Annotated in this window: 50 protein-coding genes and 2 pseudogenes (2 of these 52 only partly in view); 4 read left to right on the top strand and 48 right to left on the bottom strand. The window is 35.9% G+C overall.

Annotated features, from left to right (window positions below):
- Positions 1–2,461, bottom strand: partial view of an ATP-dependent chaperone ClpB gene (clpB, locus tag AB6B24_RS08225; RefSeq protein WP_311803184.1) — the 5' portion only. The gene continues 143 nt to the left of window position 1, outside the view; 2,461 of the gene's 2,604 nt are visible here — the first part of the coding sequence; it begins with the start codon at positions 2,459–2,461; its stop codon lies off the left edge, out of view.
- 232 nt (positions 2,462–2,693) lie between these two features.
- Between clpB and AB6B24_RS08220 the strand changes: the two genes are divergently transcribed.
- A complete protein-coding gene (locus AB6B24_RS08220; protein WP_311803183.1) occupies positions 2,694–4,034 on the top strand; it encodes a hypothetical protein in 1,341 nt (446 codons plus the stop codon).
- Positions 4,035–4,066: 32 nt separating this feature from the next.
- On the opposite strand, the gene AB6B24_RS08215 is transcribed toward AB6B24_RS08220, so the two are convergent.
- The 35 genes and pseudogenes from AB6B24_RS08215 to mnmA form a co-directional block, all read right to left on the bottom strand.
- Positions 4,067–4,690 (bottom strand): NAD-dependent epimerase/dehydratase family protein, encoded by a 624-nt coding sequence (locus AB6B24_RS08215; RefSeq protein ID WP_311803181.1) that lies wholly within the window; start codon positions 4,688–4,690, stop codon positions 4,067–4,069.
- A gap of 109 nt (positions 4,691–4,799) precedes the next feature.
- A complete protein-coding gene (gene purF / locus AB6B24_RS08210) occupies positions 4,800–6,299 on the bottom strand; it encodes an amidophosphoribosyltransferase (protein WP_311803179.1) in 1,500 nt (499 codons plus the stop codon).
- Between the two features lie 114 nt (positions 6,300–6,413).
- Positions 6,414–7,259 (bottom strand): oxidoreductase, encoded by an 846-nt coding sequence (locus AB6B24_RS08205; RefSeq protein WP_311803178.1) that lies wholly within the window; start codon positions 7,257–7,259, stop codon positions 6,414–6,416.
- Positions 7,260–7,370: 111 nt separating this feature from the next.
- Entirely contained in the window at positions 7,371–9,590 is a 2,220-nt protein-coding gene (gene purL / locus AB6B24_RS08200) for a phosphoribosylformylglycinamidine synthase subunit PurL (RefSeq protein ID WP_311803176.1), read from the bottom strand.
- 219 nt (positions 9,591–9,809) lie between these two features.
- On the bottom strand, positions 9,810–10,481 hold the full coding sequence (purQ, locus tag AB6B24_RS08195) for a phosphoribosylformylglycinamidine synthase subunit PurQ (protein WP_311803174.1): 672 nt from the start codon (positions 10,479–10,481) through the stop codon (positions 9,810–9,812).
- Positions 10,481–10,744 (bottom strand): phosphoribosylformylglycinamidine synthase subunit PurS, encoded by a 264-nt coding sequence (purS, locus tag AB6B24_RS08190; RefSeq protein ID WP_010906021.1) that lies wholly within the window; start codon positions 10,742–10,744, stop codon positions 10,481–10,483. Before purS ends, purQ begins: the two co-directional genes overlap by 1 nt.
- A 55-nt stretch (positions 10,745–10,799) precedes the next feature.
- Positions 10,800–11,510 (bottom strand): phosphoribosylaminoimidazolesuccinocarboxamide synthase, encoded by a 711-nt coding sequence (gene purC / locus AB6B24_RS08185; RefSeq protein ID WP_047206522.1) that lies wholly within the window; start codon positions 11,508–11,510, stop codon positions 10,800–10,802.
- 137 nt (positions 11,511–11,647) lie between these two features.
- The gene (locus AB6B24_RS08180) at positions 11,648–11,944 is read right to left on the bottom strand and encodes a hypothetical protein (protein WP_047206523.1); all 297 of its coding nucleotides are present in this window, start codon (positions 11,942–11,944) and stop codon (positions 11,648–11,650) included.
- Between the two features lie 11 nt (positions 11,945–11,955).
- The gene (locus tag AB6B24_RS08175; protein ID WP_047206524.1) at positions 11,956–12,357 is read right to left on the bottom strand and encodes a cupin domain-containing protein; all 402 of its coding nucleotides are present in this window, start codon (positions 12,355–12,357) and stop codon (positions 11,956–11,958) included.
- 15 nt (positions 12,358–12,372) lie between these two features.
- Entirely contained in the window at positions 12,373–12,666 is a 294-nt protein-coding gene (locus tag AB6B24_RS08170; RefSeq protein WP_311803173.1) for a putative quinol monooxygenase, read from the bottom strand.
- A 12-nt stretch (positions 12,667–12,678) separates the two neighbouring features.
- Positions 12,679–12,993: a carboxymuconolactone decarboxylase family protein gene (locus tag AB6B24_RS08165; RefSeq protein ID WP_260311080.1), complete on the bottom strand. Its 315-nt coding sequence runs from the start codon at positions 12,991–12,993 to the stop codon at positions 12,679–12,681.
- A 35-nt stretch (positions 12,994–13,028) separates the two neighbouring features.
- A complete protein-coding gene (locus tag AB6B24_RS08160; RefSeq protein WP_311804348.1) occupies positions 13,029–13,397 on the bottom strand; it encodes a DUF2255 family protein in 369 nt (122 codons plus the stop codon).
- 13 nt (positions 13,398–13,410) lie between these two features.
- Positions 13,411–14,163 carry an SDR family oxidoreductase gene (locus tag AB6B24_RS08155; protein ID WP_311803172.1) on the bottom strand — a complete coding sequence of 251 codons (753 nt, stop codon included), beginning with the start codon at positions 14,161–14,163 and terminating at the stop codon, positions 13,411–13,413.
- 222 nt (positions 14,164–14,385) lie between these two features.
- Positions 14,386–15,759, bottom strand: coding sequence for an MFS transporter (locus tag AB6B24_RS08150; protein WP_369164460.1), 1,374 nt, complete (start codon positions 15,757–15,759; stop codon positions 14,386–14,388).
- On the bottom strand, positions 15,756–16,202 hold the full coding sequence (locus tag AB6B24_RS08145; RefSeq protein WP_311803169.1) for a MarR family transcriptional regulator: 447 nt from the start codon (positions 16,200–16,202) through the stop codon (positions 15,756–15,758). The genes AB6B24_RS08150 and AB6B24_RS08145 overlap by 4 nt, the downstream gene beginning before the upstream one ends.
- A 106-nt stretch (positions 16,203–16,308) precedes the next feature.
- Positions 16,309–17,148: a thymidylate synthase gene (locus AB6B24_RS08140; RefSeq protein WP_153241273.1), complete on the bottom strand. Its 840-nt coding sequence runs from the start codon at positions 17,146–17,148 to the stop codon at positions 16,309–16,311.
- Positions 17,149–17,243: 95 nt separating this feature from the next.
- Complete coding sequence (locus tag AB6B24_RS08135; protein WP_021469838.1) at positions 17,244–17,696, bottom strand: hypothetical protein; 453 nt, start codon at positions 17,694–17,696, stop codon at positions 17,244–17,246.
- Entirely contained in the window at positions 17,680–18,306 is a 627-nt protein-coding gene (locus AB6B24_RS08130; RefSeq protein WP_017864740.1) for a hypothetical protein, read from the bottom strand. Before AB6B24_RS08130 ends, AB6B24_RS08135 begins: the two co-directional genes overlap by 17 nt.
- A gap of 1 nt (position 18,307) precedes the next feature.
- Positions 18,308–20,728 (bottom strand): cell wall anchor protein, encoded by a 2,421-nt coding sequence (locus AB6B24_RS08125; RefSeq protein WP_369164457.1) that lies wholly within the window; start codon positions 20,726–20,728, stop codon positions 18,308–18,310.
- Positions 20,729–20,989: 261 nt separating this feature from the next.
- Positions 20,990–22,492 (bottom strand): ABC transporter permease/substrate-binding protein, encoded by a 1,503-nt coding sequence (locus tag AB6B24_RS08120; RefSeq protein WP_015426150.1) that lies wholly within the window; start codon positions 22,490–22,492, stop codon positions 20,990–20,992.
- Positions 22,489–23,406: an ABC transporter ATP-binding protein gene (locus AB6B24_RS08115; RefSeq protein ID WP_010905586.1), complete on the bottom strand. Its 918-nt coding sequence runs from the start codon at positions 23,404–23,406 to the stop codon at positions 22,489–22,491. Before AB6B24_RS08115 ends, AB6B24_RS08120 begins: the two co-directional genes overlap by 4 nt.
- A 125-nt stretch (positions 23,407–23,531) precedes the next feature.
- The gene (locus AB6B24_RS08110; protein ID WP_311802423.1) at positions 23,532–24,839 is read right to left on the bottom strand and encodes an NAD(P)/FAD-dependent oxidoreductase; all 1,308 of its coding nucleotides are present in this window, start codon (positions 24,837–24,839) and stop codon (positions 23,532–23,534) included.
- 137 nt (positions 24,840–24,976) lie between these two features.
- Positions 24,977–25,405, bottom strand: a complete 429-nt coding sequence (locus tag AB6B24_RS08105; RefSeq protein WP_195935707.1) for a Spx/MgsR family RNA polymerase-binding regulatory protein — start codon at positions 25,403–25,405, stop codon at positions 24,977–24,979.
- A gap of 160 nt (positions 25,406–25,565) precedes the next feature.
- Positions 25,566–26,669, bottom strand: coding sequence for an alanine racemase (gene alr, locus AB6B24_RS08100; RefSeq protein ID WP_163646541.1), 1,104 nt, complete (start codon positions 26,667–26,669; stop codon positions 25,566–25,568).
- Between the two features lie 44 nt (positions 26,670–26,713).
- Positions 26,714–27,073: a holo-ACP synthase gene (gene acpS / locus AB6B24_RS08095; protein ID WP_021468491.1), complete on the bottom strand. Its 360-nt coding sequence runs from the start codon at positions 27,071–27,073 to the stop codon at positions 26,714–26,716.
- A gap of 102 nt (positions 27,074–27,175) precedes the next feature.
- Positions 27,176–28,594, bottom strand: a complete 1,419-nt coding sequence (gene pepV / locus AB6B24_RS08090; RefSeq protein ID WP_015426145.1) for a dipeptidase PepV — start codon at positions 28,592–28,594, stop codon at positions 27,176–27,178.
- A gap of 65 nt (positions 28,595–28,659) precedes the next feature.
- A complete protein-coding gene (gene mutY, locus AB6B24_RS08085; protein WP_311802422.1) occupies positions 28,660–29,823 on the bottom strand; it encodes an A/G-specific adenine glycosylase in 1,164 nt (387 codons plus the stop codon).
- A gap of 247 nt (positions 29,824–30,070) precedes the next feature.
- Positions 30,071–31,993: pseudogene (gene uvrC / locus AB6B24_RS08080) on the bottom strand (excinuclease ABC subunit UvrC); the annotation flags it as partial.
- Between the two features lie 93 nt (positions 31,994–32,086).
- Positions 32,087–32,800, bottom strand: coding sequence for a nicotinamide riboside transporter PnuC (gene pnuC, locus AB6B24_RS08075; RefSeq protein WP_012897492.1), 714 nt, complete (start codon positions 32,798–32,800; stop codon positions 32,087–32,089).
- A 128-nt stretch (positions 32,801–32,928) separates the two neighbouring features.
- Positions 32,929–33,645 (bottom strand): nucleoside phosphorylase, encoded by a 717-nt coding sequence (locus AB6B24_RS08070; protein WP_103054628.1) that lies wholly within the window; start codon positions 33,643–33,645, stop codon positions 32,929–32,931.
- Between the two features lie 138 nt (positions 33,646–33,783).
- Positions 33,784–34,926, bottom strand: a complete 1,143-nt coding sequence (locus AB6B24_RS08065) for a sensor histidine kinase (protein WP_369164454.1) — start codon at positions 34,924–34,926, stop codon at positions 33,784–33,786.
- 157 nt (positions 34,927–35,083) lie between these two features.
- Positions 35,084–35,743, bottom strand: a complete 660-nt coding sequence (locus AB6B24_RS08060) for a response regulator transcription factor (protein ID WP_139916958.1) — start codon at positions 35,741–35,743, stop codon at positions 35,084–35,086.
- A 127-nt stretch (positions 35,744–35,870) separates the two neighbouring features.
- Positions 35,871–37,322 (bottom strand): fibronectin-binding SSURE repeat-containing protein, encoded by a 1,452-nt coding sequence (locus AB6B24_RS08055; RefSeq protein ID WP_311802419.1) that lies wholly within the window; start codon positions 37,320–37,322, stop codon positions 35,871–35,873.
- Positions 37,323–37,497: 175 nt separating this feature from the next.
- Entirely contained in the window at positions 37,498–38,724 is a 1,227-nt protein-coding gene (gene rpsA, locus AB6B24_RS08050; RefSeq protein ID WP_003132594.1) for a 30S ribosomal protein S1, read from the bottom strand.
- A gap of 210 nt (positions 38,725–38,934) precedes the next feature.
- Positions 38,935–40,065 carry a tRNA 2-thiouridine(34) synthase MnmA gene (gene mnmA / locus AB6B24_RS08045; RefSeq protein ID WP_003132592.1) on the bottom strand — a complete coding sequence of 377 codons (1,131 nt, stop codon included), beginning with the start codon at positions 40,063–40,065 and terminating at the stop codon, positions 38,935–38,937.
- Between the two features lie 274 nt (positions 40,066–40,339).
- On the opposite strand from mnmA, the gene AB6B24_RS08040 reads away from it, so the two are divergent.
- The 3 genes from AB6B24_RS08040 to AB6B24_RS08030 all read left to right on the top strand — a co-directional run bounded on the left by AB6B24_RS08040 (position 40,340) and on the right by AB6B24_RS08030 (position 43,980).
- The gene (locus AB6B24_RS08040; RefSeq protein ID WP_029343656.1) at positions 40,340–41,125 is read left to right on the top strand and encodes a DUF4931 domain-containing protein; all 786 of its coding nucleotides are present in this window, start codon (positions 40,340–40,342) and stop codon (positions 41,123–41,125) included.
- A gap of 70 nt (positions 41,126–41,195) precedes the next feature.
- Positions 41,196–43,847, top strand: a complete 2,652-nt coding sequence (locus AB6B24_RS08035; protein WP_311804175.1) for a YfhO family protein — start codon at positions 41,196–41,198, stop codon at positions 43,845–43,847.
- Positions 43,837–43,980, top strand: a complete 144-nt coding sequence (locus AB6B24_RS08030; RefSeq protein WP_003132587.1) for a hypothetical protein — start codon at positions 43,837–43,839, stop codon at positions 43,978–43,980. The genes AB6B24_RS08035 and AB6B24_RS08030 overlap by 11 nt, the downstream gene beginning before the upstream one ends.
- Before the next feature lie 54 nt (positions 43,981–44,034).
- On the opposite strand, the gene AB6B24_RS08025 is transcribed toward AB6B24_RS08030, so the two are convergent.
- The 12 genes and pseudogenes from AB6B24_RS08025 to AB6B24_RS07970 form a co-directional block, all read right to left on the bottom strand.
- On the bottom strand, positions 44,035–46,197 hold the full coding sequence (locus AB6B24_RS08025) for a heavy metal translocating P-type ATPase (protein ID WP_311802417.1): 2,163 nt from the start codon (positions 46,195–46,197) through the stop codon (positions 44,035–44,037).
- Positions 46,198–46,382: 185 nt separating this feature from the next.
- A complete protein-coding gene (locus AB6B24_RS08020; RefSeq protein WP_021722979.1) occupies positions 46,383–46,583 on the bottom strand; it encodes a heavy-metal-associated domain-containing protein in 201 nt (66 codons plus the stop codon).
- Between the two features lie 15 nt (positions 46,584–46,598).
- Positions 46,599–47,054, bottom strand: coding sequence for a CopY/TcrY family copper transport repressor (locus AB6B24_RS08015; protein ID WP_311802416.1), 456 nt, complete (start codon positions 47,052–47,054; stop codon positions 46,599–46,601).
- Between the two features lie 121 nt (positions 47,055–47,175).
- Entirely contained in the window at positions 47,176–48,039 is an 864-nt protein-coding gene (sdaAA, locus tag AB6B24_RS08010) for an L-serine ammonia-lyase, iron-sulfur-dependent, subunit alpha (RefSeq protein WP_311802414.1), read from the bottom strand.
- Positions 48,040–48,058: 19 nt separating this feature from the next.
- Entirely contained in the window at positions 48,059–48,730 is a 672-nt protein-coding gene (gene sdaAB, locus AB6B24_RS08005) for an L-serine ammonia-lyase, iron-sulfur-dependent subunit beta (RefSeq protein WP_012897487.1), read from the bottom strand.
- Between the two features lie 113 nt (positions 48,731–48,843).
- On the bottom strand, positions 48,844–50,847 hold the full coding sequence (locus AB6B24_RS08000) for an NAD(P)/FAD-dependent oxidoreductase (protein ID WP_047206537.1): 2,004 nt from the start codon (positions 50,845–50,847) through the stop codon (positions 48,844–48,846).
- Positions 50,848–51,008: 161 nt separating this feature from the next.
- Positions 51,009–52,250 (bottom strand): annotated as a pseudogene (locus AB6B24_RS07995) (NAD(P)/FAD-dependent oxidoreductase); the annotation flags it as partial.
- A gap of 130 nt (positions 52,251–52,380) precedes the next feature.
- A complete protein-coding gene (locus tag AB6B24_RS07990) occupies positions 52,381–52,743 on the bottom strand; it encodes a hypothetical protein (protein ID WP_058219754.1) in 363 nt (120 codons plus the stop codon).
- A 159-nt stretch (positions 52,744–52,902) separates the two neighbouring features.
- Positions 52,903–53,706 carry an alpha/beta fold hydrolase gene (locus AB6B24_RS07985; RefSeq protein WP_017864342.1) on the bottom strand — a complete coding sequence of 268 codons (804 nt, stop codon included), beginning with the start codon at positions 53,704–53,706 and terminating at the stop codon, positions 52,903–52,905.
- 251 nt (positions 53,707–53,957) lie between these two features.
- A complete protein-coding gene (locus AB6B24_RS07980) occupies positions 53,958–55,319 on the bottom strand; it encodes a glycoside hydrolase family 1 protein (RefSeq protein WP_311802411.1) in 1,362 nt (453 codons plus the stop codon).
- An 84-nt stretch (positions 55,320–55,403) separates the two neighbouring features.
- The gene (locus AB6B24_RS07975) at positions 55,404–56,822 is read right to left on the bottom strand and encodes a PTS sugar transporter subunit IIC (protein ID WP_010905577.1); all 1,419 of its coding nucleotides are present in this window, start codon (positions 56,820–56,822) and stop codon (positions 55,404–55,406) included.
- A 532-nt stretch (positions 56,823–57,354) separates the two neighbouring features.
- On the bottom strand, positions 57,355–57,671 hold the end of the coding sequence (locus AB6B24_RS07970) for a MurR/RpiR family transcriptional regulator (RefSeq protein WP_003132572.1). The gene runs 439 nt beyond the window's last position; the window shows 317 of its 756 coding nt (coding positions 440–756); its start codon lies off the right edge, out of view; its stop codon occupies positions 57,355–57,357.

Below are 57,671 nucleotides of genomic sequence, written 5' to 3'. Positions count from 1 at the left end.
GCCGTGCACCATAAGCCGGTTCATAAGCATTTTCGGCAATCCAAACTTTTACTTTTTCACTCAACTCAAGTTGAACGTCCATTTCTTCAAGACGATGTGAAAGTTGGCTAGTCATTTTAACGATAATATTCTTGATGTCTTCAAGTACTAATGGTTTGAAAAGAATGGTATCATCAATTCGATTTAGAAATTCTGGTTTGAAATGTGCCCGAAGTTGAGCCATCACGTTTTCAGTTGTTTCTTCCGAAATTTCACCATTTTCTCCAACATTATCCAGCAAATATTGCGAACCGACATTTGAAGTCATAATCAACACTGTGTTCTTAAAGTCAACGAGAACACCTTTAGAGTCAGTTAAACGACCGTCATCCAAAACTTGCAACAAGATATTGAAAACATCTGGATGTGCTTTTTCGATTTCATCAAGCAAGATGATTGTATAAGGATTACGACGAACCGCTTCGGTCAATTGTCCGCCTTCATCGTAGCCGACATATCCTGGAGGGGCTCCGACTAAACGAGAAACTGAGTGTTTTTCCATATATTCACTCATGTCAATCCGAACCATATGTTCTTCTGAATCAAAGAGATTTTCAGCCAAAGCTTTCGCAAGCTCCGTCTTACCTACCCCAGTTGGACCGAGGAAGAGGAATGAGCCAAGTGGACGGTTAGGGTCTTGAATCCCTGCACGTGCACGGATAATGGCATCAGATACGGCTTCAACCGCTTCATCTTGTCCGACGACCCTTTGATGCAGTGTTTCTGGCAAGTGAAGTAATTTTTCACGTTCACCTTCAACCAATTTGGTAATTGGAATACCGGTCATGCGTCCAACCACTTCGGCGATTTGTTCTTCAGTGACTGATTCTTGAACTAAGGATAAATCATCTGATTTTGCTTTTTCTTCAATAGATTTGAGTTCTTTTTCAATTTCAGGAATTTTACCATAACGAAGGGCTGCCGCTTTTTCTAAGTTTCCTTCATTTTGAGCTTCTTCCAATTCGTGGCGAGCATGTTCTAATTCATTTCGTTTTTCAGAAATATTGCCCACTTCTTTTTTCTCAGCTTCCCATTGAGCTTTGAGTTGATTATTTTCTTCTCGAAGTTCAGCAATTTCACCACGTATAATTTCAAGACGTTTCTTAGAAGCATCATCTCGTTCTTTTTTGAGGGCCGCTTCTTCAATTTCTAATTGCATCAAGCGACGATTAGCTTGGTCAAGTTCAGTTGGGAGTGAATTCATTTCTACACGAATTGTTGCACTGGCTTCATCAACCAAGTCAATGGCTTTATCTGGTAAAAATCGGTCAGTAATATAACGATTTGAAAGGGTTGCTGCTGCGACTAAAGCATTATCATGAATGGTCACTCCATGGTGAATTTCAAAACGTTCTTTTAGACCACGCAAGATTGAAATCGTATCTTCAACAGTAGGTTCAGTAACCAATACCTTTTGGAAACGACGTTCAAGTGCTTTATCTGTTTCCATGTATTTACGATATTCATCCAAGGTAGTTGCCCCAATCAAATGGAGTTCACCACGTGCAAGCATTGGTTTTAAAAGGTTCCCAGCGTCCATTGAACCTTCTGTTTTACCTGCACCAACAATCGTATGAAGTTCATCAATAAAGAGGATAATTTGTCCATCTGATTTTTTCACTTCATTAAGGACTGCTTTCAAACGCTCTTCAAATTCACCACGATATTTCGCTCCTGCAATCAGGGCACCCATATCAAGTGAAAAGATTGTTTTATCTTTCAGATTTTCAGGAACGTCTTTTCTGACAATCCTTTGCGCTAATCCTTCGACAATGGCTGTTTTACCAACCCCAGGTTCACCAATAAGAACAGGGTTATTTTTTGTTTTACGAGAAAGTACTCGAATGACATCACGAATTTCTTCATCACGTCCAATGACAGGATCTTGTTTACCTGATTTAACTTGAGCAACGAGATCTACCCCATATTTTTCAAGTGCTTTGTATGTTTCTTCTGCATTTTGACTGGTCACTTTATCACCTCCGCGTAATTTTTCAATCGCAGCTTGCGCTTTTGCTTTTGTTAGTCCATGGCTGACCAAATAACTGATCAATGGATTTTGTTTTAATTCAAAGAGGGCAAGGAGAATAATCTCAGTTGATAGGTATTCATCGCCCATTTTTTGCGCAATTTTGTCTGCTTCAGTAAATACTTGGAACAAATCTGGACTTAGGTTTTGACCATAAGTAATATTTGAACCTTCTACTGAATTAATTTTGTCAATTTCTTTTTCAATTAAATTTGTAAAGTCATCTAGGTCAATCCCTAAATCTTTATAAAAGTTCGCCCCAAAACTATTAGGTTGAACAAAAATTCGCCATAAATGTGGAACTTCAATCACTTGGTGATGACGAACTTGCGCAATTTGTTGCGCTGAACCAAGTGCTTCTTGCATCGTTGTTGTCATTTTTTCGATGTCCATAAAAACACCTCATTTCGATTTCATAGTTAGTAGTGATTATTATCTTTTTCTCACTACATTCTAATTATAATACTTTGGTCAGTAATGGTCAAACTTTTTGATTCGTTATTTATAAAAATTTATTTGCACTTTTTAAATGAATTATTTGCGTACTAATACTAGTGAAGCTGTCTTTTTAATACACTTTGCCTTATAATGGATTTAGATGTCAAAATAAAAAGATAGGAGAAAAATGACTCAACAACTAAATTCTTTGGGAAAGTCTGCCCTCTTAATATTAAGTAATACAATTATTGTCCTTCCATTCATGATTTTTATTCAAATTGCAAAAGGAACCTCGCTTCTTGCCCTCCTTCCTTTTCTGCTCTTTTATACTTTCAGAATGACTGGCGTATTCTTTATAAGGGGAATAAAAACAAGAATCAACAGCTATAGTCTTTTAAAAATTTCATTGTATGCCGGTTTACTTGGTTGCTTGCTTGGATTTATGGGTTCTTTCTACTTTCCTTTCTATACTTTATCCGGAATTCTTTTAGGAGTGAGTGCAGCTTGGTTGCCTATGTCAAACACTTCGGTAAATTATTATCTAAAAAATACTAACCAGCTTATCAAAGGAAAAACCTTAGTTAGCTTACTTTTATTTTTAACCCTTGGCTTTTCTTTTGTCTTATCCCCTTCTCTAAAATATCCCCTGTTCTTTGTCTTCTATGGAATAGTTTATCTTCTCTCCTTCCAATTAGTTGGAAATTTGGACAATTACAAAGTTGATCCAAATGATTTAGAAAAAGCTTCATATAAATATCTTATTTTATTTGCTTTATTTTTTGTTTGCCTCTTTCTATTACGCTCAAGTCGACTACTTGCCAATAGTTTAGAATTTGATTATTTCATTTTCGGATTTTTCTTTTTGGTCACCCTCTATATTGTCGCTAAGAATTTTTTCAAAAATAAAATTCAAAGAAATATCCCTCGTAAATTATCATATTTGACAGCTATTAATGGGGCAGTGGGAAATTATTTATTTCTTTTTTGTTCTTTGTATGTCGCTGGCTTTTATGGTCATCAGCATTTATTTTTACAGTTTTATCTTCCTTATGTTTTAGGAATTGTCTTTGCCTCTAAGGTCAAAAATTTACTTGGAAATAATGTCAAAACCTACTCTTTAATCGGCATTTTTCTAGGTTTACTTTTGATTGTTTTTAGTCCTCTATTTGCTCTAGGTTTATTCCTTACTAGCTTATTCAAAGGAAGTTTAAATTCAAGCTTAACTCAAGACTATGAAAGTACTATTAATATCGTTGAAGATAAACGGATCTGGGTAAAATATACCATTCAAAATATCGGAAGTATTCTTCACCAATTTTTGTTAATGCTTTTAGGTTCACTCATCATCATGAAAAATGGCTTATCTATCAAGACCTTGTTCGTCATTACTTCAACTCCTATACCTACAGCTCGAAGTATTGAACTAATGAAATCATGGAATCTTATTGCTACGTCATTGATTATCTTAATTATCATCGCCTATCTTATTTATCCAAAAATAGTTCCACTTCTTAAAAAATCAAAGTAAATTAGAAAAACTCATGTCTAAACATGAGTTTTTTATTTAATACGAGAGGTCAGTGAACTTTCTTTTCCTTCGATAATTTTATGAATCTCTTTAGCAAATTGACTTCGTTTAATTGGACGATAACTTTTTAAGAAAGAAAAAATTGGAATTTTTATGAGTGGCTCCAATAGGCGTGCTGGAAAATAACTGCTTTTTCGTGAAGCATCATAGACAATTCCTGGAAAAACAGAAACAAATCTTGATTTCAAACGTTTTTTACCATAAGCCTCTACTTCTTTTTTAGCTTTCATATAGTCATTCATGAAAAAGGGACCATCGTTTGCCGAAATAAAAAGACATTGATTTTTTGAGTCAACTATTGTATCAATGATTATTTTTGCTGGTTGAATACTATTTTTTTCATAAGTTGTTCCCTTTGATTTACTTGGAAATAGAATTCCTACCGCATCAATCACCCAATCTGATTTTTGTAAAAGTTCTTGCCAATCACCGGTTTCATTTAGATTAGCGGAATGATAGAGGACTGGCTCAACTAGATTATCTTTAGATTTACCATTTCTTGATAAACTGTGTAATTCATAATCCGCAACTTGAGCAAGTTCTTTGAAAATTCCTTGGCCAACCAGTCCAGTTCCTCCAACTATTGTAATAATCATTTGCTCACCTCACTTGCTTTTATTTCTTATCCTAACATATTAAAAGGAGTAATCTAAAATAATCGCTTTATAATTTAGCTAAAAAAACTAGAGTGAGTCCTCTAGTTTTTCATTTCACGCTATTTTTCGCTAACGATTCCAAATAGTCAGCTTCATAATCATAAAGCGGCGTTGGATATTCGCCATCAAAATATGACAAGCAAAGTTTATCATGACCAATCGCCTCGACAAGTCCTGTCTGGCTGAGATAGGTCAGACTATCCGCTCCGATAGCTTTTCTGATTTCATCAGTCGTGTGTGTAGCTGCGATGAGTTCGTCACGATCTTGAATATCAATGCCATAAAAACATGGATATTTGAGAGCGGGACTGGCGATTGCCACATGAACTTCAGCGGCGCCTGCGTCTTTGAGGAGTTTGACAATGCGACGGCTGGTTGTCCCACGCACAATACTATCATCCACCATAATGACACGTTTGCCTTCTACAACACCTCGAACAGCACTCAATTTCATGCGAACGCCTTGTTCACGAAGTTCTTGAGTCGGCTGAATAAATGTTCTTGCCACATACTGATTTTTAATCAGGCCCATTTCGTAAGGCAAGCCAGATTCTTCAGCATAGCCTGAAGCGGCACTGAGTGATGAATTAGGCACACCGATGACAATATCAGCATCAATTTGGGCTTCTTGGGCTAAAATTTTTCCTGAACGTTTTCTGGCAGTATGCACATTAACTCCAGCAATATTACTGTCAGGACGGGCAAAATAGATGTATTCCATTGAACAAATAGTCATGTTGGTGCTGTCAGTAAATTGGTCCACATGAATGCCGTCGTCATTAATTTCAATGATTTCACCGGGTTGAACATCTTGAATCCAAGTGGCGCCAACGACATCAAAAGCACAAGTTTCTGAGGCCACAACAAGTGCACCGTTGCTCATTTTACCGATTGAGAGTGGTCGAAATCCATTAGGATCAAGGGCTGCGACAATTGAATTTTCAGTCATAATGAGATAGGCAAAGCCACCTTTGACCGTATTGAGCGCTTCTTTGACTCTGCCCATAAATTCTGGATGATGACTACGGCGAATCAAATGCATGAGGATTTCTGTGTCTGAATTACTGGAGAAGATTGCCCCAGATTTTTCAAGTTCACAGCGCAATGATTGGGCGTTGGTTAAATTTCCATTGTGGGCAAGCCCAAGTGCTCCGTCATGAAATTCAAACTGGAAAGGCTGAATATTATTGATATTTGCTGAACCAGCCGTGGCATAACGGACGTGTCCAATGGCTGCTGAGCCTGTCAGCTCTTCCAAATCTTTTTCGTCACGGAAAACTTCTGTGACCAGACCCAGACCACGATGACGATTGAGTTTGCCATTATTATTGACCAAAATCCCTGCACCTTCTTGCCCGCGATGTTGGAGAGCATGAAGTCCAAAATAGGTCAGGCGAGCGGCATCAGGATGCCCCCAAACGCCGAAAAGTCCACATTCTTCATTTAAATGAGATCGTTCGTCATCTGGATGTTGTTGCCACCAACTATTTTCATTGGACGAATTCTTCCCCAGCACTCTTAAATCAAGCGTCTGTTCTTTGCCAAACATAATTTTTTCCCTCTATCGATTCTTTTATTATATTTTAATTCTATCTATATTGTTTGGAAATAAAAAGTCCTAATAGGACTTTTTTAATTTTTTCAAGTTAATTGTTCGGAAAAATCATTTCCAATAATCTTCTTCTCCAAAATCAAGATGCTTGGCATCTTCTTTATATTTTTCAAATTCGGCAAGAGCTTCTTCAAAAACTTGTTTAGAAAGTTGGTAAGCATCTTTGCCCATAAGATAGTGCATTGGTGGATTTTCAAGTTTGGAAACTTTGATAAATGCTTTGGCTGCCGATGCTGGATTCCCTACCTGAGTGCCAGAATATGAATTTAGATGTTCAAGCAGTTTATGCGCCTTTTCATAATCTGAAAACTTATCTGGCGCACTCTCTTTGGAACGCCCTGCCCAATCTGTCCGAAAAGAACCAGGTTCAATATTTGTCACAAAAATCCCTAAAGGTTCAACTTCTTTTCGGAGCGTTTGAAAAAGTCCCTCCATAGCAAATTTTGTAGCATGATAATAAGAAAGGTTTTCAGTTGTTGTCAGTCCACCACGGGATACCGTATTTAGAATACGCCCCGATTTTTGTTTACGCATATAGGGTAGAACCGCTAAGGTCATATCATTCGCTCCCCAGAAGTTTGTGTCCATCATATTACGCACTGCTGATTGATCAGATTCTTCCATGACACCAAAATAGCCAAATCCTGCATTGTTAACCAGAACATCGATTCGTCCAAACTTAGCGATTGTTTCAGCAACAGCTTTTTGAATAGAATCTCCTTTCGTCACATCAAGACTTATTTTTAAAATATTTTCTTTGTCAGGAAGCTCTGACAAAGTTGATAATTGCCGAGCAGTAGCAACTACTTTATAGTCTCGAGCAATTAATTCTTCAACCAAAGCTCTACCAAAACCCGTTGAACTTCCAGTAACAAGCCATACTTCATCTTTTTGCATTTTGAAACCCTCTTTCGATTAAATATAACAAAATTATACTTCTTTGTTTCTTTAGTGTAAAGTAAATGATTTTTATTAATTTTAAGTAAAAAAAGACATCTATATCAACTTTTATTTCATCAGAGCTGGCAACGCATCTTCATAAATGCTGACAGCTTCGTCAGTAGAAATAGAAAGTTCATTCATTTCCAAAATTCCGCTGTCAGTAACTTTTCCGATTACTTCGCCACTGATAGAACTTTCTGTCAGTAATTTTTCAAAAGCAGCTTGATTTTCTGGTGAAATTGAGAGTATAAAGCGACCTTGCGTTTCTGAGAATAATTGGGCATTGGTTAAATCAACTTTCACATCAACGCCTAAGCCATTTGCAAAAGCAGATTCAGCTAGAGCAATCGCCAATCCTCCTTCTGCCAAGTCATGTGCTGAGCTGACCAATCCGTCAGTAATTGCTTTTAAAACAAAATCTTGATTGATTTTTTCAGTTTCTAAATCAAAATCAATTCTGCCAGAAATTTCGCCTGTCAGCATTTTTTGAAGTTCAGAACCTGAAAAATCATCAAAGGTTTGACCAACCAAAACAATCAAATCACCCGCTTTTTTAAATTCTTGAGTCGTAATATTTTTTACATTCTCAATCAAACCAACCATTCCAATCATCGGCGTAGGTAAAATAGCTGAACCGTTTGTTTCATTGTAAAGACTAACATTTCCTGAAATAACCGGTGTATCAAGAGCCAAACAAGAACGTGAAATTCCGTCAGCCGCCGTTGTTAATTCCCAAAATTGTTCTGGTTTTTCCGGATTTCCAAAGTTCAAACAGTCAGTAATCGCAAGCGGTTTTCCACCAGAGGCCACGATATTACGAGCCGCTTCAGCAACTGCGATTGCTCCTCCTTTTTCTGGATCAAGATAGAGGTAGCGAGCGTTACAGTCCGTTGTCATCGCAAGTGCTTTGTTAGTTCCACGCACTCGTAAAACTGCGCTATCTGAGCCTGGTGCAACAACAGTGTTGGTCATCACGCGCGAATCATAAGTTTCATAAATTGATTTCTTGCTAGCAATTGTCGGTTGAGCCAAAAGTTTTTTGAAAATTTCACTGACAGAGCTGTCAGTAATTTCTGGAAGATATTTTTCACTGTCAGTAAATTTTTGAATTCGCTCAGGAACTTTTGCCTCACGGTAATAAGTTGGGGCATCTTCCGCCAATGAATCAACTGGAACATGAGCCACCATTTCCCCTTTATGATAAAGCGTATAAAAGCCATCATCAGTCACTTGCCCAATATTCACAGCATCAAGGTCGTATTTTTTAAATAAATCAATAATTTCTTGTTCATGTCCTTTTTTGACACAAAGCACCATACGCTCTTGTGACTCAGACAACATCATCTCATAAGGAATCATCTCTGTTTCACGCTGAGGCACATTATCTAAGTTAAGACGCAGGCCTGACCCAGCTTTTGAAGCCATTTCTGATGTAGATGAAACCAATCCAGCTGCTCCCATATCTTGAATTCCAACTAAAATATCGCCATGATTTTGGATGACTTCAATACAAGCTTCAAGCAATAATTTTTCCATAAATGGATCACCGACTTGAACCGCTGAACGTTGTGTTTCTGAACCAGAACCAAATTCTTTAGAAGCAAAAGACGCCCCATGAATGCCGTCACGTCCTGTTTTCGCTCCGACATAAAAAATAGAATTCCCCACACCTTTAGCTTGTCCTTTTTGTATGTGTTTATGTTCAATCAAGCCCACACACATGACATTCACCAAAGGATTTCCAGCGTAAGATTCATCAAAGGCTACTTCGCCACCAACCGTCGGAATTCCAATACAGTTTCCATATCCCGCAATCCCAGCTGTCACTTGGTCCACAATATGACGTGTTTTACCATTGTCAATTGGTCCAAAACGCAAACTGTCCAAAATTGCAATTGGACGAGCTCCCATTGAAAAAATATCACGAATAATACCACCAGAACCAGTTGCTGCACCTTCATAAGGTTCAACGTAAGATGGATGATTATGAGATTCAGCCTTGAAAACAACCGCCAAATTATCACCAATATCCACAACCCCAGCCCCTTCACCAGGCCCCATCAAGACTTGTGGCCCAGTCGTCGGAAATTTTTTTAAGACAGGTTTTGAATTTTTGTAGCAGCAATGTTCTGACCACATCACGGCATACATCCCAGTTTCCGTAAAGTTTGGCAAACGGCCATCAAGAATCTCATCCTTGATTTTCAAATATTCTTCATCCGTCAGTCCCCACTCACGGTAAATTTTGCTTTCTTGAATCTGTTCTGGTGACATCTCCAAAGTCATGTTATTCTCCTATAAGATATGAGAAACGCTTGCTTAAAAACGTAGAAAACTACAGCCCAATTTACTGCATTAGTAGTCTAAAGAATATAGGTTCCAATAGAAATGCAACTTGTATATTCTCAACTTTAAAAGCTTTCAGCGCTCTGAATTCAATTATTTCAAATTACAAATTTACTGACAGATTCGTTTTTTAAAATCTAAATTCTGTCAGTAATTTTTTTATTTTCCAACAAAGTTTTTCAAGACAGAAGCAAACAAATGTACTCCATCAGCGCCACCAAGCAGTTCTTCCATGGCCCGCTCAGGGTGAGGCATCATCCCAAGCACATTTCCTTCTTTATTGACAATTCCAGCAATATTTTCAACTGACCCATTAGGATTTTCGTCAGCATAAGTAAAAATAATTTGCCCATTTGCTTTAAGTTCAGCAAGCTGAGCTTCGTCAGCAACATATTGACCCTCACCATGAGCAATTGGTAAATTAATCAAAGCATCCTTGGCATATTCAGTCGTAAAATTACTTTGATTATTTTCAACTTTAAGAGCTTGCCATTTGGAAACAAATTTCAACTCCTCATTGCGAATCAATACACCCGGTAAAAGCCCAGATTCAACCAAAATTTGAAATCCATTGCAAGTGCCAAAAACCGGTTTTCCTTCTTTAGCCAAACGTTTGATTTCCGGCATAATATTGGCAAATGACGCAATCGCACCACAGCGTAAATAATCACCATAAGAAAAGCCCCCTGGAATCAACACTCCGTCAAAACCTGCAAGCGACTTCTCATCATGCCAGACAAATTCTGCCTCAGCTCCCATAACATCACGAATTGCCCAAAGTAAATCAAAATCACAATTTGACCCTGGAAATTGAATGACTGCAAATTTCATTAATTAGCTCCTTCGCTTTGTTCATTCAAAATTTCAACTTTATAAGTTTCCATATTTGGATTTGCCAACAATTCATTGGCAATTTCAATTGCTTTTGCGCGAGCAATCTCAGCTTCTGCATCAAATTCAAAATCGAAAAATTTTCCAACATTTAATTCTGTAACTTCTTGATAACCCATTTTATGAGTTGCCGCTTTAATCGCTTGGGCTTGAGGGTCAAGAATTGAGGCTTTGTAAGCCACGTAAACACGTACTTTAGTCATTTTAAAATTCTTTCTATATAAGATGTGAGGAACTGTCCTAAAAACTAGAACTCATTTATTTCGCATTTTCTAACAAATTCAAAACTTCAGTATAAGTTTCAACTAAATCACCAATATTACGTCTGAAAACATCTTTATCCATATGCTGACCATTCGCATCCCAGAGACGTGAAGTATCAGGTGAAATTTCATCAGCAAGAATAATTCTTCCGTCAGCAAGACGGCCAAATTCAAGTTTGAAATCAACCAAAGTTAAGCCGATTTCAGCCCAGATTTTTTTAAGAATCTCGTTGATTTTACGCGTTTCACTCTTTAAAAATTCAATCTCTGAATAAGTTGCAATGTTCAGGAATCTAACATGTTCATCATTAATAAATGGGTCATCTAAAGCATCATCCTTATAGTAAAACTCAACAATTGGTTCTTGTAAAACAATTCCTTCTTCAAGACCAAATCGTTTGGCAAAAGAACCAGCAACAACATTTCTTAAAACAACTTCTAAAGGAATTATTGAAACTCTTCTATTCAATTGTTCGGTTTTTGATAGCTTTTCTATAAAATGCGTTTCTAAACCTTCAGCATTTAATTTTTCAAAAATTAATGAAGTAATTTGATTATTTAGAGCACCTTTTCCTCTAATCTGTTCTTTACGAGCACCATTTAATGCAGTCGCTTGGTCACAATATTCCACCCAGAGCACCTCTGAATCATCAGTAAAATACAGTTTCTTAGCTTTTCCTTCATAGAGCAACTTTTCTTTTTCCACATTATCCTCCATCCATTTAAGGAATTCTTTATGCTTCTTATTCTATTCTAATGAGCCAAATAAAAAAAGCTCTAGCGGATAAAACTAGAACTTTTTCAATTTATTGTTCGGTTTTTCTGAATGTTCGGAAATAGCACTTATTCCTTTTCTAAATACATGATTTCTTTCCCTTTTGATTCAGCATAAATGATTTCTTTGTATGTAGATTCGCCAATATATCCGTTCTTATTAACTACAAAAATTGCATCAGACAAATCAATTTTTTTAAAATGTGCACTTGAAAAAGCGCTAATTTCAGTAGGCTTGTAATCAATCATCTCTTTCGTTGGATATATTACACTCAGCACACAATTTCCCGTCAGTTCCAAAAGTTCAGCTTGAACTTTCATCTCTTCAATGAATTTTAAACTACCACAAATTGCAATTATTTTCATCTCGTTTCCTCTTAGAGAGTATTATACCACTCATCAGAAACTTCTTCCAACCAAACTGCTTCTCCCGCGGTAATGGCCACATGACTGAACCAGCTATCTTTTGTCGCTCCATGCCAATGTTTAACTCCTGCATGAGTAACAATCGTATCGCCCGCATGTAAAAGTTGGGCCTCCTTACCCTCTTCTTGATACCATCCCTCACCGGCTGTAACCAATAAAACTTGATAACCATCTTTATGAATATGCCAATGATTACGACAGCCCGGCTCAAAAGTCACATTTCCCACACCAAAGGGCAAGTCTTTATCCGCAATCATTCCTTCTAAATAAGATTGGCCAGTAAAATAAGCGCCATAAGGATTTTTTTCACCTTGAGGAAAAATAAGTGCATTCTCTAATTCTTTTTTATTCATTTCGTTCTCTCTTTTCTAATCAATCTGTTGATAACGCGTTATCTTTAGGCGCAGTTGATATTTTTCTCTCAATTCAGCAATTTTTGCCATCATCGGACTTTTATGATGAAGATCAATTGCTTCTTGGTTTTCCCATTCATCAATCAATAGAATTGCTTGTTTATTATCCAAAGGAACAAAATATTCATAACGTAAATTTCCACTTTGTTGACGTATTTTATCGACAAGACCAGAACTGACCATTTCATCAGCAAAGAGGCGGGCATTCTCCCCCTCACCTTGGTACAAAATGTTGACCGTAATTGTCATAGCTTTCCCCTCTTATTCCCAAATTTTTTTTGCAATATTAAAAGCCGACCAAGCCTTTGGCCACCCCACATAAAAGCTCAGATGCGTAATTATTTCTGAAATTTCTTCCTGACTTATTCCATTTTCTTTTCCTTTTGTCATATGAAAATTTAATTGTTCAAAATTTCCACCAGCAATCAAAGCAGTAATCGTAATGACACTACGTTCATGTGCTGAAAGTTCTTTTTCACGACTCCAGACTTCTCCAAAAAGAATATCGTCATTTAATTCAGCAAATTTTGGGGCAAATTCTCCAAGTTGTTCATGCCCTGCGGTTTGTTTTTCCATTTTAACCTCCAATTTTCTTCAATTCTCAAGGTATTCTATCTTGTGCTTTTTCCAAGTTCCTTCAAAAATTTTAGGCGCATCACTGTCGGTCTAAAATTTTTCTCCCAAGCAGGGTCCCAGCTCTGACCCGCACGTTGTCGATAAGAATCAATAAATTTATCAATATTTTCTTTATCCGTCACAGGTTCAAATTCCACTTGATAGACTTTCCCGTCAATGTGAATTTGACCCTTACGTGAATGCATTGCCGAATTCCACCAACTTGACGCCGTCCCACGACCTGCTGCTACCGCTAAATCATCATCAATATAAGCAAACCAAATCCAAGCAGGACGATGTTCTTGCGGGTCTGGGCTAATATAAATATCTTGTAGCTTAGAAAACTTTTTTACATCAATTTCCATTTTTTCTCCTTTTTTACCAAGGTTGTGTTGTAGGTCCAACAGTAAACTCGCTGACGTTAACATCTTCAGGTTGTTCAAGAGCAAAAGCAACAATGCGAGCAATTGCCTCTGGACTAATCCCATATTGTTCATAAAGAGCTGTCATTCCTTCTGCTGCTTCTTTGTCAGTGATTGTATTCAGTAACTCAGTATTTATAGCAGCCGGATAAATAGTAGCTGTCCGAATATGAGTTCCTTCTTGAGCAGATTCCATTCGGAGTACCTCCATTAATTCACGAACCGCCCATTTTGTTGCCCCATAAACACCACCATTGGGATATGCTTTTAGGCCAGCAACTGAACTCGTTGTGATAACATGTCCTGATTTTTGAGCTGTAAATTCAGGCAGTACAGCAGCGAGCCCATTAAGTACACCTTTTAAATTAATATCAACCATATTTTCCCATTCTTCAACATGAAGAGCTGATAAAGGGGAACTTGGCATGATTCCTGCATTCAAGAAAATAGCATCAATTTTGCCAAAATTTTCTTTCGCATATTGTACCAACTTTTTATTATCTTCTGGATTAGTTACATCTGTCACTTGATAGATTGCTTGTCCACCAGCCTTTTTAATTTTATCAGCCAGCTCCTGCAAACGATTTTCACGCCTTGCTGCTAGTACAATTTTAGCTCTTTTTTCAGCAAGTAATTCAGCAGTTGCTTGGCCAATACCGCTTGATGCTCCTGTGATTAAGACGACTTTGTTTTCAATATTGTTTGACATTTTTTCTCCATTCATTTTTAACTTCTATTTTTATTATATTCCTTGAAGTTCACTTCAAGTCAACTCAAAAGCTTCACATTGCTTTATCTTTTCGATGATTTTATTATAAAATATTTTTTACCTGCCGTGAAATGCTTTTTATATCAATAATTATGCTTTTTAAGCATACTGTATTAAATTATAAAAAAAGCTTCGTATCATTACGAAACTTTTTTAATCAGATTATTTTATCTTCTTGTTCAAAATCAAAGTATAGAAGACAAAATTAAGCAAAGCAAGACAAAGGAAAAACACAAATACATGTTGAGTTCCTGTTGTTAAATTACTTGATTTTGTTGCAATAAGACTAGCTGTAGCCGTTCCTGCTGACGCTGCAAATTGAGAAGTTGTAGTAAACCAAGCATTACCAGAGGCAGCTTTATCATGAGGAAGTTGAGCTAAACTATTGGTCATGGTCGTTGCAAAACTTGAAGAACGACCGATTGTGAATACAACATAAAGTCCCATCACACCCAGTAAAGTCAGATTCTTAGTAAAAATCGTTAATAAAACAAGAGCAATAAAGAATACAGTATTTCCACTATATAAAATCCCCCTGGCCCCTTTGCGGTCATAGAGCGCACCAATTGGACCTTGAGCTGCTGAACCAATTAATGAACCAGGCAATAAAGCAAAACCTGCTAATGTACTTGTAGCTCCTAACGAAACTTGTAAGAAGTTAGGAATGATAAAGTTAATTCCCAAATTGACAAATTGTAAAATACAATAAACTAGGACAGACAAAGTAAAAGTTGGGCTCTTGAAAACATTGATATCAATAAAATTCAATGTACTTGTTTTTGAACGCCAAATAAAAGCAATCAACCCCAAGATAAAGACCACTAACCAGATCCATGAAAATTGAGCACTTGAAAGTGAATCTAAAGCTAAAAGAGCACTGGTCATTACTAATGACAAAAATATAAAAGCAATAAAATCAAATTTGCCTGGACGTATTTTTTCACTTTTCTCAATAGCCCAAGCTCCTAAAGGGAAAAGACAGATTGGAATAATTAAAATAATTGCAAAAATCATTCGCCAACCTAAAGTTCCTGTTAAAAGTCCACCATAAGTCGGTCCAAGCGCTGGGGCAATACTCAAAATCATCCCAGCAAATCCCATCCAAAGTCCTACTGTCTCACGCGGAATTTTAGTTAAGACAAGATTAAACATCAATGGAATGGCAATACCAGTCCCGATTCCTTGAATTAAGCGTCCCGCCATTAAAATAGTAAAATTTGGAGAAATTAAACTCAGTAAATCCCCAAGGGTAAAAAAGGTTAATCCTGAAAAAAATAAAGTCCTATTTTGAAAACGTTGACTAATATATGAACTTGTCGGCATAACAATCGCAACAACTAATAAATAAGCAGTTGTTACCCACTGAACCGTACTCAGTGGAAGTCCGAAGGTCTTTTCAAGCGTTGGAAACGTGACATTTAAACTTGTTTCCGCTAATATCCCCATAAAAGCCACAAGGGCCACGGCGACAATTGAAAAGCGCGTTTTCGCGCTAATTTTATGATTGGCTGTATTTGTTTCTAATTCTGTGTTCATTCTTTTCCTTTCTGCATGCTAAAATTATTAAGAAATTTTTCAACTGCAACAATCTCCTCTGCTGACAAACCCGCCAAAGCTTTTTGATTATGTCCTTGGATATATGTTCTAATTTCAGGTAGATATTGTTTGCCTTCTTCAGTTAATTCAACTGATTTTTGACGAGCATCTGTTGGGCTCGCTCTTCTCTTAATCAACTGCCGTTTTTCCATACGTTGCAAAATTTCCGTTGTTGTAGAACGTCGGATATTAAATTCTAATTCAATCATCGTCTGACTGATTTCTTTTTCTGAGTCTTCTTCACTCTGGTTTCCAAGAAAATCTAATATTGACATTTGCTGACCCGTCAAATCAAGCTGAGCTGCAAAATTATCAAACTCTCGTGACATTTGATTACTGGCAACTTTTAAAAGTCGTCCAATTGCTTCTTTTTTAGTTCGCATACGAATCATTATAACACAATCTTTTTTGTTCGTCAACGAACAATATTTAAATTTTTATCAATAAAAAAGTTACTGACAGAGTTCTGTCAGTAACTTTTTAGTTAATCTAAATTGCCAAATCAAATTTTAATTGAGGTTTTACCGGTTCATAGTCCACAAGCTCAAAATCTTCTGGTTTAATATCGAAAAAGTTTGTTCCGTCAGGAACATTGAGCACCAAACGGGGTTCTTTTTCAGAAGCTGTTCGTTTAACTAACTCATTTGCTTGTTCAAACTGATTATCATAAATATGCAAATTATTTACGAAATAGAAAAATTTTCCAACTTTCCAAGAAAAATGTTTTGCAATCATCATTTGTAAAGCGACATATTGCATGGCATTGATATGATGCGCAACAAGCATATCATTTGAACGTTGAATAAGAGTCGCATCCAAGTAAATCTGACCATCTTGTTCACGGCGAACATCAAACATTGTTTGGAAAGCACAAGGCAAAAGTCCTTCAGTTTCCTCAAAATCTTCATATTGCCAAAGATTAATGATATTACGGCGATTCCATGGATTTTTAGCTAAACCATCCAATAATTTTCCAATAATATTATATTTTTTGACTGTTGCCCCATAGCGTTGTCCAATCGTACCGTCGCCAATTCCCCATTCGCCCCAGTATTTGACTCCATATTTTTCTTCAAGAATAGCAAGTTCACTTGTTTGATCTTGATAAATCCACATCAATTCTTTAATTGCCGATTTAATTGGAATTGGACGCAAAGTGGTAATTGGAAACTCACCTTTTTGCAAATCATAAGTAACGAAAGAGCCTGTTACATACTTACTATTTGCGGTTTGACCATCCTTATACTTGGGACGTGCATTTTCTGAAAAAACACCGTTATCAAGGATATTTTGGATATTTTGTTTAAAAATCTTGTCTGCGTAAGTCATGAATCTTCCTATCTTTTTATTCCTTTCATTATAACACAGTCTGCTATTTTGATTCAATAGCATTTATCAAATATTTACTTGTAAAAAATAAGATACTAATTTGTATTCTTTCTTCTATTATCAAGAATATCAGGATAGAGTTTTCGCAATTTTCTCGCTGACAATAGTGCAAAAATAGCAGCTAAAACTTGTAAGATAAGCGTCACCAATCCCAATAAGACCCCTACCGCTAACTCCAAAAGATTATGCGCCTGATTTGCTAAAATAATCAAAACAACACCAATAACACTCAAGATATTAAGACCATATACTAAAATCGAAGCAATACTTTTTATTTTTAATTTATGATTTTGGGTATGAAGAGCAATCGCATAAATTAAAATAATTAAACCAAAACCTAAAGTTAAATATTGGTCTGTAATAATTTTTGTTATTTGTAGCAAAAAAATGATGAATACAGCGATAATCCAGATTCCAAGAAAGATATTATATTTATATGCTTTTTGAATCACTTCTTTTTCTTTATTTTCGTCAATCTCTTCTTTCATCCTTTACATCCTTTACATTCCTAGATAATTGTACTAGTCCTTTTAATATTCCAATTGTCTGGAAAGTTCTTTTTGTAATTGGAAAAAGGATTAGAATTAACAGTGCAAAACAGACAGTCAAAACAAGTATGGTCAACTGAGAGGTCATAATAAAACTGATGGCTAATCCCAAAAATATAAATGGAACTACAAAAAGTAAAACTCTTGTAAAATACCACATCTTAATTCCCGTAGAAAGTATTTTTTGTTTCATAGCTAGTGAAATCTCTTCTTTTTGATAATTTATTCGTTTGACATAATGAGTGTACAATTTTTCAAAAAAGAAAATCTCTAATACAATTACTGATAGTGTGACCAATAAAATCAAAAATATTATTAAAATATTATATTTAAAGTTAGTATGGATAAAAAAGTTTCTAGAACTCTTTTCAGCCCAAGAAGAAAGAAAAGTAGGAAAAACAATTATCGCAAACATTATAATACTTATTGATTTTTGAGTAGGTTCCTCGGCTACATAAATTTCTTTTGTATTCTGATTGATATAGTATCGTTTCTTTCTACTTTTATCTACAAATCCTAAAGGAGTCATGTTATTAACTATTTTTGACATATTAACGTTTCCTCCTTAATTTATCATATAAAAAGTCAAATCCTGTATTGAGAATAAACCCGAATGCAAACCCAGCTACAACATCCAAACCCGGAACTGGTATAGCCATACCGGCTGCCATTCCAGCCTCCCCCAATACAAAGTGTGCTCCTGTTTTAGTGAGAGCATCAGCCGTATCTTCTCCCTCGGCTTTTTGCATTCCATAATCTATAATGATTCCATATCCGGTGTCATCTTCAGCGTAAAGAGCCCATTTACTAAACTCACTCATGCCTTTGCCAAGAACAGCATCTCTTGTTTCTTCTCCTAAATTGAAACCTCCCTCATCGGCTTTTTCTGCTCTTGCCCCTTCTTCTGCTACAAGCTGAGCTTCTTTAGAGTAATAAGCAGATTGTGGAACATAAAGAGAATAACCTCCTCTTGAAGCTACACTTGTAGAGCTATATCCAGCTCCTGATGAGTAACCATTCCCACCAGAATAAGGAGTACCTCCGTCATAACCATATCCCCCACCAGAATTATATTCATTATAAGTTGGTGCATAATAAACCACAGGCGCAATGTAATTCGGTACATATTCATAACCATTGACATAATAAGTCGTCGCATAGGGATTGCTCGTGTTGTAATAAACAATCGGTGGAACATATTTGTAGTAAACATCTAACGTTTCATCAGTTTTCGGATAAAGTCCTGACTCTGTGGTGCTTCCTTCGATGTAGTAATTACCAAAGTTATAAGGGACATTGACCGAATATGGCTTGTTATAAAGCCCCGTGATTGATTGTTGTCCTAGATAAATACCGTCCGTACCATAATAATCATAAGTGACGGTACTTTGGATATGATAATAATCACCGACTATTATTGTGTTCCCATTTCTGTGCTGACTTTCTTGTCCATAAGCATAATGTGGGAATTTACTGGCTGAAACATTCCAAGAAACATTTGGAAACCAGATAAATTGATGTTGGGGAACGATAAGCTGATTGTTTTCGTCCGCATCATAGTAGTTAAGATAAACAATATCACGAACTTGTGTGGTTAAATGCGCTTGAAGCGCCGAACCAAAAAGGTCATAGCGAACGCCTTGGGAATATTGATAAGAATTTCCACTACGAACTGGCGCTGGACTGTAAAAATCATAGTCAAAGTTTGACAGAAAACCGACACCCAGATAACCGCCATAAGGGAGACTAGCTTGACCATTCAAGTTGGTATCAGGGCTTGTCGTATCATAAATAACACCACTTGAATCTGTCGCAAGATTAGTGGTCTTTGGAATGACCGTTAAAAGGTTGGCAAGATTGGTTTTGACTCCTTGGGCCATATCAATATCTGTTGTGATAAAAGAGGCGAGAACAGGGATTTGAAAATTCGTATTATGTATGACAATTTGATAATTGAGATTGACATTATTTGCCCCGTAGTAGAGGGCGACAATCGAGTTTCCGTCGGAGTTGGCAATGTTTTGTTCGCCTGTAAAAGCCAATCCAATCGGACAGTCAGACGTACTTTCTGCGGGGGCTTGCCAGCTTGATTCATCTGTTGAAATGACTTTGTAGATCAAATCTAGATTGGTTCCGGCTAGGGTTGTTCCAACATTAGTAATTCGTCCAGAATCTCCTGCATTCATAGTATAAGTGGTCGCAGGTATGGTCGGGCCGTCCGTTCCACCAAAATTTTCAGCACTAATTTGACCTGTTGCCTGACCCACAATCGGAATAACTTGTGTATTTTCTGACCAATGTAGACCGTCTGGGGTCAGAAAATTATTGGGTACAAGATTATTAGCCTTGATTGTAATATTGATATCATCTAGCGTGGCTGGTCCTGTAATGTCATTGGCGACTGAACCTGTCGCAGAAATCGAGCTTATGACAGGGTCTTGACCATTGGCTTGACTGGCAATTGAACCATTTGTGAGAGCAGGATTTATGATTGTTCCGCTCGCCGATAGGCTTGAAGCCATTGTGACGTTTGCTTTTGATGAATCAAGGGGAACATTTGGGGCTTTTGAAGTTGAGGATTTTGAACTCAATGAAGCTGAAATATCTGAAGAATTAGAACTTGCTTCTCCACTTGAAGCCTGAGCCGAACTGGTTGAAGATGATGAAACTGAACTGGCACTTGGGGCTGTGCTCGCCTGTGAAACTATTAAGGCCGCCGCTTTAGTTTGCATTTCTGCCTGTGAACTTCCTGTATTTCCTTCGGTTGTCGAATCAGACACGGCAAGAGAAGAATTTACAGTTGGATTGGTGACAGCTTCAGTTTGGCTTGGTGGTGGTGTAACATCCAAATTTTCATCAGCCTTTACTGCTAAAGGGTGACTAGTCACTAACAAACTTAAAAGAATTCCAGTGCTAAGTAACCAAAATTTACTTGGTGACTTCATCTGAAAGTGCTTTTTCTGATTTTCCAATGCAAAATCTCCTTTTAGTGAATATTTTTTGTTTTCTGATTATTTAACATTATACGCTTAATTAGAAGCTTTGGTAAAAATAAAGTAATCATTTTAACTTAATTTAAAAACAAGACTTTTAGAATACAAAAAAGCCCACCAAAAGTGGTAGGCTACTCTTTCACTAAAGCACCAAAACATCATATTCTTGCACTTTTACACGCGCTTTTAGATTTTCTTATCATCTAAAGCAAAAAAGCCATTATAAAATGACTTTTTCTTTTAAATCAATCCTTTAGATTTTAAATATCTTTCTGCTACTTTTGCAGCATCTTCTTGTTTGACATTAACATCATAATTCATCTCAATCATCTCTTGGTCAGTAATTTTTCCTGACAGTTTATTGAGAATCTTTTTGAGTTCAGGATATTTTTTTAATAAACTTTCTTTCATCAATGGTGCTGCTTGGTAAGGTGGGAAAAGATTTTTATCATCTTTCAGGACAGTCAGATTATATTGCTTGATTTGACTATCAGTAGAATAAACCTCAGCGACATTCACAGCACCAGAATTTAGTGCTTTATAAATTAAACTATTTTGCATGGTTTTGACATTTAAATCAAGACCATAAAGCTTTCTCAAACCAATATTTCCATCTGAACGATTAGCAAACTCAACGTCAAAGCCTGCAGTTAAACCTGAAACATTCGCTAAATCAGAAATTTTGGTGAGCTGATGCTCTTTAGCAAAATCAGATTTGACGGCAATTGCATACGTATCTTGAAATTTCATTGGAGACAGATATGTAAATTGATTAAGTTTTTTTATTCCTTCTTCTGCCTTTTGCCAAACGACATTAGGATCAGTTGAACTCACTGGATCTTTCAAAAATGTTGAAGTAATTGTTCCTGTGAATTCAGGATATAAATCAATTTTTCCTGCTTTCAAGGCATTGTATAAGAAAGTGGTATCACCAAAATTAGATTTTAAGTTCACGCGAATATTACTATCTTTTTCAATCATTAGTTTATACATGTTAATCAAAACATCAGGTTCTGCTCCCAATTTACCAGCAATTGTAATTTGTGGATGATTAGAAGTTTGAGGTCGATAATAAGAGCCTCCAAGAACGAGTAAGCCAATGAAAAAACTGATGAGAATTGTTTTTATCTTTGCTTTTTCTAAAAATTTTAAAAGACTACTGAAAATAATCGCTAAGAGTGCTGATGAAATTGCTCCAATTAAAATCAATGAAACATCATTCATGTTGATTCCGAGCAGAATAAAGTTTCCTAAGCCTCCAGCACCAATCAAAGCAGCTAGTGTTGCGGTACCAATGACCATAACTGTACTCGTCCGAATTCCTGCCATGATAAAGGGCATCGCTAATGAGAGCTCAAATTTCATCAATCGTTCTCTTCGATTCATCCCAAATGCTGTTGCAGCTTCGATTAAAGAAGGTTCAATTTGCTCTAAACCAGTATAAGTATTTTGAACAATAGGGAAAATCGCATAAACAACAAGGGCGACAATTGCTGGTAAACTTCCAATTCCGATGAATGGAATCAAGAGTCCTAGCAGTGCCAAACTAGGTATAGTTTGAAAAATTCCAGTGACTTGCAAAACTGGTTCAGCAATTTTCGGAAGACGTCGCAGCAATAAAGCTAAAGGAATCGAAATCAGAATTGCAATAAAAATTGATATTAATGAAATCTGGATATGTTCTAAAAGCGCCTGCCAAAATTGGCCTTGCTGGCTTTGAAAAGTTGAAATTAACTGATTCATTTATCACCTCCTGCGATATAGCATATAATATCATCTGAGGAAATCGACTTGCCCTTGTATTTTAAAACTTCCTTATCAGAAAGACGATTAATTATTTCCGAAATAGCTGTATTGTCAGCAACTTCTTGCGCTTCTGGATTTACTGACAGCTCTGTCAGTAATAAATTTTCAACAGAAACCGTTGATAAATTCTGACGGTATTCTTTAAAAAATGTTTTAACGAAATCATTTGCCGGATGTTGATAGATATCTGCTGGTTCAGCAATTTGTTGGATTAATCCATCATTCATTACAGCGACCCTGTCAGCTAAATAGAGTGCTTCATCTAAGTCATGTGTCACAAAGACCACTGTTAAATTCATTTTTTTCTGTAAGTCTTTGATAAATATTTGTAACTGACGTCGTGAAATTGGGTCAAGTGCTGAAAAAGGTTCATCCATTAAGACAATTTTGGGATTTGCGGCAATGGCTCGTAAAATTCCTACCCTCTGTTGCTCACCACCTGATAATTCACTAGGTTGGCGTTGAGCGTAATCTTTAGGATTCAAACCAACTAAATCAAGTAACTCATTGGTTCTGTCAGCAATTTTTGCTTTATCCCACCCCTTCATTTCAGGAATTAAAGCAATATTTTCTGAGACAGTCAAATTAGGAAAGAGTGCAATTTGTTGCAGCACATAGCCCACAGATAAGCGCAATTTTCGTAAATTTGCTGTTGATATTTCTTCATTATTGATTAATATTTTTCCCTCACTGTGAGTGACTAATTGATTAATCATTTTTAAAGTGGTCGTTTTCCCACTTCCACTCGGCCCCACTAACACAAAAAACTCTTGGTCTTTAATTGTAAAATTAGCATGATCAAGAATTTTTTTGTTAGCAAAAGCCTTGGACACATTCTGGAATTCAATCATGAATGTCCTCATTTCTATCAGTAAAATTTACTGACAGCTTGAAAATAAAGTCTGTCAGTAAAAAATTTATTCTGCCGTAACTTATTGTTTCTACTATTATAATGTCGGTAGTAATTTATTTTCTGTCAGTAAAAATATTCTAAGTCACTAGCCACTGTTGGATAAGTGAAAATCATTTTTTCAACATCCGCCAAAGTCATTTTTTGTTGAATTAAAATATTAATTAAATTAATCACTTCATCAGCCACTGAACTCACCGTTGATGCCCCCACGATTTCTCGCTTTTCATTGAGTGCAACTTTTAATTTTGCCAAGGGGTCATTAATTCTTTTATAAGTATACCAAGAACTTAAATCCAAAGTCTTGGTATGAATCCCCTCACCTGCCAAGTGGCCAACCTCAGCCAGTTTTGCCGTTCCAAAAATGATTGTAGGAATTGCTGGATAAGCAATTTTTTGCGGTTCATCCTTAACTAAATTTGCACCTAAATAAGCTCCTTCAAAAGAAGAAACAGGCGTCAAATGAGGTTGATTTTTAGAAAGTACATCTCCCATCGCATAAATTTTAGAATTGCTTGTTTGCAAATATTCGTTTACCTTGATGCCTTTAGCATCCGTTTCGACACCTACTTTTTCTAAATTTAGCTTATCACTATTTGGCTGACGGCCTACTCCCGCAATCACTAAATCTGTTTTATGTTCAAAATCAGTCCCGTCAGTCAGTAAAAATCCGTCAGCAATTTTTTCGACTTTATTTACAGAAATATCCTCGATAAATTTAATACCTTGAGCTTTAAGGTAATTAATAAATTCTTGCCCCATTTCTTCATCAAAATGAGCAGCTTTCGCTTTTTTACGTGAAATAATAGTAACATCGCTTCCAGCCGCTTTAGCAATTTGAGCCAGTTCTAATGAAATTGGCCCACTCCCTAAAAAGCTGATTTGTGCGGGAAATTCTTCAAGTGCTAAAAAATCATTACTTGTTTTTAAAAATTCTTTTCCAGCAATATCTAAAAGACGTGGACGGCTTCCTGTTGCGATAATGTAAGTTTTAGCTTGATACGTTTTCCCTTCAACTTCAAGCTCTCCTTGGTCATTAAATGTGGCACTGCCATATATTGTTTCTATCCCGGCATTTTTCAAACCAGTAAAAGTTGATTTTTCATAAGGGTCAGTAATATTTAGTTTACGACTTTTCAGCCCTTTCCAATCAATGTTTAATTCACCAGAAATACCCTGCCCTTTTAACTGTTCGACACGACTTTTGGCTTCCACAACTGCCATCATCATTTTTGTTGGGTCACAACCATAGTTTGGACAAGTTCCTCCCCATTTATCATTTTCAATAATTCCGATTTTGTTATCTTTAGTTTTTAAACGATAAGCTAATCCTAGCCCACCAGGTCCAGCACCAATAATAATATAATCAAACATTCTTTAGCCTCCTAATTATTAATAAATCTTTAAAATGTACTCATGATACAACACTTTAGCTTAATTCTACTTTTTTTCTTTAAAATAATAAACTATTTTGCTTTATATAGAAAAAATTCAGTAGCCTAACTACTGAATTATCCTTCATGAAATTGTTCTTCAATATCGAAATTATAAGAAGCCTCTGTTGCGACTTTAATTTGAATCTCTCTCTTTTTTCTTGGTAAAAATTTTCTAATTTCATCATCGTTGTAACCAACTTGTAGTCGCTTATGATCGACAATTAAAGGTCGACGTAAGAGCGTTGGGTTTTCTTCAATTATTTGAATCAAATCGTTTAATTTAATCGTTTCAAAATCAATGTTTAATCGTTGATAAGCTTGACTTCTTTTAGAAATGATATCTCCAGTTCCTTCCTCAGTCAATGCTAAAATCTCTAATATATCTTCCTTACCAATTCGACTCGTAACCAAATTTATTTCTTGGTAAGCAAGATTTTGTTTCTCCAACCATTCTTTTGCTTTTTTACAAGAGCTACAAGATGCTACTGTGTATATTTTTATCATAGTGTTCACCTCATCTTTTTCTTATGAATTACTCATTTATCTCTTAATTATATTTTACCATAAAAAGACAATTTGTAAAGGGTATCATGAGGAAAAGATTAGGAATTAATTTATTTTTAACCCAAATGAAAAAAACTGCAAAAATACAGTTTTTTTCATTTTATTTATAAATTCGTTTGATTCTATCAGAAAGTAAACAAAGCACTTCATAATTTATCGTTCCACGCCAATCAGCAACATCTGTCGTCGTGATTTCATTAGTCTTATCACGACCAATCAGGGTAACTTTTGTTCCTAGAGGATAAGATTTATCAAGTTTTATCATCATTTGATCCATACAAACTCGACCAACAATCTCACAAAATTCTCCATTTACCAGTACTTTGAAGCCTTGCATTTGACGAGTCCAACCATCAGCATAACCAATTGGAACAGTTCCAATCCATGTTTCTTCACTTGTTTCATAAGTTGCACCGTAACCAACTGTTTCGCCTGCGGCTATTTTTTTAATATGAGTCAATTCAGAAACTAAAGAGAGAGCAGGTTCGATTTCAAAAGGAAGTTCCAAAGTTTTACCACTTGGATTCAAGCCGTACATTGAAATACCTAAGCGTTCAATAGCTTGAACCTGTTCTTTATGCCATAAAGCGGCGGCCGTATTAGTTGAGTGAACAAATTTTGGTTTACGTGATAAGCCGGCCATAATTTTGTTAAATCTTGCCTGTTGATCTTTAAATTTTGTATCATCAGCCATATCGGCGGTCGCAAAGTGAGTGAAAATCCCTTCAAAATTAATCGCATATTTATCAGCAAGTTCAATCATCTGATTCGCTTCTTCAACATCCCGAATCCCAATCCGACCCATACCAGAATCTACACCAATATGAATTTTTAAATCTGAAAGTTCTGTCTCTTCTTGAACAACCAATTTTAGCCATTCTAAACTTGGGGCAGTAAGGCTAATATTAAGAGCAGCTGCAATATCAACATCTTCCGGAACAATTCCTGATAAAACTAAAATTGGTTTAGTTACCAAATGATTCCGTAATTCAATTGCCTCATCAAGGTTTGATACACAAAAACCGCCTACCAAATCGCTCACCGCTTTAGAAACCTCAACCGAGCCATGCCCATAAGCATCTGCTTTCACTGCTGGCCAAATTTCCGCATTAGGGTGAATATGCTTTTTAAATTTTTCAATATTATTTCTAATCGCCTTTAAGTCAACAATGGCTGACGTATTGCGATGTGGAGAAGTTTTCATCTTTTAAACCTTCCTCTAGTTTAAGCAAAAATTTTTATTACTTCTTAATTCTTTTCCAAAACAACAAAAGCAACAGCTTCTAAATTACTATGCGAGATAGATAAATGAACCTGTCCATCAAAAGGATGTTTAGTAAAATAGGGTTTTCCTAATTCATCATTTTTGATTTCAAGGTCATGCATGCCTAAAGCCTTACCAAATCCCGTACCGTAAGCTTTAGAAAAAGCTTCTTTTGCTGCCCAACGTCCCGCAAGAAATTCAGTTTTACGAGCGGTAGATTGAAAACTATTATATTTTTCTAACTCCACTGCCGTAAGAACCTGTTCCACAAAACGTTCAGAACGTGTCAGTGCTTTTTGAATTCGAGAAAGCTCTACATTATCAACACCTGTTCCAAAAACCATTTTTCCACCTCTATTTATGGAATAAAAGGTTAAAATCTGGCAAATTATGCCAGATTTTTAAACCCTTAAAAGTTTAGTCACTAAACTCTTTAATTTTATAAATTACTTTGTAAGTTCATAAATTGCTTCAGCATAAATTACTGCCGCTTTATAAATATTTTCAACAGGTTTCATTTCATTAGCTTGGTGCATTGAATCAGGCTCCCCTTCAAACATTGCACCATAAGCAACACCACGTTCTAAAAGACGACCAAAAGTTCCACCACCAATGATTGTTTCATAACCTTTGAGGCCTGTGTGTTTTTCATAAACATCAATCAATGTTGATACAAGTGGGTCTGACATTGGAACATAATGTGGAACATGAAGATGTTTTGAAAGTTCAACTTCAACAACACCATCAAGTTTAGCAAGAATTTCTTGCATACGTTCTGGACTATTTCCTTGTGGGAAACGGAAGTTAAGCGCGATTTTACCTTCAGAATTCTCATCAAATGACCAAACACCAGCGTTCATTGAAGTATTCCCCATTAATTCATCAACATAAGCTGTTCCCAACTTTTCACCTTCATGGTCTTCAAGAAGTTTTTCAGCTCCAACTTTAATGAAAGCAGCAGCACCATCAGCAAAATTAAATTGGTTCAAGAATAAAGTAAGGTAAGTTGCTCCATTTACACCTTTTTCTGGCATCGCACCATGTGCTGATTTACCATAAAGTGTAATTGTCGCTTTTCCAGCACTTTCTTCAAGGTCAAAACGAAGATTTTTGCTTGCATGTTCAGCTACAAATTTTTCAAGTGCAGCTTGTAAATCTTTAGCACCTGAAATTACTGCTGTTGCAGATTCTGGAACCATATTTTCGGCAAGACCAGCTTTAAAGCTGTGAAGAACAACTTCTCCAGCATTTTTGCCTGCAAAATGGAGATATTCTGTAATATTTCCTTTTTCACCATTGATAATAGGGAATTCAGCATCAGGTGAGAAACCAAAGTCAGGCAATGGCAATTCACAATGTTCAAAATAGTAATCCATATCTGCCCAACCAGTTTCTTCGTTTGTTCCAACGATAAAACGGATTTTTTTGCTTAATGGAAGATTGAGTTCTTTCAAGATTTTAAGGGCATAGTAACATGCAACAGTTGGACCTTTATCATCAGATGCTCCACGAGCATAAAGATTTCCATTACGAATTTCTGGTTCAAATGGATTTGAATCCCAACCAGAACCTGCAGGAACAACGTCTAAGTGACCGATAATTCCAAGAACTTCTGCATCATCGCTTGCACCATTTTCGTATTCAAAATGTCCAACATAATTATCATAATTTTTAGTTGTATAACCATCACGTTCAGCAATCTTCAAGAATGCATCCAATGCTTTTCTTGGACCAGGACCAAATGGATTTTCAGCATCTGCATGTTCCATATCCATTGCAGAATCAATGCGCAAAAGGCTAAATAAATCTTCCATCAAAGCGTCTTTACGCTTTTCAACTTCGGCTTTAAAATCAATAGTTGTCATAATCTTCTCCTTGAAGTAGTATATTTATCTATTATACCAAAAATTTGGTTTCGATGGTTACTCCACTATTTTAGCAGATCAATTTTCTTATTCTTCTTATCTAAAATCTCAAACATCTTCACTTGTGGCCCAGCAAGTGGAATTTGTGAACGACTTCCTTTTGGTTGGTCATTTTCTGTCAGTACTTTTGAATCAAAATGAACCCACATTTTGTCTTCTGATAATAATTCGTCAGCAACTTCAAAGGTCTCTTCTGGTTTTAATTTAATGATTGCCAAATGCCATTTTTGATGAGAAAAAATGTGAGTAAAATTAGCTACATATTCCATTTTTGAAATACTTTCCGGAAGTTCTGGAATAATAATATCTTTACTGACAGAGCCGTCAGTAACCATTTTTTCAAAATCTGCTGCTGGTAATTCTGTCAGTGGAAATGTCCACATGTCTGCTAACAGGCCTTTTGATGGACGCTTTTCTAAATAATATTCACCTAATGAATTTTCTAAGGCAAAGGCTGTAAAATACAAATCTTTTTGTCTTATCTTTTTGGTTTTTACTGGATAATTTAATTGTTTTCCTGACGCTGCTGCTGCACAATAGTTTAGTAAGGGACAAGCTTCACATTTTGGACTCTTTGGGCTACAAACTAAAGAACCTAAATCCATCAGCGCCTGATTGAAATCACCTGGTCTTTTTTTACTGATGAGCTTTCTTAGATAGCCATCAAAAATTTTCCTTGAACTGCTTTTAGAAATATCACAATCTAATTCAAAAACTCTACTGGTCACGCGCATTAGATTTCCATCAATTGCAGGCTCAGCGAGTCCAAAAGAAATTGAGGCAATTGCAGCGGCTGTATAAGGTCCAATTCCTTTTAATGATAATATATCGGCTAGATTGTCAGGAAATTTTCCATTATATTTATCAACAACTTCTTGCGCTGCGATTTTTAGATTACGAGCGCGAGAATAATAGCCCAAGCCTTCCCAAAGTTTTAGAAGTTCAGCATCATCAGCTTGAGCTAAAGTTTCAATCGTCGGATATTTTTTCATGAAACGTTCATAATATGGCATGACAGTTTCAACCTGTGTTTGTTGGGACATGATTTCTGAAATCCATATTTTGTAAGGTTCAGTTGTTTTTCGCCAAGGGAGTGGCTTTTTATTATCATCATACCAAGAAAGTAAATCTTGCTGAAATTCCTTTATTTGATTCTTAGACCAGTCCATCAATTCTCCAATTACTTTCTTAATTCCTAGTTTGTCAGTAAATATTTACTGACAGATTTGCATTAACTACTTTATTTTATTGACAGAATTTCTGTCAGTAATTTTTATGTTTTTTCAAGAATCAAAAGAACTGACAGATTTACTGACAATTCTTTTGATTACTTTATTTTTTACCTTCTAAAAGAGGAACATTATCCTTGAGTGATTCCCAATTTTCATTTTCTTGAATTGGTCCAGACAAAGTTGTTTTCACACGTTCTGCTACTTCATAAGGAATGCCAGCTTCTGCCACTTCTTGTACACTTGCCTCTTCAATTGCTTTCAAATTTTTGAAAGTTGTCAGTAACTTTTGTTTTCGTTTTGGACCAAGTCCAACAATACCATCCAATTTACTTGAAAATGTATTTTTACCACGTAGTTGTCTATGGAATGTAATCGCAAAACGGTGAACCTCATCTTGAATTCTTGTCAGCAAAAAGAATTCTTGAGATTGTCTTGACAAGGGAACCACGTCTAAAGGGTCACCAAAAAGTAATTCTGACGTTTGGTGCTTATCATTTTTTTGCATCCCAGCAACCGGAATCGATAGTCCAAGCTCTTTTAAAACTTGCTTGGCAATGTTAACTTGACCAGCTCCACCATCCATTGCAATCAAATCAGGAAGAGCCGTTTCTTCTTTTAAAGCTCGCGAATAACGTCTCGTCATCACCTCGCGCATTGAAGCATAGTCATCCGCACCAACCACTGTTTTAATTTTATATTTCCGATAATCTTTTTTTGAAGGTTTTCCATCAATAAAAACAACCATTGCAGATACTGGTGAAGTCCCCATAATATTTGAATTATCAAAAGATTCAATTCTTACAGGTTTTGGTATTCCCAAAATTTTACCCAAGTTTTCAACTGCTTTAGTCGTTTTCAAAATATCACGCTCAGCCACATCAAACTTCAATTGTAATTGACTTTGAGCATTCTTAGTTGCCATATTAACCAATTGTTTTTTCTCACCACGGCTTGGTTGAACAATCTGTGTTTTAGCTAAAAGTGATGATAAACGTTTTTCGGCTGATAATTCTTTATCAAGTTTAACAATTGATTGCTCAACATCTTTTTGATCAGAAAATTTAAGCGTCTTGGCCGTAAAAACTTTTGCATCCACTTCTTTAGCTTGAGCTTTCGTTAATAAATTTCCCTCTTGGCTAGCTGCAACTACTGCTTCCACAGATTCCTTATCGATGTCTTGCGGAATAAAAATTTCCCTTGGCATCATATGATTATTATCTTGATAGAATTGTCCAATGTAAGTTAAAAAATCCTCTTCAGCATCATTGTAGTAAGGAAACATATTCACATCACGCTGAATCAATTTTCCTTGGCGCACAAAAAATACTTGGACACACATCCAGCCTTTATCAACATAATATCCAAAAACATCGCGGTCTTTCAAATCTTGATTCATGACCCGTTGTTTTGTTCTTAAAGTTCCAATTGCCTTAATCACATCCCGATATTCAGCAGCTTGCTCAAATTCCATATTATCAGAAGAAATCATCATTTTTGCTTCAAGTTCTTTAACAATTTTTTTATCAGAACCTGTCAGAAATTCCTTCACTTCTTGAGTCATATCCTTATAAACTTGAGGATCAACATGATTAACTACTGGACATAAGCACTGATGAATATGAAAATAGAAACATACTTTTTTCTCGTGTAAGCCACATTTTCTAAATGGAAAAATTCGGTCTAAAAGGCGTTTAACTTCATTGGCAGCTTTGACATCTGGATAAGGTCCAAAATAAGTCGCACCATCTTTTTGAACTTTACGGACGACCAACAAACGAGGATATTTTTCATTTGTTATTTTTAGGAAAGGATAATATTTATCATCCTTAAGCATAATATTATATTTAGGCTTATAACGTTGAATGAGATTGATTTCCAAAACTAAGGATTCAATATTTGAACCTACAACAATCCATTCCAAATCTTCAATTTCAGAAACTAGTAATTCTGTCTTGGTATTATGAGAACCATGAAAATAAGAGCGCACTCGATTTTTAAGATTCTTTGCCTTTCCGACATAAATAACTGTCCCATTTTTATCTTTATGTAAATAACAGCCAGGACTATCTGGTAATAGTTCTAACTTTGCTTTTATCGTTTGATTCATATTGTTTATTATAGCAAAAAAATGTAAGAGCTGCTCTTCTTTTGGACGTTTATAAAACAAAAATGACCCATTTACTTGAGTCATTTTCACTTGTTATTTAGTTCCGCCTTCATTATCAGCTTCACCACTTGCCCAAACTCGATTAGCGTAGATTGCATTGAAGAGCAGGGCTCCTTGTAAGGCAACTTGCGATAAATACATTCCTAACTGCCCTTGGGTGTTTACTCCCATAATAAATTGTACCGTTAAAATTGTCCAATAAATTACTGCTGCCGTGTTAACCACAATCCACAGCGACCAATTTTCTTTATATTTCAAAATATACAATACTTGTGCAATGAGTGGAATAATTAAATTTAGAGCATCAAAATAAGGAAGTTGCCCATTTAATAGGGCATCTATGCCCCAAACGACCAACCAAGCAATAAAAGCACCTAGAAAAATTAAACGACGAGTTTTTGGTCTAAATTCATGGATAGCATCATCCTGTCCCCAAAAAAACCAACCCACAGGTTGAGATAAGACATAAAAAATTCCCATAACAAAACTCATCCATGAGTGAGTCTGATAAGCAATTAAAGTCATCGCTAAGGTCTGAACTAAACCAAATGCAAAATTAATTTTACGACCTTTCATCCCATAAATGAGACAAAGTACACCAAATACACCAGATATCATTCCAATGAAAGAATCAGGGGCAATGATATAAACAATCACTTGTAAGAACAATAAAATTAAGATATATGTGATTTCAAATTTCTTCCAATTTGCAAAAAGTTGCTTAAAAAGCCAAGAATCTTTTGTCATTTTTTCTCCTTTTTATCCTAACGCTTAAATGCAGTCAAGAATAACGCTTACCGCTTTATTAATTTAAAATATGATGGTAATTTCAGCTCTATTTTTCAACTCTAATCAATTTACAAGTAATATTTATATTAGCGATTTAAAATTTCTAGAGCAATCTCAATTGTCCGAAGCTCACCTTTATTAACTTTATCATTTCCTGAAACTAAGTCATTGACTCCCGCTTGTAAATCTCCTCCGTAAGCAACAACATTATTCAAAATGGATAAAGTTTCTATTCCTCGTAAACGTCCGACTGTAAACAATGCACCAGATTCCATATCTTCGCCCACAATTCCAAATTTAGACCAATATGCTTGAGTTTCTTCATGATTATCCATATAAAAACCATCATGAGAACGAATAATTCCATAAAAAGCATCAGGAGCAATTTCTTTTGCTTTATTTAACAAATCAGTAGATGGAACTGCTGGATATTGTTCGGGTACATACATTTTTGTCAAACCATCATCACGTACTGCGCCTTCTCCAATAATTGGACTTCCTAAATCGATCCCCAACTGCAAAGCACCCGCAGAACCTACTCTGATAATTCTCTTAACTCCAATATTATGAAGCTCTTCAATCGCAATAGCAGCTGACGGTGCACCTACACCTGTTGACAGAACTAATAGTTCCTTACCTTTATAAATTCCACAGATTGAGCGAAATTCGCGATTGTATTTTAATTTTTTTACATCGGTCAAAAATTTTGCGACCTGATCTATTCGAGCTGGATCACCTACAATAATTGCATCAAGTCTAGCATCATTCTTCTTTAATTGAATATGAGCTTGTCCTTCTTCCATTTTTCATCCTTCTATTTATTTAAAAAGTTGAACCTTATCTATTAAACAATTAAATTATAGCAAATATTCCGAACAATTTAAAGTCAATTTGCCTACTTTTATGTACAAAAAAAGATCTAAATAGACCTTTTTAAATTATTAGCTAGCTCTACTTTCATCTTCAAACATAATATGAAAGATTGAACCTTCTGGAAAATTGTCAGTAATAAAAATTTTAGCTTTTATTATTTCTGCATATTGTTGAGCTATTGCTAGGCCAATACCATTTCCAGTATGACTCCCCCTTGATTTATCTACTTGATAAAAACGATTAAAAACTTTTGTTTTTTCACTATCAGTAATCCCAACCCCTTCATCAATAATTTGAATTTCTTTTTTATTATATTTAATAAAAACTCTTGTTCTATCTGGAGAATATTTTATTGCATTTTCAATTAAAATGGTCAAAATTTCTCGAAGAGCAAATTTACTTGTTTTAATATATAGCTCTCCATCTCCTTCAATATCTATCTCGTTAGACGAATCAAATTTAAAAGTGGACTGAACTTCTAAGAGTAAACTTTCAATTGTAAAAATCTCTTCTTGATAATCAATCTGTCCATTTCTCGATAAAGTTAAAAAATCTTCTATTAGTTTTTTCAGTCTCTCCGATTCTTTTTCCAAATAATCCAGTGCATTTTCAACAATTTCTGGATGCTCAACTCTTCTTCTTTTGAGCAAAGAAATATAGCCAGAAATTGCCATTACAGGTGTTCTTAATTCATGGGATAAATTTGTCGTAAATTCTTTTTCAGATTCAATTTTCTCTTGTAATCTTTCAACTAAGTCATTAAAATTAATCGCAAGTTCTCTTATTTCTATTGGTGAATCAGGAACTTCCAATAAATTATTATTCTGACTTGCCTCAAAAGCCAATTTTTGAATTGGCCCATTTATTTTCTTGGAATAATGACGTATTAATAGTAAACCAATCAAATAATTTAAAAGTAGAATAACAAAAGCACTTGCCAATAAGGTTTCACCTTCTTCAAATATATCCTGAAGAGAGAGCCAAATTTCATAGGTGATTCCTTTTTCTTTTTTATAGACAGTATCATATAATTTTCCATTTGATACCGTAATTTTGCCAAAATGAAAAGTCCTACTTTCTAAAAAACTATCAGTTCCTTTGCTCATTATGGTTTTTTTCGATTCTGAACTTACACGAATAAAATTATCTTCCTCATGGAAGCCACTTATATCTTGAAAGTTCATATCACTAAGGTCAGAAACATTTTTCATTCCTGCCATAATAGCACTTGTCTCTCTATCACTCACTTGAAACAAGCTATAAGTAATAAAGGTCAACCCACTAAACGTTAATAATAAAAGAAAGATACGCTGAAAAATTCTTCTAATTAATAATTCATTTGTATAGATTTTCTTTTTTTTATTATTATTAATTTTTTTTAAGTCTATATCCTAAACCTCTTATTGTTTCTATCATATTTTTATCTAATTTTTTTCGTAAATAGCGTATATAAGTATCCACAGTATTTAGCTGACCACCAAAGTTCATTCCCCAAACTTCATCAAGGATATCATCTCTTGAGATAATTTCCCCCTGATGTTCAAATAAAAAAAGTAATAGAGCAAACTCTCTCTGACTCAAATTAATTGGCTTTCCATCATATTTAACAATATGTTCACTCTGACTAAGAGAAATCTCACCATAAGCGTATAGCGTTGGTTGTGCATGTTTTCTAAAAATTACTCGCAACCGAGCCATGAGCTCCTCAATGCTAAAGGGTTTTGTTAAGTAATCATCAGCCCCTGCATCCAAACCTGCAACTTTATCGCCCACATAGTCTCTCGCAGTCACAAATATTACCGGAACTTCTTTTTTAATTTTTTTCATACGTCGTAAAACTTCAAGACCATCAAGTTTTGGAATCATCCAGTCAAGTATTACCAGATCCAATTGTTCTTGTTCAAAAATCTTTAATCCTGAAATTCCGTCAGCTGCGGTGTTAACTTCATATCCTTCAAAGGAAAGTTCAGTCTTTAATAAATTAGAGAGACTTTCTTCATCTTCAATTATTAATATTCGTTGATCCATATTCACAGTATATCAAAAAATATTAAAAAACATCAATTTTCTAACATAATATTTCATCTTCATAGCATAAAAGACTTAAAAATATTTTTAAGTCTTTTTCTAAAACTAAACTAGTCTATGCCTTAAACTATTTTGTCGCATAAAATGCAATTCCTTCTGATTTCCAACCTGCTTTAACCAAACTATCTCGTTCATAGGAACTCATCGTCAAGAAATGGGCTCCCAGTTTTGCATTAGGATTGTAGAGACGATAAACTGGTTTTCCACTATTTGAATCAGAATAGAAAGCAACTCCTTCTGATTTCCAGCCGTTTTGATGCACTAGACTATTCACTTCATATGGTGATTCCGTATAAAGGTGTTCACCTGAGTTTGGATTATAAACTCTATATACATTTTTACCAGATTTTGGTGCTTTCCAAGCCACTCCTTCACCTGACCAGCCACTGTTCATTATGTTGAGTGAGTTATACTCATAATTACTTGTGGTATAGAGATGCTCTCCACTCACTTTATTGTACAAACGATAGACTGATTGACTAGAAGTTGTGCTTTGTTGTTTAGTTAAGTTTACATGTATCATTTTTGTAGCAACCGTTTTACTTGTGTCTGCCGTTCCTGAAGTATTAGCGCCATAAACTTTGACTGTTGCTTCATAACTTTTTGTTCCATTAGCACGTAATAGATCAAGTAAATTTTGGCCCGTTGCACCATTTGTACCGGCTAAATCAACTTCATAGAAATATTTTCCAGATTCAAGTCCTGAAATTGGCGGTAAAGCAGCATTCTTAGCTGTTCCATTGTCCGACCATGCTGCTTTACTTGCGGAATTAAGTAAGAGGCGAGTCAACATTCCGTCCCCTCCAAAAGCTTCAAATGGAATAACCTGATTTACTCCAGCTGTAAATGGGCCTGGAACTTTTGCATTGGTTAATTCTGATGCCGATACTGTAGTTGTAGTATTAATATTATCAGTCAAACCAGTCAAATTAACCTGTACTATTTTTGTAGCAACCGTTTTACTTGTGTCTGCCGTTCCTGAAGTATTAGCGCCATAAACTTTGACTGTTGCTTCATAACTCTTTGTCCCATTAGCACGTAATAGATCAAGTAAATTTTGGCCCGTTGCACCATTTGTACCGGCTAAATCAACTTCATAAAAATATTTTCCAGATTCAAGTCCTGAAATTGGCGGTAAAGCTGCATTTTTAGCTGTTCCATTGTCCGACCATGGTGCTTTACTTGCGGAATTAAGTAAGAGGCGAGTCAACATTCCGTCCCCTCCAAAAGCTTCAAATGGAATAACCTGATTTACTCCAGCTGTAAATGGGCCTGGAGCAGTTGCATTAGCCAATTGTGCTGCAGTAACAGTAGTTGTGGCATTAATATTTGCTTGCAGTCCCGTGGTAATCTCTGAAGTCGATGTCATTTGACTACTTTGTGTTCCTGTTGTATCAGCCAGAACTTTTATTTGATTGGCTGATAGCCCTGAGCTCAGGAGTAAAGTTCCCAAGACTAATGATGAATAAAGCCATGTTTTACCAGACTTCCATGTCCGGAATGAATTTTTTGTTTTCATATTGTAGTTCTCCTTTACTTTTACATACTTATTATAAAAAAAGTTTTCCAAGAGAACTACTCATTTTTATGTTAGATTTCTGTGAATTTCCCATTTATCTCAAATGATCAATCTGATAAATTTTTAAACAAAAAAAGACCCAGCGGGTCTTTTAGAGGATATTTTTGAATTTTTCTTACAAATCGTTAATATCGAAGTCTTCACCGAGGAAATCAGCAAGTGAGAAGCCTTCTTGTGTTTCAGGCAAATCGTATGAAGGTTTAGCTGCTTTACGTGGTGCGCGTGGTTTGCGATCACGTTTTTCACCGTCGTTGTCGTTGTTACGAGCTGGACGAGCTGGAGCTTCTTCAAGCGCTTTGATTGAAAGTGAGATACGTTCTTCAGCAGGTTTCACGTCAAGAACTTTTACGTTCACAACTTGACCAACTTTAAGAACATCTTTTGGATTTTCAACACGTTCCCATGAAATTTGTGAAACGTGAACAAGTCCTTCAACACCTGGATAAAGTTCAACAAAGGCACCGAAGTCTGTCAAACGTTTAACAGTTCCTTCAACAGTTGATCCAACTGGTGCTTTTTCTTCAACTTGTTCCCATGGTCCAGGTTGTGTAGCTTTAAGTGAAAGTGAAAGACGTCCAGCTTCTGGGTCGAGTTTCAAAATCTTAACGTTAACAACATCGCCAGGTTTTACTGCGTCTGATGGACGTTTGATACGGCTATGTGAAAGTTCAGAAACGTGAACCAATCCGTCGATACCACCAAGGTCAACGAATGCACCGAAGTTAGTTACGCGTGAAACTGTACCTTCAACGATATCGCCTTCTTGAAGTTGTGCAAAAGCTTCTTTACGCATTTCGATTGCTTCAGCTTCAACAACTGCACGACGGCTAAGGATGAAGCGGTTTTCTGAAGCGTTAACTTCGATAATTTTAGCTTCGATTTCTTCGCCAACAAATTTCTTAGTATCTTTAACAAAGTAAGTGTCAATCATAGATGCAGGGATAAATCCACGAACACCGTTATAGTCTACTGAAAGTCCGCCTTTAACGTCTTTAGTAACTTTAACTGTTACGATTTCGCCTTCTTTGCCTTCCAATTGAGTCCAAGCTTTACGAGCTTCAAGACGTTTCAATGAAAGGAGATATACGTTTGCACCTTCGGCTTCTTTACCAACGATTTGTTTGATAACAAGCAAATCAAGAACATCTCCAGGTTTAACGAATGTATTGATATCAGCATCTTTATCGTTAGTGATTTCGCGAAGTGTAAGGACACCCTCAACACCAGTTCCTACGATGGCAACAGTTGCTTGCCCGTTTTCAACTGAAAGGATTTCACCCTTAACGACGTCACGTACTTTAACGTCTTCAACGCTGTTTAATAATGTTTCAAATTCGTTCATTTGTAAAAAAAATTCCTCCAACAATTTGGCTGGTACACAGCCTTACAAAACATTATACCATAAAAAATCGCTTAGGGAAAGCTTTTTTCTCGATTTATATTAAAAAAGTTATAAGTATTTTATTATGTACAGAAATATTATCGACAAGTTATGAAAACCGTTTCTTTTTTTTTTCAAAAAAACCTGTCAAAACTTTGACAGGTCAATATTTTATTGATATTGCATTACTTTTTGTGCTTTGTAGGCTACGTCAATCATCGCACCACCAAGACATTCTTCTCCATCATAGAAAACAACAGCTTGTCCAGGAGTAATTGCTCGAACAGGTTCGTCGAAATCAACGGTTACTTTATCACCATTAACGTGAATAGTTACTCCTGTATCTTCTTGGCGATAACGGAATTTTGCTGTACAGTGAAGGTCAAAAGTTTCTGGCATTTCTCTGGTAAAGCTCAAATCGCTTGCGTCAAGGCTTGTTGAATAAAGGTGTTCATGATGGAAACCTTGTCCAACATAAAGGGTATTAGTAGTCAAGTCTTTACCAACAACAAACCATGGGTCACTTGTTAATTGACCATGTTGTCCACCGATACCAAGACCACCGCGTTGACCGATTGTATAATACATCAAACCGGCGTGATTTCCCATTTCGATCCCGTCAAGTGTCATCATTTTACCTGGTTGAGCTGGTAAATATTCTCCAAGGAACTTTTTGAAATTCTTTTCACCAATGAAGCAAATTCCTGTTGAATCTTTCTTCTTAGCGGTTGCAAGCCCTGCTTTTTCAGCAATCTTACGTACTTCAGGCTTTTCCAAATGTCCCAATGGGAACATTGTTTTCTTGAGTTGTTCTTGGGTCAATTGACTTAAGAAATAAGTTTGATCTTTGTTGTTGTCCGCACCACGTAACATATGAACGATACCATTTTCATCCGTACGAACTTGGGCATAATGACCTGTTGCGACGTAGTCTGCTCCTAATTCCATAGCATAATCTAGGAAAGCTTTAAATTTAATTTCCTTATTACACATGACATCAGGATTTGGGGTACGTCCAGCGCGATATTCAGCGAGGAAGTATTCAAAAACACGGTCCCAGTATTCTTTTTCAAAATTGACTGAGTAATAAGGAACGCCAATTTGATCAGCTACTGCAGCTACATCCTTGTAGTCTTCAGTGGCTGTACAGACACCATTTTCGTCGGTATCATCCCAGTTTTTCATGAAGACGCCAATAACATCATAACCTTGTTCTTTAAGAAGCAAAGCTGTGACTGAGCTATCGACACCACCGGACATTCCGACAACGACACGTGTTTGTGCTGGACTCTTACCAGACATAAGTTGAGTATTTGTGTTATCCATTAATTTTTCACCATCTCTTTCTATTTTGATTTTGAAAAGAAATAAAAGTGCTGACGAAAAAAACTAGACGATTTCGTCAGTAAATTTTTTCTTTTCAAGTTAGACAAAATATCAGTTGAAGGCTGACTTTTGTAAATGTTGCAGTTGAAGGCTGAACATTAATAGGTAACTGGAATATTATAACACATTGCCTAAGTAAAAACTAGCCTTTGAATAAAAAAGTAGTCAAAAAAAGTGGTATAATGTCATAATGATTAAACATAGTGAAAATCCTTTAGTTTTCAATACAGCTATTGGAACAAAAAAACGTAATGAAACAGTTGTACCTAAGGAAGTTCTTTGTCCTTTTTGTGATGTGGAAAATCTGACAGGTATTTTAAAAACTTCTGACCATAAAATTTGGTTAAAAAATAAATTTCCAACACTTAAAAATTCAATGATGACTGTGATTATTGAGTCTGATGAACATCTAGGTGATATTTCTACTTATGGTGTGGAAGAAAATCGTGAGGTTTTTTCTTTTGCTTTTGAATGTTGGGATGAAATGATTCAATCTGGCAAATATCAATCCGTTTTGATGTTCAAAAATTTTGGCCCTCGCTCTGGCGGAACATTGCGCCACCCTCATTTGCAAGTCGTTGGCTTAGAAGAAACTGACGGTTATGCTCAAATTGCAAAAGAAAATTTTGAAGGAGTCGAAATCAGAAAGAATGGTCTGACTGTTACTTTGTCTACTCGACCTATTATGGGCTTTGTGGAATTTAATGTTATTATTTCTGAACTTGAAAATGTTGAAAAATTAGCTGACAATGTTCACGGGATTACCTCTTATTTAATGACAGACTATATGAATGGGCGTTGTGATTCTTATAATCTCTTTTTCCATCATTTCGATGATAAATATATTTGTAAAATTGTTCCTCGCTTTATTACTTCTCCTTATTTTATTGGTTATAAAATCCCGCAAGTCAATGGAATTGAAGCATTGGAAGAAATTGCTGACGAGATTAGAAATCGTTTAGATAAAAAGTACTGACAGGTTTGTCAGTATTTTTTTAATACACTTAATATAAGTTTGATTTTTGTATCTTTGGTATAATAGAAATATGAAATTTATCAAGAAAAATAAATGGGCACTTCTTGCAAGTTTTTTTATTCCATTATTATTAATGGTTATCGTTCTTGCAATGACTGGGATTTATTGGGGGAGTTCACGGTCAATTTTGGCTGGGGATGCATATCATCAGTATGTCGCCATTCATTCTCTCTATCGTAATATTTTACATTCGGGTGGTTCTTCTGGTTTCTTATATACTTTTACCAGTGGTCTCGGCCTCAATCTTTATGCTTTTTCGGCTTACTACATGGGAAGTTTTCTCATGCCACTTACATTTTTCTTTGATGTAAAATCAATGCCTGATGCTTTATATTTACTGACCATACTAAAATTTGGCTTGATTGGTCTATCAGCATTTGTCAGTTTCAAAAACATGTATCAAAAACTTTCTAAATTGATTGTTTTGTCAATAAGTACAGCTTTCGCACTGATGAGTTTTTTAACCTCACAGCTTGAAATTACGATGTGGTTAGATGTTTTCATTCTCTTGCCTCTAATTATTTGGGGACTTCATCGCTTAATGGATGAACGAAAACGCTGGCTTTATTTCGTTAGTTTATTGATTCTATTTATCCAAAATTATTATTTTGGCTTTATGGTGGCTATTTTCTTAGTGCTCTATTTCTTGGCACGGATGACTTACGAAAAATGGTCTTGGACAAAAGTGCTTGATTTTGTGGTTTCTTCTGCTTTAGCTGGTCTGTCCAGCCTAATCATGCTCTTACCCATGTATCTTGATTTGAAGTCTAATAATTCCGATGCTCTTTCAACTTTGTCAGGTGTCTTTACAGAAAATTCTCATCTTTTTGACCTTTTCGCTAAGAATTTTGTTGGCACTTATGATACTACTCAATTCAATGCCATTCCAATGATTTATGTTGGAATGATGCCTTTAGCTTTGGCTATTCTCTTCTTTTTCACTAAAAGTATTCGTCTCAGAAGTAAATTTGCCTTTCTAGGAATCATTGCTTTCTTTGTTGCTTCATTTTATCTTCAAGCTTTAGATTTACTATGGCAAGGGATGCATTCACCAAATATGTTCTTGCACCGCTATGCTTTCTTATTTAGTTTGCTTCTTGTTTTAATGGCTTTGGAAACTCTATCTCGCTGGGAGGAAATAAAGACTTGGCATATTTTGACTATTAGTCTTTTTCTAATTACAGGTTTTCTTGCTACTTTATTTTTTGGACACTATAAATATGTAATGACTTCTCAAGTTATGTTGACTTTCTTGTTTGGTCTTGCTTATTTAATCTTGTCTATTAATTCTGTTAGGAAATGGATTTCAGCTCATCTATTTATCATTATCCTCTTTGTTTTCATGACTGTTGAAGCTGGTGTTAATGCCCTTTATCAGGTTCAAGGAATACAAAAAGAGTGGAATTTTGCTAGTCGTGATTACTATAATACCCAAGTGAATTCTATAGAACCGATTGCCAATAAGGTGAATGAACTTACTGGTTCTGGTTTTGCCAGAATGGATAACACTGTTCCTGATACAGCAAATGATGGCATGAAGTACAATTTTAATGCACTTTCCCAATTTTCATCTGTTCGTAACAGCAACGCCAGTTCAATCATGCGTCAATTAGGTTTTCACACTGACAGTACTTATTTGAATTTGCGTTATCCTGGGAATACATTACTGATGGATTCGATTTTTGGAATTAAATATAATATAAGCCAAGCTCAACCTCCAAAATTTGGATTTTCACCAGTTTCCAATGCTCTCAGTAATTTGAGCAAAAACTCAAATGCGATGGGTCTTGGTGTCTTCGTTCCCAATGGATTTGAAGATGCTAAATTCACTGATAAAGCTCAAGCTAGCAGCTTTATTAATAATCAAACAGCTTTAGTTAACGCTTTGACAAAATCGAAAACTACATTCTTTACTCCATTTTACACGACCAGTGAAGAAACTGCTGATAAAATCACGGGTGCTGGCAATTCTGTTACTCTGACTCGGCCAAAAACTTCTACAGCTACTGATGTTTCAGTCACCTACGGAATTACCGTGGCGGCAAATAGTCAAATTTATTTATCTGTTCCCAATATTACTTATCTAAATAGTAATGCTGAAAATACATTGATTACTATTTCTGATGTTTCCAATCCAAAAATGACACGTTCTCTCAATAGTTATTACGTTGGTACAAATGATACTGGCTCCTTCTTGAATTTAGGAAGTTTCAGTAAGGAAACTAAGCTAAAAGTGACCTTAGCATTTCCGGAAAATTCACAAGTTACTTTTGATACCACTTCATTCTGGCGTCTGGACACTGAAGCTTATCAAAAAGAAATGGCACTTCTACAATCTCGTAGTCCTAAAACAGAAATGATTAAAAACGGGGTTCGCATGACTTATAGGGAAAAAGAAAAGGGCGATATTTTCTTGACAATTCCTTACGATAAAGGCTGGTCAGCAAAAGTTGATGGAAAAAAAGTGGCTGTCAGTAAAGCTCAATCTGGTTTTATGAAAGTTAGCGTTCCTGCTGGCAGTCATCGGCTTGAACTAAAATTCTTCCCTAATGGACTAAAAGAAGGAATCATTTGCTTTATTTTAGGAATTCTGTTATTTATTGGTTACAACTATTTTACTAATAAACCTAAAAAATCTGGAGGAACAAAAAATGAAAGCTAAATCAATTATCCCCTTTACGCTCGGAATCCTAGTTGCTGTCAGCATCCCTGTTTCCTATTCTTTAAAGACCAAACATTTTGAAGTCAATTTCAAAAAAGGTGGCTTGCTTGACCCAGAATTGTATAAAAAATAAGGCAGATTGTCTTTAAAAAATTCTGTCAGTAAATTCTAAACAAAAAAACGTTGATTATTCAACGTTTTTTATTTTTGTTTTTGTCAAAAGTAAGGAATTCAAAATAACAGAAACTGATGATAAACTCATTGCTGCTGCAGCGAGCATTGGATTGAGTAATCCAAAAGCTGCAAGTGGAATGCCAATGACATTATAAACGAAAGCCCAAAAATAATTTTGCTTAATTTTGGAAATTGTTTTTTTAGCTACTTCAAAGAAAGTGGAAATTTTATGAAGTTGACCGCTTGTAACAGTCACATCACCAGCTTCCATAGCTATATCTGACCCAGTTGCCATTGCCAGACCGACGGTCGCTGACGCTAAAGCAATAGCATCATTGATTCCATCACCAACCATCATTGAATTTGGGCTATTTTGCACAATTTCTGCTTTTTCTTCAGGTCTTAAACCACTTTTAACTTCATCTAAATGAACAAGTTTTTGAATTTTTGCTGCCGAATTTTCATTATCTCCTGTCAACATAACAGTCTTTAGACCACGTTTTTGCAAGGTCTGAATTGTCTTAAGCGCATCATCCTTTAGACTTGAACTAAAAACAGCCATCGCTAATAATTTTTCTTTATTTGCCAAATAAATGACAGTATCATCTGTTTCTGGGACTGACAGATTTAAGTCTGTCATTAATTTATCATTGCCCGCAAAATATTCCTGACCATTAATTTTAGCTGAAAGTCCACGACCCGCAAGTTCTGATAAATCTGTCAGTTCATATAAATCACCTTGAAACTTAAGAGATTTGGCCAAAGGGTGATTAGAGTGAGCTTCTAGACTAGCCAATAATTTAAACTCATCACTTGCCATTTTTTCTTCAATAGAATTAAAGCTGTCAGTAACTTTTTCACTTTCTGTCAGTAATTTAAAATCTGTCAGTTCAAATTCACCTGTTGTAATGGTCCCAGTTTTATCAAAAAATACTGTTTTAACTAATCCGGCAAGTTCCAAAGCATTGGCATTTTTAATCAACAAACCATTTTTAGCAGCCAAACCAGTTCCAGAAATAATGGCAGTTGGTGTAGCTAAACCGAGCGCACAAGGACAAGCAATGACCAAAACAGCTACTGAATGCATGATTGCTGTCAGTAAAATTCCACTGACAGCCCAAGTCGCAATGAAAGTTATCAGAGCAATAACTAACACAACTGGCACAAAAATCCCTGAAATCTTGTCAGCTAATTTTTGAATGTTTGGTTTTGAGCCTTGTGCTTCACTCATCATTTCAACCATTCTTGAAATTGTTGAATCATTTAAATCATGAACAACAACCGCTTTAACTTCACCATCTAAATTAATTGTTCCTTCAAAAATGACTTCATCATCCATTTTTACAACAGGTAAGGCTTCACCTGTCAAAATAGATTCATCAAAGGATGCTTTGCCAGAAAGAATCATCGCATCCAAAGGCACTTTCTCCCCTGGCAAAATGCGAATCACTTGTCCCATTTGAACTTCTTCAATCGCTAAATCAGTCGATTCCGTATGAACAAAAGTTGCTCGACTAGACATTAATCCAGTAATTGCTTGCGTTGTTTTTTCTTTTGCATTATGTTCTAAAAGTTTACCCATGACCACCAAAGTGATAATTACCATCGATGATTCAAAATTCAAAGCATTTGCTTGGCTCATAAAAACAGCCAAAATCAGACTCGAAAAGTAAGCAACCGAAGTTCCTAAAGCCACTAAAACATCCATATTTGCCGATTTATTTCGCAAAGCATGATAAGCCCCAACATAAAAGCGCCAACCAATAACGAATTGTACTGGAGTTGCCAAAATCAATTGTACGATTGGTTCATGTAAAAACATGACCCAATTTGCATGTACTCCGAAGATATCAGCAAACATTGCAACTACTAAAGGTAAAGTCAAAATTAAAGCAATCCAAAAAGACAAAGCTAAATTTCTTGCTTTTTTTGCAGCTTGACGTGCAATTTTTTCCTGATGAGCTTTGTCATTAACAATGGCTCCATAACCCGCTTTTTCCACTAAGTTAATAATTTCTTGGTCCGAAATATTATCGTCAGCAACAATTTTGGCTTTCTCAGTCGCCAAATTTACCGTTGCTTCCATAATTTTATCTGACTGATTCAATGTTTTTGAAACTGTATTTACACAATTTGCACAGGTCATTCCTGTAATTACAAATGATTGACTCCGCATTTTTACCTCTTCTATATTTTATCTCTAAATATAGTTTACAATTGTAAACGAAAAAAGTCAAGAAAAAATCATCTCCATTTGGGGAATGAAGATGACCTGTTATTATTTAGTAAAACAATATTTGGGGTTTGCTTTACCAATTTCATTCTAGCAAATTTAAATTCAATTCACAAACGAAGTGTTTTTTAAATTACTTTATAACCAGCCTCTGCAACGGCAACAGCCATTTTATCCATATCTGCTGGGGCAGAAAATTTAACTAGTGCTTCATTCTTTTTCAAAGAGACTTTCGCTTTTTCAACACCCTCAATAGCTTCCAAAGCATTTGTCACATGCATTACACAGTGGTCACAAGTCATTCCCTCAATTTTTAAAGTTTCTTTCATTTTCTATTCTCCTTTTTAAGCAGAAATCTGCTCATGTTCATGTTTGCAAGCACAAAGTCCACTTGTTTCTAAGCAATTACAATGTTTTTGTCCTACCACTTCTTTGGCATTAAGTGATTCTTGCAAAAGTTCAATATCCTTTTCCGTCAAAGTCGATTTTTCAATCATCTCTTGCAAAACATTGACATGTTTCGTTTCACAAACTTTTTGGATTAGACCATCGGCCATTAAATTTATAGCCGTACATTCTTCCATCAATGGACGATAAACAAATTTTCTTCCTTCTTTTTCGGTAGAAAGCATTTCTTTTTTTACCAGTCGACCAAGTAAAGTCTTAACAGTGGCCAATGACCATTCTAATTCTTGGGGGATTTGCGCATAAATTTCATCAACGCGCGCTTCTCCCAGAGACCAAATTACACGCATAACGATTAATTCGGCATTTGATACATTAAATTCTACTTCGTTCATTTTTTCTCCTTTCCCCATTCATTTTCATAAGATAAGTTTACACGTGTAAACACTAAAAGTCAAGTATTCAACCTAAAAAAATAAAATTCGAATTTTATCATTCGAATTTTTAAGTTTAATCTTAACCAAATAATTCTTCCATAATTTTACGTCCAGTGGGTGTTTGGGCCAAACCTCCCTCAGCTGTTTCTCTAAAAGCAGCTGGTAGAGAACGTCCCACATTATACATGGTATTGACCACTTCATCAACTGGAATCACTGTTTTAACCCCTGCCAAAGCCATATCAGCTGAAATCATTGCTTGTGACGCCCCCATTGCATTACGGTGAACACAAGGGATTTCAACCAAACCAGCAACAGGGTCACAAATTAAGCCTAACATATTTTGCAAGACAATAGCAATCGCATAACCTGCTTGTTCTACAGAACCACCAGCAGCTAAAACGAGTGCAGCTGATGCCATTGCCGAAGCAGAACCGACCTCAGCTTGGCAGCCACCCTCAGCTCCAGAAATCGTTGCATTATTTGCAATCGCAAGTCCAAAGGCTCCTGCTACAAATAAAAATTCCACTTGCTGTTCATGACTCAAGTCTAAAGTTTTAATAGCCGAAGTTAAAACACCTGGCAAACAGCCGGCTGATCCGGCAGTTGGTGTCGCACAAATGAGCCCCATTTGTGCATTCACTTCATTGACGGCAACCGCATCACGAGCTACTCCTAAGATGAGCTCACCCGAAAGTGCTTTGCCTGATTTAATATAATCATCCATCAACTTTGCATCACCACCAGTAAGACCTGTAAGTGATTTTTTACCAGCAAGCCCCTTTTTAACAGAATCAAGCATCGTTTCTAGGTTATGTTCCATCATTTCCCAAATTTGTTCACGATTTCGTCCAGTTTGTTCCATTTCAATGGCAATCATTAATTCTGTGACCGAGGAATAATTTTTAGAATCCTCGATTAATTCTTCTATATTTTTAAACATATTTATTCCTATACTGCTTTTAATTAAAGAAATTAACGGCGTGCAAACGAGGAATAAGTTTCATTTCCTCAATTACTTCCTTAACATTTGGTGTATCAACTTCTAAAATCATAATCGCTTTTTCACCCTTAGCTTCTCTGGTTACATTCATTTGTGCGATATTAATTTGATGTTCTGAAAGGACACTAGAAACTCTAGCAATCATCCCTGGAACGTCTTCATGAATGACCACAAATGTCGGAACACCAGCCGAAATTGCGATATCAAATCCATTCAATTCTGTCACTTGAATCATTCCACCACCGATTGAAATTCCAGTCACGGTCATTGTTCGATCCCCTTTTTTGGCGATTAAACGTGCGGTATTGGGATGCTCTGCTTTTTCTTCTGGATGTGGAACATAAGAAATTTCCATTCCTTGTTCAAAAGCAAGCTGAGGCGCCATTGGCAGACGTTCATCATCTGTATCCATTCCTAAAACACCTGCAACAAGAGCAACATCTGTTCCATGACCCCGATAAGTTTTAGCAAAAGATTCATAAAGATGAATCTCCAATTTTTCTGGAAGTTCACCGAAAATAGAACGTACAATTTTACCAATTCGAGCAGCACCAGCTGTGTGCGAGCTTGAAGGTCCAATCATCACTGGACCAATGATGTCAAAGACACTTTTATATCTTAAATTATCCATTTAAACCTCAGTTCTTACAAAGATAGTTTTTAAACTATCTTTTATCTTCAAATATCATAACATAATTTTCAAGCTTTTTCAGGCAAAAAAAAATAGCTCCGCAGAGCTATTTTCTATTGACGTCCTTTGTAAATTGAACGCGATTGACCATACCATATTTTGGTTAGCCATCTTTGAATCCAAGGTTGAACCCATTTATCTAAACCAAATGAACGACCTGAACCATTCATAAGCGCAATTGCCACTGGAATAAACCAAATGTTAACCCAGTAGAACATTCCTGAAAGTGAGAACATAACAGTCAATGCGGCTGTTGCTGCTGCTGCAATCCAAGTGAACAATCCAAAAATAAGGGCAAGTGCAAGGAAGATTTCAACAATTGACATGAATTTTTGCATGAACAATGCGACTTCACGGTTTGGAATCATAAACTTAAAGATAGGTTCCATCCAATGTGGCACTTTGTCAAAAACAGTCATTGGGTCAGAACCGTAAGCGTATGAGAGGCCCCATTCAGTTGCTTTATGAGCAGCTTCGCCACCACCACTTGAAGCGGCTGTTGTTGCTGCGCCTGTAGCACCTGCGGCTGCATCGGCTACACTAGAACTTGATGAAGCGGCTGTTGAAGCACCTGCGGCTGCGTCAGCTGCTTTTGGTGCTTCTTGCAACCATGAGAATGGGAATTTAAGGTCATTTGTAAACCAAGAACCTTTACCAAACCAAGTCGTTGGGTTGAAGTATTGACCATCACCGACAATTTTCTTAATTGCTTCGGTAAACCAAACCACACCATAGAAAATACGAAGTGGAACAGCCCAAAGTACATTTCCTTGACGTGAAGTATGACCACGCATAAAGTTACGATTATCTTTTACGCGGAAGACTTCATCCAAGGCATAACGCCAAAAATAATGCGCTGAACGAATTTGTAAAGTATAGATAAAGTAAACAATATTCTTCATCAACATTGCCCAGAAACCAGTTAGACGCATGCTACCGATTTTGGCAACTCCCCAAGTTGAACCAATCGAAACCATTGTTCCTTGGTATTTACTTTCATGTTTATGTTTGCTTCCACCATTGATGTCTGCAAGAATATTTGCCGCTGCTGTGTGTGCTGTTTGTTCCGCAGCTTCAACGATTTGTGGTGTTGGACGACCAGTATCTGGTTCAATATATCCTGAAACGTCACCAGCAACATAAATCCCTTTTCCTTCAAAACCAACAGCTTCCATGTATTCATTTGCTTGAAGACGATGTCCACGTTCTGTTTCATTAAGGTCTGTTTTTGCAGCTGTATTTCCTTGAACACCAGTTGTCCAAATCAATGTGTGAGTTGGAAGTTCTTTGGCAACTTTTTCTTCGTCACGCCCACCAACATTTACTTTGATATGATCTTTCGCTACTTCAACAATACCGTGGTTTGTTAAAACGTGAACATTTTTCTTTTCAAGATAAGCATGAGCTTTATCTGCTTGTTTACGGTCTAAAGTATTAAGGATTGTTGGCATCATTTCAACAACGTTGATTGTGATTTCTTCTTCAGGAATCTTCCAATCTGTTGAAACTTTTTTACGCCAATCAATCAATTCGCCTGCCATTTCAATCCCAGTAAATCCTGATCCGGCAACTGAAATTGTTAAAAGAGCACGGCGTTTTTCATCATCAACTTCTGTTGATGCATATTGGACGATTTTTTCCAAATGACGTTTGATTCGCATTGCATCTTCAAGTGACCAAAGTGTAAACCCATGTTCTTTAACACCAGGAACTCCAAAGTCATTTGGTTCGCCACCAAGGGCAACAATGACATAATCATAGCTATAACGACCATGTTTTGTGATTACTTGTTTGTTTTCTTTGTCAAGACTGACGACAGAGTCAGTGATAAGACTAACGTTTTTACGTTTTCCTAAAAGCTTTTGGAAATCATATTGTACAGTTGTGAATGGAACACGTCCTGCTGCAACTTCGTGAAGTTGAGTCATGGTTGTGTGGTAACTATGTTTGTCAATCAGTGTGATGTCAGCATCTGCTTTGAGCTTTTTAGAAAGCTCACGCGTCGCATGTACTCCTGCAACACCACCACCGATGACTACGATTTGTTTCTTAGTCATTTAGAATGGTTCTCCTACTAGTAATATAATAATAACGTCAGGCACTATTATATCCTTTTTAGAGCAATTTGTAAACTGTTACACAAGAAAAACTTTTCCAAATTTTTTTATGGAAAAGTTTTATATTTATATTTTATTTTAACTTAAATTGCACCTTTGTGGAAAAGTTGGTCATTGATATATTTGAAGAAATAATGACCAGAACGAATTTCAAAGGTATAAACAAGATAAACCATATGTTTCATGAATGTTGCTGAAAAACCACTTAATTTTGTTTTTCCAACTGTCCCAACCGCATAGCCTGAACCAATAGAAACCAGTGTTCCACGATAATTTCCAACAAATTTGGTTTTTTCGCCACCTTTAATGTCTGCAATGATATTTTTAGCGGCCGTGCTTCCTGTTTGTTCTGCTGCTTCTACAATTTGAGGAGTTGGGCGACCATTTTCGGGAACAATATAACCTGATACATCTCCTGCAACATAGATGCCATGATTTTCTTCGCCAATCGCTTCCATGTACTCATTTGCTTGAAGACGATGACCACGTTCTGTTTCTGAAAGTTGACAAGCTTCTGCTTCTGTATTTCCTTGTACCCCTGTTGTCCAAATTAAGGTATTTCCTGGAATTTCTTTAACAACTTTTTCCTCGTCACGCCCACCAACATTTACAGTGATATGATCTTGTGCTACAGCTGTAATTCCATGATTTACAAGGACATTGATGTTTTTATTTTGAAGGTAGACGAGTGCTTTATCTGCTAAACTACGGTCTAAAATATTCATAATTGTTGGCATCATTTCAACAATATTGATTGTAAATTCAGATTCTGGAATGCCGTATTTTTTAGATGCTTTTTTACGCCAATCAATCAATTCTCCGGCCATTTCAATTCCAGTGAATCCTGAACCAGCCACGCTAAAGGTTAACAATTTTTTGCGTTTTTCTGAATCAGCTTCTTTAGCTGCTGCTTGAACCATTTCTTTCAAATGTGCTTTTATTTTCAAAGCATCTTCAAGTGACCAAAGTGTGAAGCCATATTCGTTAACACCTGGAACACCAAAATCATTGGGTTCTCCACCCATTGAAACGACTAAATAATCATAGTCATAGCTATTTTTATCTGTAATCACTTTTTTGTTAGCTTTATCAAGTTCAACAAGTGACTCTTTTACCACTTTAACGTTATTAAATTTTCCAATTGTTCGATTCAAATGATATTGAACAGCATCTGCCTCAACACGACTCGCTGCAACTTCATGAAGTTGGGTCATTGAAGTTTGAAAATCATGTTTATCTATAACTGTAATTTCTGCATCATTTTTCAAATTTTTTGCAAGTAAGCGTGTGGCTGAAACTCCAGCAAATCCAGCACCTACAATAACGATTTTTTTCTTAGCCATTTCTCTTGGCCTCCTACTAATAATAATTCCAAAAAATATTATACCTCTTATCGAAATAAATATACATTTTTCTGTTTATAAATTTACTTTCTGTAATTTTTAAAATAAAAAACCGCAGTATACGGCTTTTTTAAATAATTGAATAATTTTTTAAGACTTGCCCCTCAGATACACCTAAACATTTCATGAAAGGAAGTATATAGTCAATGTCTTCAATATTTTTCTTTTGCATCAGTGAAATTCGGCTAATGCCTTGACTAACTTCTACTGTGACTTTATGGTCGTCGTTAATAAAAAGGTGAATACTATCACATGCTCCTTGATGAATACTGACGCCTAAAATTTTTCCTTTTTGAACTTCACAGGTTTGAGCGCCATGGAGATAGCTATCTACTACTAATTTCATTACGGTTGTTTCAATTTTAAAATTCTTTGGTTTTTGCTGATCATCAGTTTTTGAATTTTGGGCAAGTTCCATGTTATTATTTTTCATGGTTTAGCTCCTTTCCATTTCTTAATTCTATTTTATCAAGTTTTATTATGAGAAAAAAATGATATGAAAATAAAATTTATTTAATACTTTTAAGACTATAATACTGCCTTTCTTACTAGTTTAAATTTTACTGACGGTCAGCAAAAAAGACTGACCACATCAGTCTTTTTTTATTTTGTTGAGAAAAACAATGACTGCTTGGTTGAATTTCTCAATTTCTTCCAAATGTAAGATATGCCCACATCCTTCAAAAATTTGAACTTCTGAATTTGGATTGTTTTGTAATTCACGCGCTGCTTGAGCATGAATTGCTGGAAAAATCGGAGATTTCTCGCCGGCAAAAAATAAATGTGGTTTTTTTTCTTGCCCAAGCTCAGGACGCCAATCTTGCAAAATAACATTTTGCAGTAAAGGACGATAGCGTTTGAAATCAAAAGGTTTCATTCCATGTCCCAGTGTTCGTTTTACACTATCTGACAACTTTTTTTGTGTCAACCGAGTTTTTGGAAAATCATCAATAAATACTGACAGCTCTGTCAGTGTTTTCCCATATTGACCATTGAGCCAATCTGCCGATTTGAAGAAAGTTGGGGCCTGATCTTCTGTAATTATTGCTGATACATTTTCGTCAGTAAATAATTCTTCATAAGCCATAATTGTTGCCGCACCCATCGAATGGCCAATTAAGACAACATTTTTTAATTGTAAATAGTCAATTAATTCTTTTAGGTCCATTGCCAAACGGTGTAAAGTCAAGCCATAATCAACTTGTTGTGAATCTCCATGTGAGCGATGATCATAAGTAATCACCCGATAACCAGCATTTACAAATGTTTCTATTTGGGCAAACCATGTAACTTCACTGGACGAATAGCCACCAATTAGAATCAGAGGTTGATTTAACTGATTGCCATAATCATGAAAATTTATTTTTACTAAATCATTTGTTGTAAAAAAAGACATTTTTGTTTCCTCTCAAGCATTTTCCAATGTTTTCATTGTAACAAAAATTCTGTCAGCACTGACCAATTATGATTTCTAGTAACTGATTATTCTTCAGCCAGATAAAAATACTGACAATAAGTAAAAAAATTCTGTCAGTAAAATTTTTTAATGATGAATTTAAAAACTGACAGCCTAGCTATCAGTTTAATTAAGAGATATGAGTAAATCATAAGTTTTCTATCATTATTTCATTTTTATCACTGATTATTCTAATCCAAATGATCACCATTTGAAGCAAAAACATTTTTAAACCAATGAAATGATTTTTTTGGAATACGTTTATGACTTTTTGGATCCACATAAACAGCACCGTAACGTTTATCAATAGCACCAGATGAAGCAGGAATATCAATCAATCCCCAACCAAGATAACCCATAACTTCTACCCCATCAGTAAATATTGCCTTTTTCATAGCTTCAAGATGTTTCCGATGATAAGAAATTCTCAAGTCATCAGCAATTTCTGTTTTCCCATCCCAGATTTCTGACTGACCAATGCCATTTTCAATAGGAAAAACAGGCAACCCAAATTCATTATATAATCTACTTAGAATTTCTCTAAAGCCTTCTGGGTCAATGGACCAATCCCATTGATTATGTTCAAGCAACGGATTTAATTTCATTCCTTTAGTCAAATAAGAATTTGGTGCATCATTTTCTGTCAGCTGACTTGCATCAAGTAAAATTGAGCGATAATAAGAAAAAGAAATAAAGTCAGAAATTCCATTTTTTAAAATTTCTTCATCTCCTTTTTGAAAATCCATTTGGATGTTCTGATTTTTAACATAGGTCATAACCTCATGCGAATAATGACCAAAAGCATAAACATCACAGAGATTTCGATTATAAAATTCATCAAATTTTCTAAGATATAAATTATCTTTTGGTGAAAAAGTTGCGGGATATATTTCCGTAGTCGCCAACATTCCTCCTATTTTTGCTTCAAAATTTTCATGCAAAAATTGGGTTAATTCGCAATGAGCAAGCATGGTATGATGAAAAACAGTGTACATGTCAGAGAGTGTCAGCTCTTTTTTCAAAACTCCCGAATAATGCTCAAAACCGTCAGCAAAATAAAGATTATGCTCATTAAAAACAATCCAATATTTGACTTTGTCAGCAAATCTTTTCATCATTTCTTGTCCAAATCTTACAAATGCTTCTTTCACTTTTCGACTCAAAAATCCATTGTACTTTTCAGCCAGATTTAATGGCATATCGAAATGATAGAGACATATCATAGGTTCAATTCCACGAGCCAGCAAATCATCAATCAGACGATTATAAAAAACAATTCCTTCCTCATTAAATTCACCATCGCCATCAGGAACAATTCGTGACCAAGAAATTTGGAAACGATACATATTCATATTCATTTCTTTCATAAGATCTAGATCTTGTGAATAATGATGATAATTATCATTTGTTACTTGCCAATCTTTGGCAGAACGTCCAGCGGTATTCACATCATAGACAGAGGGTCCTTTTCCTCCTTCATTCCAGCCGCCTTCGGTTTGCATTGACGAAGTTGAATTCCCCCAGAAAAAATCTTTTGGCATTTTATTTTCCATTTTGTCCCCTTTTATCTTTAATTTTATAAAAAGAAATCCCGAAGAAAAAGTTTCTCCGGAGTTTCTAATCTCCTTATTCAATTACTAAGCAATAACTTCTTCAACTTCAGCATTTGCTTCTTGTTCTAACAACATTTTGTCATATTTTTTAGCAAATGGAAGATAAATCAAAATTGATTCTAAAAGCGCAATAACTTGCAGCACTGCATATTGCCAGCCTCCGATTAAAAAGCCAGAAATAATTGGTGGAGTGGTCCAAGGCGCGGCAACACCATTCATTGGCGGAACAATGTGAAAATAAATCGCTCCGTAAACCGTAGCCGAAACGACTACTGGAACAAGAAAGAATGGCAGAGCAAGAACTGGATTTAAAACAAGTGGCAATCCAAATAAGAAAGGTTCATTGATATTAAATAAACCTGGGACTAACTCTACTTTACCAATTGACTTCATCTGTTCTGAACGAGCAAAGAAAATCGTAAAGATAATTAATCCAAAAGTAATTCCTGACCCCGAAAGATTAATAAAGTTATTATAGAATTCATTGGTCACAATATGAGCACCATTAGCTAAACTCAATTTGTGAGATTGATAAAGGGATGCATTGGCAAAGGTATTTGGAATCAGAAAGGCAGAGGTAATTGCTCCCATAATAATTCCACCATGAACCCCAAAGAACCAGAAGAATGGAACTAAGAGTGAGATAATAATAATTCCACCAAATGAGCCGCCTAAACCTTGTAGAGGGACAGATAACCAATGATAAATAAAGGTTACTGCATCGGTATGACCAATTTTATCAAATAAAGCATAGACAACCGTAGCAGCGACGACAATTACTCCTGTTGGAATCATTGAAGTGAATTGATTAGCAACATTTGATGGGACTTGTTCAGGAAGTGTAATCTTCCAGCCTGCTTTCATCATTGCTGAATAAGCCCAGCCTGATAGAATACCAATAATAATGGCCGCAATCATTCCTTGACCACCGTTCCAAGTTAAATTGAGCACTCCTGTCACTGGATTATTTAGAAAGACTTGCATGGCATGAGGAAGCTTTTCAAAAGCAGCCGTTGCTTGTGTTCCTGTGAGATTCCCAATGCCTGAGGCTTCTTTCCCAGTAGCTAGTGCCGCTGTGATTGGATTTGCAATACTTAGAGATTGAACAATGAAAAATGCAGAGAGAGAAGTTAATCCTCCTTGTAAAGCAACATCACCAAATCCAGCTTCTTTGACATAAGAATAGCCAATACCGACTGCTGCCCAAATCGCTAAAATACCGAATGATACGTTAAATGCTTGGGTAAAAATTGCTGACCAGCCATTGTCTGATAACCATTTTGCCACAGGTGGAATTGGAATATTCGCCAGAATTAAGAAAATTGACCCAACAATGATAAATGGCATGGCAAAAAGCATTCCATTTTTCAAAGCAGTCATCGCTCGTGTATTCACGAATTTCATAATTGGCGGTAAGACTTTATTATTTATGAAGCCGTTCATAAATAAACCTCCTTTAAGATGTGAGGACGAGCATTTAGAAATTATGAAAATTAGAAAAATACTTAGAAAAACGAAGTTTTTGGAGTATTTTATCTATTTTCACTAACTTCTGCGAGTCCGAACTCAGTTGATTAAGATGTGAGCCCGACGGTTCTGAAATGAGGAAAATTGTCTTTTGTGCTGGCGTTTTGCCCCACCAACAAGTGCTTTAACACTTAGCTAGAATGGTCAACGTATTTTATCTATCTACGCAGCAAGCTGCTACACAATCCATTCGCTCTAAGCGACTATCTTTGCTGATTTCATCAGCTACGCTGTCCGTTTTCTCTACTTGCTAAAGCAAGTGATAAAAAGGCAAAGTTGCAAGGCGAATCGCATTTTCACTTATTTCAAGAAGGTCGAACTCAATTTGTTAAGACAGTTCAGATACTTTGAAGACTATACTCTTTTAATTAAACCGCTTACAATACAATAATACCCCTTACAATTTTTTTTGCAAGGGGCTTTTCTATCTTTGTTACCTGTTACAGGATTAGTTACATTTATCAGCTTTTTCCATTGCCTGATGAGCTAGTATTTCAATAAAAGCAATGACTGGGAGCTGAGAAGTCAAATTTTCAAGTGGGTCATAGGCGGAATATTCCGTTTGGAATCCATAAGTTAAATTTATATTTGAAAGTTTGGATAAGGTCGTTTCTGGATGATTTGTAATTGAAATAATCTTTGCTGGCGCTTCCTCTCTTAGCTTGACAACTCGTTCAATAATCTTATCTGTTTCACCCGAAGCGGATAAGACAATGCTTAAAACATCTGGTGCACCTTTGCCCTTAACGGCCTGATAAGGATCAG

This window comes from Lactococcus sp. AK05 (genome assembly GCF_041026685.1).
GTDB lineage: Bacteria > Bacillota > Bacilli > Lactobacillales > Streptococcaceae > Lactococcus > Lactococcus lactis.
The sequence above is the reverse complement of the archived record's forward strand: the minus strand, read 5'-3'. Positions and strand labels throughout refer to the sequence as shown.

Bases quoted from the DNA above. Each gene is read 5' to 3' on its own strand.
- AB6B24_RS08220 (WP_311803183.1), top strand. From the start codon at position 2,694: ATGACTCAACAACTAAATTCTTTGGGAAAGTCTGCCCTCTTAATATTA.
- AB6B24_RS08215 (WP_311803181.1), bottom strand. From the start codon at position 4,690: ATGATTATTACAATAGTTGGAGGAACTGGACTGGTTGGCCAAGGAATT.
- purF (WP_311803179.1), bottom strand. From the start codon at position 6,299: ATGTTTGGCAAAGAACAGACGCTTGATTTAAGAGTGCTGGGGAAGAAT.
- AB6B24_RS08205 (WP_311803178.1), bottom strand. From the start codon at position 7,259: ATGCAAAAAGATGAAGTATGGCTTGTTACTGGAAGTTCAACGGGTTTT.
- purL (WP_311803176.1), bottom strand. From the start codon at position 9,590: ATGACTTTGGAGATGTCACCAGAACAGATTCAAGAAAGCAAAATTTAC.
- purQ (WP_311803174.1), bottom strand. From the start codon at position 10,481: ATGAAATTTGCAGTCATTCAATTTCCAGGGTCAAATTGTGATTTTGAT.
- purS (WP_010906021.1), bottom strand. From the start codon at position 10,744: ATGACTAAAGTACGTGTTTACGTGGCTTACAAAGCCTCAATTCTTGAC.
- AB6B24_RS08180 (WP_047206523.1), bottom strand. From the start codon at position 11,944: ATGAAAATAATTGCAATTTGTGGTAGTTTAAAATTCATTGAAGAGATG.
- AB6B24_RS08175 (WP_047206524.1), bottom strand. From the start codon at position 12,357: ATGAATAAAAAAGAATTAGAGAATGCACTTATTTTTCCTCAAGGTGAA.
- AB6B24_RS08170 (WP_311803173.1), bottom strand. From the start codon at position 12,666: ATGACAATTACGGTCAACATTTTGTACCAAGGTGAGGGGGAGAATGCC.
- AB6B24_RS08165 (WP_260311080.1), bottom strand. From the start codon at position 12,993: ATGGAAAAACAAACCGCAGGGCATGAACAACTTGGAGAATTTGCCCCA.
- AB6B24_RS08160 (WP_311804348.1), bottom strand. From the start codon at position 13,397: ATGGAAATTGATGTAAAAAAGTTTTCTAAGCTACAAGATATTTATATT.
- AB6B24_RS08155 (WP_311803172.1), bottom strand. From the start codon at position 14,163: ATGTCAAACAATATTGAAAACAAAGTCGTCTTAATCACAGGAGCATCA.
- AB6B24_RS08150 (WP_369164460.1), bottom strand. From the start codon at position 15,759: ATGAACACAGAATTAGAAACAAATACAGCCAATCATAAAATTAGCGCG.
- AB6B24_RS08145 (WP_311803169.1), bottom strand. From the start codon at position 16,202: ATGCGAACTAAAAAAGAAGCAATTGGACGACTTTTAAAAGTTGCCAGT.
- AB6B24_RS08140 (WP_153241273.1), bottom strand. From the start codon at position 17,148: ATGACTTACGCAGACAAGATTTTTAAACAAAATATCCAAAATATCCTT.
- AB6B24_RS08135 (WP_021469838.1), bottom strand. From the start codon at position 17,696: ATGAAAGAAGAGATTGACGAAAATAAAGAAAAAGAAGTGATTCAAAAA.
- AB6B24_RS08130 (WP_017864740.1), bottom strand. From the start codon at position 18,306: ATGTCAAAAATAGTTAATAACATGACTCCTTTAGGATTTGTAGATAAA.
- AB6B24_RS08120 (WP_015426150.1), bottom strand. From the start codon at position 22,492: ATGAATCAGTTAATTTCAACTTTTCAAAGCCAGCAAGGCCAATTTTGG.
- AB6B24_RS08115 (WP_010905586.1), bottom strand. From the start codon at position 23,406: ATGATTGAATTCCAGAATGTGTCCAAGGCTTTTGCTAACAAAAAAATT.
- AB6B24_RS08110 (WP_311802423.1), bottom strand. From the start codon at position 24,839: ATGTTTGATTATATTATTATTGGTGCTGGACCTGGTGGGCTAGGATTA.
- AB6B24_RS08105 (WP_195935707.1), bottom strand. From the start codon at position 25,405: ATGATAAAAATATACACAGTAGCATCTTGTAGCTCTTGTAAAAAAGCA.
- alr (WP_163646541.1), bottom strand. From the start codon at position 26,669: ATGAAAACTTCTCCACATCGCAATACGTCAGCCATTGTTGACTTAAAG.
- acpS (WP_021468491.1), bottom strand. From the start codon at position 27,073: ATGGTTTTTGGAACAGGTGTTGATAATGTAGAGCTTTCTCGAATTCAA.
- pepV (WP_015426145.1), bottom strand. From the start codon at position 28,594: ATGACAACTATTGATTTTAAAGCCGAAGTTGAAAAGCGTAAAGACGCT.
- mutY (WP_311802422.1), bottom strand. From the start codon at position 29,823: ATGGACTGGTCTAAGAATCAAATAAAGGAATTTCAGCAAGATTTACTT.
- pnuC (WP_012897492.1), bottom strand. From the start codon at position 32,800: ATGACAAAAGATTCTTGGCTTTTTAAGCAACTTTTTGCAAATTGGAAG.
- AB6B24_RS08070 (WP_103054628.1), bottom strand. From the start codon at position 33,645: ATGGAAGAAGGACAAGCTCATATTCAATTAAAGAAGAATGATGCTAGA.
- AB6B24_RS08065 (WP_369164454.1), bottom strand. From the start codon at position 34,926: ATGAAAAATGTTTCTGACCTTAGTGATATGAACTTTCAAGATATAAGT.
- AB6B24_RS08060 (WP_139916958.1), bottom strand. From the start codon at position 35,743: ATGGATCAACGAATATTAATAATTGAAGATGAAGAAAGTCTCTCTAAT.
- AB6B24_RS08055 (WP_311802419.1), bottom strand. From the start codon at position 37,322: ATGAAAACAAAAAATTCATTCCGGACATGGAAGTCTGGTAAAACATGG.
- rpsA (WP_003132594.1), bottom strand. From the start codon at position 38,724: ATGAACGAATTTGAAACATTATTAAACAGCGTTGAAGACGTTAAAGTA.
- mnmA (WP_003132592.1), bottom strand. From the start codon at position 40,065: ATGTCTGGTAAGAGTCCAGCACAAACACGTGTCGTTGTCGGAATGTCC.
- AB6B24_RS08040 (WP_029343656.1), top strand. From the start codon at position 40,340: ATGATTAAACATAGTGAAAATCCTTTAGTTTTCAATACAGCTATTGGA.
- AB6B24_RS08035 (WP_311804175.1), top strand. From the start codon at position 41,196: ATGAAATTTATCAAGAAAAATAAATGGGCACTTCTTGCAAGTTTTTTT.
- AB6B24_RS08030 (WP_003132587.1), top strand. From the start codon at position 43,837: ATGAAAGCTAAATCAATTATCCCCTTTACGCTCGGAATCCTAGTTGCT.
- AB6B24_RS08025 (WP_311802417.1), bottom strand. From the start codon at position 46,197: ATGCGGAGTCAATCATTTGTAATTACAGGAATGACCTGTGCAAATTGT.
- AB6B24_RS08020 (WP_021722979.1), bottom strand. From the start codon at position 46,583: ATGAAAGAAACTTTAAAAATTGAGGGAATGACTTGTGACCACTGTGTA.
- AB6B24_RS08015 (WP_311802416.1), bottom strand. From the start codon at position 47,054: ATGAACGAAGTAGAATTTAATGTATCAAATGCCGAATTAATCGTTATG.
- sdaAA (WP_311802414.1), bottom strand. From the start codon at position 48,039: ATGTTTAAAAATATAGAAGAATTAATCGAGGATTCTAAAAATTATTCC.
- sdaAB (WP_012897487.1), bottom strand. From the start codon at position 48,730: ATGGATAATTTAAGATATAAAAGTGTCTTTGACATCATTGGTCCAGTG.
- AB6B24_RS08000 (WP_047206537.1), bottom strand. From the start codon at position 50,847: ATGACTAAGAAACAAATCGTAGTCATCGGTGGTGGTGTTGCAGGAGTA.
- AB6B24_RS07990 (WP_058219754.1), bottom strand. From the start codon at position 52,743: ATGAAAAATAATAACATGGAACTTGCCCAAAATTCAAAAACTGATGAT.
- AB6B24_RS07985 (WP_017864342.1), bottom strand. From the start codon at position 53,706: ATGTCTTTTTTTACAACAAATGATTTAGTAAAAATAAATTTTCATGAT.
- AB6B24_RS07980 (WP_311802411.1), bottom strand. From the start codon at position 55,319: ATGGAAAATAAAATGCCAAAAGATTTTTTCTGGGGGAATTCAACTTCG.
- AB6B24_RS07975 (WP_010905577.1), bottom strand. From the start codon at position 56,822: ATGAACGGCTTCATAAATAATAAAGTCTTACCGCCAATTATGAAATTC.